We start from the raw sequence: 57,671 nt of genomic DNA, 5'->3' as shown, positions 1-57,671 counted from the left end.
CGCTGACCCGGCATGACGGCACACCGGTCAATGCGGTCATGGGCTTCTGCAACATGCTGTTCAAGCTGTTGAAGGACCTGGACGACAACGAACGGCCGACTCACCTGGCGGTCATATTTGATGCCGGACGCAAAACCTTCCGCAATGACATCTATCCCGACTACAAGGCGCACCGGCCGCCGGCACCCGAAGACCTTGTTCCCCAGTTTCCGCTGATCCGGGAAGCGGTAAAAGCCTTTAATGTCCCCGCCATAGACAGCGACGGCTATGAAGCGGATGACATCATCGCCACCTATGCCACCGAAGCGGAAAAAAAGGGATTTGAGGTCAGCATCGTGTCTTCCGACAAAGACCTGATGCAACTGATCACCGACAAGGTTTTCCTGTTTGACAGCATGAAGAACAAGGAAATCGGGGTCGAGCAGGTGATTGAAAAATTCGGCCACGGTCCCGACAAAGTTGTCGAGATTCAGGCCCTGGCCGGTGACAGCGCCGATAATGTTCCCGGTGTGCCCGGTATTGGGGTCAAAACCGCCGCCCAGCTTCTGGATGAATATGGCACCCTGGATGAACTGCTTGAGCGGGCAGGTGAAATCAAGCAACCCAAGCGGCGGGAAAAACTTCTGGAAAATGCAGAACTGGCCCGCATCAGCCGGGATCTGGTGACCCTGAAGCGGGACGTACCGGATTTGCCGGATCTGGACAGCTTCCGGGTGAAGGACATTGACGCCGACTCGGTAATGCCGTTCCTGGAAGACATGGAGTTCCGGTCCCTGCAGACCAAGATCCTGTCCTTCATGGGAAACAGCGATCCTGCCGCAGCCTCACCGACCGCGGAACCGGCACCGGGTGAAGAAAATTACGAGTCCGTAACAGATATAGAATCCCTGAAAAAATGGATTACGCTAGCGGAACGATCCCGCCAGGTGGCCGTTGATACGGAAACCACCTCGCTGGATGCCATGCGGGCAAAACTGGTGGGGGTCTCCCTCAGTGTGGAGAGCGGCAGGGCCTGTTATATCCCGCTTGGACATGTGTCCGGCAATGACGGAGAACTGGATCTGGGTGATGATACGGGTCCGGAACAAATTGATTTCAAGGAAGCGCTGGACCTTCTCAAGCCATTGCTGGAAAATCCGGCTGTTCTGAAAATCGGCCAGAATATCAAATATGATTATCTGATCCTGGCCAAGCACGGTATTCACATTCATCCGCTGGACGACACCATGCTGATGTCCTATGCCCTGGATGCCGGCCGCAACGGCCACGGCATGGATGAACTGTCGGAACTGCATCTGGGCCATAAAACCATTCCCTTCAAGGAAGTCTGCGGTACCGGCAAAAAGCAGATCACCTTTGACAAGGTGCCCCTTGACAAAGCGACCGATTATGCGGCCGAAGATGCGGACATTACCGGCCGCCTGCACCGGATCCTTAAACCGAGACTGGTGCATGAGCATATGGTCAAGGTTTACGAGACCCTTGAGCGGCCCATGGTGCCCGTCCTCGCCAATATGGAAAAGGAAGGCATTCTTGTGGACCGGCAGACCCTGAACCGCCTGTCCAATGATTTTGCCGAACGGCTGGCCGTGCTGGAAAAGGAAATTCACAAGCTTGCCGGGCGGGAATTTAATATTGCGTCACCGAAACAATTGGGTGAGATCCTGTTTGATGAAATGGGCTTCGAGGGCGGCAAGAAAAGCAAGACCGGCGCCTGGGGTACCGGTGCGGATGTTCTGGAAAAACTCGCCGTAGAGGGTCATGAACTGCCGGAACGTGTTCTTGACTGGCGGCAACTGGCCAAACTGAAAAGCACCTATACCGACGCCCTGCAAACCCAGATCGACCCGGTCACGGGACGTATTCATACCAGCTATTCACTGGCGTCCACGACCACGGGACGCCTGAGTTCCAACGATCCGAACCTGCAGAATATCCCGATCAGGACGGAAGAGGGCCGCAAGATTCGCCAGGCCTTCATTCCTAAGGAAGGACACAAGTTCCTGGCCGCCGACTATAGCCAGATCGAACTCCGGCTATTGGCTCATGTTGCCGGGATGCAAAGCCTCAAGGATGCCTTCAACGATGGGATCGATATTCACGCACTCACCGCCAGCGAGGTGTTCGGTGTGCCGATCAAAGGCATGGACCCGATCGTCCGGCGCCGGGCCAAGGCCATCAACTTCGGCATCATCTATGGTATCAGCGCCTTCGGGCTTGCCCGTCAGCTTGGCATTTCCAAGGGCGAAGCCAAGGATTACATCGACGCCTATTTCGAGAAGTTCCCCGGTATCCGCTCCTATATGGAGGATACCAAGGACTTTTGCCGCAAGCACGGATATGTGGAGACTGTTTTCGGCCGCAAGTGCCATATCAGCAGCATCAATGACAAGAACGGCATGCGCCGGGCCTTTGGCGAGCGGGCCGCCATTAATGCGCCCCTTCAGGGATCGGCCGCCGACATCATCCGCCGGGCCATGATCCGCATGCCGGAAGCATTGAAAAAGGCAAAGCTGAACGCCAGAATGCTGTTGCAGGTCCATGACGAACTGGTCTTTGAGGTCCCCGAAGGGGAAATCGATGAAACCATCCCGGTGGTAAAGGAAATTATGGAACAGGCCGCCCTGCCGGCGATGGAGATCTCCGTGCCGCTGATCGTCGATTGCGGCGTGGGCGACAACTGGGATGAAGCCCACTAGAAACATCTTAATTAAAGACAATAAAAAAGGCGGGAAATATCCCGCCTTTTCTTGTTCAGTTCCGGGAACCCTAGAAGTTATAGGTGCCCTGGACCATAATGGTACGGCCCTGACTCAGGAAGATATAGGTGGACTGAGCCCTAAATGTGCTCCCGGCCAGAGGAGATTCGCCACCGAACAGCTGGGTTTTCTTATCGGTCAGGTTCTGGCCAAGCACCGCCAGTTCCCAGGTACCGTCCGGATCAGTCAGGGCGATACGGGCATTAAGCTTGGCAAAGCCATCCTGAACCAAATTTGGATTCAAGTTGGCCGAGGCATGATATTCACTCGTAAAGAACATGTTCACATTAGTGTTTAGCACCAAAGCGTCAGTCAAATCCATGGTGTGATCGATTCCGACTGATCCCTGCCATTCGGACGCCAACTGGTTGGTTTCTCCTGTATAGTCACATAATCCGTCAGCTGCTGCAGGACCAAATGGTGTCTGTCCGAAATAACACTGTCCGTTAGGATAATCCGTAAACTCGAAATCCAGATAGGCCAGAGAGCCGGAGAGTGTCAAACCTTCCGCAACCTGCCAGCGGCCATCCAGCTCGAAGCCCAGGGCCTCTGCCTGACCGGCGTTGCCGACGTTAAAGCCGAGCTTGCCGTCAAAAATAGAGACCTGGAGATCTTCATACTCGGTATAGAAACCGGCAAAGTTCAATTCAGCCGCCCCGTCCGCAAGGGTCAGCTTGCCGCCAACTTCATAGTTGGTGGCTTTCTCATCCTCAAACTCAAAGGCATCTTCCATATCTACATAGAAGGATTTGAAGTTGGAGCGAAAATCATAGCCGCCGGATTTGCTGCCGGTAGCGAAGCTGGCATAGAGCATGACATCGTCATTCGGGCGATATTGCAACTTGATATCAGGCGTAAACTTGGTTTCGCTACGCTCGCCGGTCACCGGGTAATCTCCCAAGTAAGCAGCCTGTCCGAGGAACACCGGGTCAAAGCCGGCCGCCAGGCCTGCAGCGAAAGCCGGACCTACAAGGGGAGTCAAGACCTCTTCCAAATTTCCGGCAACCCTGTTGGAAGCCGCAAGGTCAAATACCAGGCCACTGAAATCCGGTGCAATTTGCTTGGCGCCGGTAAGTTCAGAACCGTCGATATTTGTCACCCAAATATCTTTATCACCACTTTTCTTCTCATGAGTAATTCGTCCCCCCAGTTGCAGGGAGAATTGTTCATTAATATTCCAGGTCAGCTGGGCAAAGGCGGAATAGACATCCGCATCCACGTGGGCCTCGCGCTGGGTGATGGTGTCGGACAGGAGATCACCTGCGCCGGTCACACCCAGAGCGCCGAACAATGGTGCAAAACCAGCCAGGGCCGGATTACCATTCAGAGCAGGCACGAGGACAGAATTCTGATCCAAAGTGAAATCATCGCTGAAATCATGGTCGCTGGTTTGGAAATAAGCACCAACAATATAATCGATGGTTTCCCCGCCCGGGGAAGTCAGGCGAATTTCCTGGGAAAATTGCTTATATTCTTCCTGGATCGGCAGGGAAAAGACGTTAGCCCCGGTAAAATCACAGTCACAGACTTCGTCATATTTGAATTTTGAATAACCGGTGACACTTTCCAGCATATGATCGCCGATGGCATAATTGAGGGTCATGACCGCTTCGGTGGCGTCATTATTACTCCAGTCACCATTGGCGCTGCGCTGACCATCCAGCGTGTTATTCAGCACTGAAGGATCCTGACCAAAGGCACCGACCAGAATCTGCGAATAATATAGACCGGCAAAAGCATTTGGCACCCCTGGAGCAAGCTCTGCTTCCGCGGGCAGTTCATTGGCAATTTCAATATTGCGTCCCACCACATCAAAGGCGCTGCGCTCCACCTTGAAGGTGGCGGTCAGGTCCTCGGACATATCCCATTCCAGAATACCGCGCACCGCCCAGTCTTCCTGCTGTGGTTCCTTGCGGTCAAGAGTCAGGTTGTCAATATAGCCGTCCTTGTCATGGTACCGGCCGGCAATCCTGGCCCGCATGGTATCGGACAGGGGACCGGACAATACGGCGGTGACCTCCTTGGCCACATCCACGAACTCATAAGCGCCGCTGACATAGCCTTCGAATTCCTCGGTCGGCTTTGCCGTCGTCATGTTGAGGGCGCCGGCCACGCTGTTCTTGCCGAACAAGATGGACTGCGGACCGCGCAGAACCTCGACCCGCGCCAGATCCAGGAACGGCTGTCTGGTCTGCTGGGCGCGTCCATGATGGATTCCGTCCACATAGACACCCACGGACTGTTCAAAGCCCTGGTTGTTACCGGAGCCGATACCGCGCATGAACACATTGGTGCCAATGCCGCTTTCCGCCATGGTGAAGTTGGGGACAGCAAACTGCAGATCGGCCATCCGTTCAATGGATTGCTCTTCCAGCTTTGCGCCGCTGACCACATTGACGGAAATCGGCACGTCACTCAGGCTCTGTTCACGATATTGAGATGTTACGACAATTTCTTCCAGAACAATGGCATCTTCTTCCTGGGCCTGCGCCATTTGCAAGCCTGTCATCAGAACGGAAGTGGAAATAAGAGCTGAGGTATTCTTAAGTAATTTCAGATAGGACATGTATCCTCCCATTTATTGTTAGATTGACCCGCTACTTGGTTGAAGGGGCAACTAATAACAGGATTTCCGCGACATGACTGATTACAGACACTCCCAGTGCGCGGCGCCGGTCCTTGTTTCTCTTAATATCCCAATTTGAGAATAAAAGGATGTCGACACTAATCCCTCTGCTGCCCGGTTCATCACAGATATTATACAAAAAACAGGCCGGCATCAACTATGAAACGGTCGTTTGTTTTCGATCGGTGCAAAAGATCTTATATACGGTCCGGGACACCGGTCCGCGCCAAACCTGAATCCGGGGAGGATCAGGCGTTATCTGACTTTGTCAGGCTCTTCTTTTCTTCAAGATAGACACTCAGCGCCTGTCGGGAAGTACTCATCAGGTCAAACACACCTGCAGCAATTTCCCTGATTTCAGTATCATCGCTTATTCGGCAGGCTTCTTCAAGCTTTCTGGCCAATTGATACAATGCCTCGAAACCAAATGTCTGACTGAGCGCCTTGAGACTATGCGCCTGAAGTCGGCAGGCAGTATAGTCTCCCGTCTCGATGGCCCCGGCAAGGGCCTCGCGCCGCTCCGAAAAATCGCGGAACAATTCCTCGACAATCGGATTGACCTGTGCCTGGCTGACACCACTGAGCATCACCTCAAGCTGATCCGTATCCAGCTTACTCGCATTCTGGTTCATAGTGCGACCCCCATGGTCCATGATTCCCGCCAGCGGTGTGCTCACCGTTTCTGAACAACCACATTGGAAATCAATACTTGTGCCTCTTTGTGCTTCAGCACCCGATTGGTCGCGCGCTGATACACCCTGCTTAATAATGCAACATTTATTGGCTCGTTGATATCAAAATATTTTAACGCCAGGCGATTGGTTTCCTGGGTATAGGCGCTGACAAGCCGGCGCATCTGCTTGCTGGCGTCCATCCGCTTTTCCGGATCGGTAATTTTGAGCTGAGAACTCACAGTCAGTACCCCGCCCGGCCGGCCCCGGCTGAACATGGTTATAATGACCGGGGAAACCGGAACATAGACTTCCTCGCCAAGCTGCTGGCCCTCGCCCTTTTTCTCCTCTGCAATTCCTGAAAAAGGGACCGCAACAGCGAAAAAAAGCAGGAGAATGAATCTAGACATGATCCTAAGCGACATTCAAGTATCCATGAAATCAAAGTGTATCAGAATTACAACTTACGCCGTAAAAGTATGCAAGCCGTTAATATATGCTTATAAGACTTTTGCAATATAAGAGTGTGTAAATTTATTTTTGCAATTTGCAATGATATTTGCAAAAGAAACAGGCTTTACGAGGTCAACGATCCTCCCAAACGGCAGAATCCCGGGATTATTACATTTGGCACGGTATTTGCTAATATATTATATGCCTCTGGAGCAGTGGCGGAGACAGCACATTTTCCGACCCCCCAACGGACCTAGCACCTGTTTCCGCCTCTCTCTGCCTTAAATATTTGATCTTTAATGGCCCCGAACGGGGCCATCTTTTTATGCAGTTTCCAGCAAGACGAAAAAAATCAGAACAGGACTCCGGCGCCCGAAGATCCGGAGCCGGCAAGAAGGCGGTTGAGACCGGCCTGGTAATTGGCAATCTTGGCTGTGAGGTGGGCCGGCACCTGGCCATTGCCTGCTGCCTGGGAGTCCTTTAGGATCGCCGCCTTTACGGGATCATAAAACATGGAACGGTAGGCGCGGCTGACTGTTGTCAGTGCATTTGTCAGCTGGTTCGCAATATATTCCGCTTCCTGCTTTGAACGAATCTGCGTCAGGTCCTTGATTTCGAGACCAAAAGCCCCGCCCAGGTCATTCGGGTCGGTTCCGGCCGTATCTTCACCAATGTCGAAAAGTTCTTCGGAAGACAGAACCTTCGTCGGCTCCAGCCCCAATTTGCGCAGGGCATCCTGCGATCCTTCTCCAGAGATTAACTCAACTGTTCCACCGTTTTTTGTGGCAATCTTCAGCCGCTGTCCGCCGTCACCGGTTGTCACGGATGCATTGAGATAACGAAACGACCGTTTATTGATGCGTTCGGCAAGATCATAGAAATCATCCCCTTCCATAATCTTTATCTTAAGGGGCGTTCTGTCGTTCACGGAAATATAGAAATAATCACCCTTAGCGGCCGTGGTCTGGGTTTCAATATCCCGGGTTTCCTTAAAGCCAACCTCTCCAGTTGGCAATCCCAGCCAGTTCAACACGGAGGAGCCTGTTGAAGAGAACCCAATGCCGACTCCGGCCGACAAACTTTCGGCGGCTCCGACCTGCTGGACCCAGTCCGTTGCGCCTGTGCTTCCATTGATCTTTGCCGCAAAGGCATCTGTATAGCCCGACTTGGTATCACCCGGCAGGGCGCCGCCGGTGGTACCGGCCACAAAAATAGAACCATTTGCCACGGTAAGGTCTTCGATGGAATCAGTCGCCCCCGTACCGAGGAAAGTTGTCCAGTTTGCGGACAGATTGCCGGCACTGTTGGCCAGGGAAATCACAAAACCGTCCCGACCGCCGCTGTTGGCTGCGACCACTGCACCGCCGCCGCTAAAAGAGGCGGATGAAGAGGTGCCCGCCAGATAAACACTGCCGCCGTCAATCACAATATCGGATATCTCGCCACCGGCAAGATCACCTACCACATGGCTGGACAGCTGGCTGGAAAGATCGTTCGCATCGAAGGTCCGGATGACGGCCTGTCCGTCTTCCTCGGAAGCTACCAGAACATTCCCGTCCGCATCAATGGCGATGGCCTGGCCGGTTTCGGTTCCCGCGCCGCCAAACTGGGCGACCTGAGCAACCGCTCCCGTGGTGCTGTCAAGCTGCATAACATAAGCGTCCTGGCCGCCACCGGCCGTCACGCTACCATTGTAGGCGCCACTGATTTCACCGGTGACATAAACATTGCCACTGGCATCGATGGCGAGCGAAGCAGGAGAATCCGTCCCTGCTGAATCGAGTTGCTGCGTCCAGAGTTCGGTCCCCCTATCGTCATACTTGATGACAAAACTATCCTTGCCGGAAAAAATATCCAGGTCTTCCAGTTCGCTGTCAATCTGTCCGGCGATAACCACGTTATCCTCACCATCAATGGCGATATCAAAGGCCTCTGCCGTATCTGTTGCTCCCACCAAGCGCGACCAGACCAGATTGCCGACTGAATCAAACTTGCTCAGATAGACGTCCGAAGTCTCTGCAACATTGATATTTGAGCCAAGGTCCCCCACCGTCGTACCAAGCACGTAGAGGTTCCCCTGACTATCCATCGCAGAAGCCGAAGCTGTGGTCTGTTCGGCAATCGGGTCCTGTTCAACCAGTTCTCCGTCGGCATCCTTGATTTCATGCAGCGGATTTTCCGAGTCGGTCGCGGCATGATTTGTCATCGACAGGATATTGCCGGAAGTTCCATTGTCTTTAAGCTTTGTAATGGAGGCGGTATCGGTCCCGCTACTTCCCTTGCTGGTGTTCCCCACAAGATAAACCGTCGGATCGGATACCGCTGCGGAAAAAGCGACAGATTCCCCTATGCCCCCGTCAATCATCAGGGAAAACCTGCCGTCTTCAACTTCCTCAATTTTAAACTCGGTGTCATATTTCGGGACTTCTTCGCCCTCGCCGTTCAATTTAGTGAGGGACCCAATCTGACCGTTAATATAATTCGTCAAACTTGTCATACTGACGGTCCCGCTGATCTGGGACAAGTCTATCACAATGTCGTCACTTTCGGTCCCATCGCCAACCGTTATGGTAAAAACCTCGTCTCCATTCAGACCCGGGATCGCCGAATATTTGGTTCCGATAAAGGAGACGGGAGAGGTATATTCATAGGTATTCTTGCCGAGGGTAACCTCTGTAGTGGCATTGGCTTTCTTTTCACCGGCGAACAGGGTCAGCTTCTCCAGTTCGAGGCCCTGAAGATATTCCTGAACCTCAATCATACCTTCACTGTATTTTGCACCGATCTTTTCCAGAAGCGAGGAAGAAGTCGTATCAGCAGCCGCATATTCAGCAATGGTCTTCAGGTCTTCCAGCGCCGTATACAGGGCGAAAAGGGCTTTTGCATCCTGGTCACTACCTGCAAGCTGCACTTCATCATCAGACAGGTTGATGAAACTGCGTTTGTCCCTTACTTCATTGTAACGGGCGCTGAGGGAACGTTCATCCGCGGTATCCCACGGGGTTGTAATGTCGGTCGCCCGCGGTCCTGAGGAGGTGCTGAAGTTGGCGGAAGACAGGGCGGAAGTGACGCGAAGATTGGTCTTCGCACCATAGTAATTCGCCAATAATGACGTATCAAAAGAGACAATCGAAAAATTCGACATATCCGGCCATTCTTTCCCTTCACCCGCCATCCGGGCGCAATTCAACACCTGCAGTTTAGGATCGAATCGTTAATAATCCGTTAGGATTTGACGGTATCACAGCCCTGAATCACTGCCAATAGGGCGATTTTGCCTAGTAACAACCCCTTGAAAAACGTATGTTTTCCCAACAAATGGTTGCATGGGCAAAGGAACGCTCCTATTTATTAACGAACTGTTGTTTTTGATCGGCTGACGGGACTTGATATGAGCGCATTGTATTTTCTGGTTGATACTGTTTTCACCCTTTATATCTGGGCCATCATTATCAGCGCTGTCATTAGCTGGCTGGTGGCTTTCGGCGTTATCAATACCCATAACCAGTTTGTCTATAATGTTTCCTACATGCTGCACCAGATTACCGAACCGGCGCTCCGTCCCATACGCAGGTTGATGCCAGACCTGGGTGGCGTGGATATTTCACCGATTATCCTGATCATCCTGCTTCAGGTCCTGAAGGTTTTCATCTTGCGGGACATCCTTATGCCCCTGATGATGTGATCTCCATGCTCCGGAAAGGCCCGGCCTCGGTCCATTTTGCCGTCAGGCTCAGCCCCGGCGCCTCCAGAAACGAGATCGGACAGATGGAAACAGGTGCGGACGGACGACCTGTGCTGCGGGCAAAAGTCACTACCGTGCCGGAAAAGGGCAAGGCCAACAAAGCGCTGATAAAAATGCTGGCCAGGGAATTGAGGATTCCAGCCGGGCAGTTTTCGGTTGCATCCGGGGCCACAAACCGCAATAAACAGATTGAAATTTCGGGCGACCCCGACGAACTCTGTAATCTGATAACCAGATGGATAAAGGACCGATCCCAGTGACTGCAGACATTATCGACGGCAAGGCCTTCGCGGCGAGATTAAGAGAAAATATCACCGGGCAGGTGGCCATCCTCAAGGACAAACACAATATCACACCGGGCCTGGCCGTGGTTATTGTTGGCGAAGACCCCGCCAGCCAGATTTATGTGCGTAACAAAAACAAGTCCACGCTGGAAGCCGGCATGAACAGCTTTGAGCATGTTTTGCCCGAGAATACCTCGGAAAAGGATCTCCTGGCCCTGGTGGACAAGCTGAACAATGATCCCGCCGTCAACGGCATTCTGGTCCAGCTGCCGCTGCCGAAACATATCAACGAAAGCGCCGTGATTGACGCCATCAGTCCGGCCAAGGATGTGGACGGCTTCCACGTCATCAATTCCGGCCTGTTGGCCACCGGTGGCGATGCCATCGTGCCCTGTACGCCGCTTGGCTGCCTTTTGATGCTGCAAGACCGGCTTGGTGACATGAGCGGACTTGATGCGGTGGTGGTGGGCCGGTCCAATATTGTCGGCAAGCCCATGGCCCAGCTTCTCCTCAATGAAAGCTGTACCGTGACCATCGCCCATAGCCGCACAAAAAACCTGCCGGAAGTCGTCGGCCGCGCCGATATTGTGGTGGCCGCAGTGGGGCGTCCGGAAATCATCAAGGGCGACTGGATCAAACCGGGCGCCACTGTCATCGACGTGGGCATCAACAGGGTCCCGAAAGAGGATGGCAAAAGCCGCATTGTCGGCGATGTGGAATTTGCGGCCGCCGCCGAACGTGCGGGCGCCATCACGCCGGTGCCGGGGGGTGTTGGCCCCATGACGATTGCCTGCCTTCTGAAAAATACCGTGACTGCCGCCTGTCGCCAGGCAGGGATCGAAGAGCCGGAAGTTTAATCCGGTTCTCCCCTCCTCAGGCGCCATCAAGCGCGGGCAAAATTGCCATGGAACCCCAGGCTGATGGGGAAGTCGAGCCAGGCCCGGGCCACCGGGCCAGCAGACAAGTTCTCCGCTTCAAAAATACTGACGCAGCTTCTTTTTGTGGGCCAATGTAGCGCGGTACCGACAAGCCAGCCACCAGCCTGTGTGTTCCTGTCACGTCCTTCCACCACAATATGTTCTTCCACAAGGAATCCGTCTCCGTAAGAATAGCTCTCTGTTTTGCCACTTTCGGGTTCCAGGCGGCGAATTGTATTCATCCAGTGCGGGGTATTGGCGGATCCGGCATGATAAATTGACTTGTTCTTCAGACCCGTCAGTCGTGGATAGAGGCGCGGGAATTCAGCCTGGCCCGGGGTGCGGGTTTCCGTCACCTTGCCGGTCGGAGATATCTGGTAAAATACAGCCTCCGACTGCAACTGCGGGTCCCTGATCTCGCCCCGCATCAGTTCGGCGAGTTCGGTCATCACATCCAGATTTTCGTAACGGCAGCAATCAAAATGGATGGTACCGTCCTTTTCTTCCCAGGCATTACCAAAATGAAACATGAAGCCCGGCGGCAGGTCATGCTGGCGCTTTACCGTCAAATCGTTCTTGTCCAGCACCATCAGGCGTACCGGCTGGTCAGCCCGGAAATTCATCCTGCCAAAAAATCCGAAACCCTTGCCCCCCATATCCAGAGAGGGCAAAATCAACAGAACGTGCTTCTCCGTGACCAGGAAATCATGCAGCATCGAATGATATCCCGTCGGCACTACGGCGACTTTTTTTAGTTGACCCGCGGACGACAAATGATAGATCACCGCCCGGCCGCGATTGTTATCCAGCCCCACATTCCAGATATCGCCATTGGGATCAACTTTCGGATGGGCGGAAAAGGGCATACCTTGTAATCCCTCACCCAACGCGACAAATCCCTTTGTATCCAGGCTATCCGCGGCCAACCGGGTCGCGGACCCGCCTTCCCACAAGGCCCAGATATCATTGCCCACCGGCAGAATGCTGGTATTGGCCACATTGGTCGCATCGGGACTTCCAACCCCCAGACTGTCCGGAATATCCGTGCCCGACCCGTCATAGAGAAACCGCCCGGCTTTTTCTTCCTGGATAAATTTAGGGGTTTTCACAAACCGGTCCCGGTAGGAAACTTTTCCGCCCCCAAACCGAAATGCCCGGATCATACCATCCCCTTCAAAGAGGTGAGCATAGCGGATTCCCCCGCGCTCCTGCAGCGCAGGTCCGTTGCGATAAAAAGTTCCCTCGAAACCCTCCGGGATTTTTCCTTCCAGCTTCAACTCATGGACATCTCGTTCCTGTTCCACATTTGCGTGGCCAAGCAGCCAGGGGTTTTTCTGCAGTGATTTGTGAAAAGCCTGCTGCACCGAAAGATTGTCCTCCACAAGAGCCCAGAGCGGCTGGGGAAGGGCGGCGGTCAGTCCAAGAATGCCGGCTTGCTGGAGAAAAAGTCGTCTATCCATCATCATTACTCCTATTGCAGAATTACTATAGTTTTCACCAGAATGTCGTCTGGCCCCACTGTCACTTTCATATCCTCAAAAGACGGCGGGCCGTAATTGGCCATGGCTTTATTGGAAAAGCCGAATTTTTCCGTCGGAATACCGAACAGATTGTTGTCCATTTTGCCGTTACCGTTTTCATCCAGATAAAGACGAACCGCATAGGCGCCGGGCTTGAGACCGGAAAAAGAAAAACCCAAATCATTCCCGGTGACTTCCGTCATGGTCCCCGCATAGGGATTGCCCACGGCATAATTATCAGCACCCTGAAAGAGCTGGGCATAAAGCCGGCCTTTGCTTTCCTTAAGCCCCTCGACCTCGACCCGAAGTTCAGCTGAACTTGCCACTGAGGTCACAGCGCCCACCAAAAACGCGGTCGCGCACATTAATGTCATGATATTTTTCATTTTGTTTCCGTTCACAATTCAGTATCTTGGCTCTGAGACATGCATATCTCGAGCCTCTAGGGACAACAAAGGGGGATACGTGAAACAGGCAGGTTGTTTCGTGAATCGACCCGGAAACAAAGGGTATCCAACTGGCGATGCGCAAACGGGACAGCATTGATGCATAAAGGACACTGGCAGGGTAGCCTTCGGGAACATCGTCCAGACCTGAAAGATATCGGGATTATCGCCAGCGCTGGCATACTGCTTGGCATTCTGGGACCCTTCGGCACCTATGAGAAGGATCTGACGACAAGCCTCACCTTCTGGCTTTGCACTTGCCTGGCAGGATATGCGGTTTACCTTCCCTTTATGATTATCGCCGGCGTCATCGCCGGGGCAAAAAACATCCCGATCCTGCTGGGATATGTTTTTATGTCGCCCTTCGCCGCCATTCCCATGACCTTTGTGGTCCAACTGGCCAATATTATTATTTTTCATGATGATGCTCCGAATAATCCGGACGATTTTTTAAACCTTTATCCCTTGGTCCTTGTTATCGGCCTGACAGTTACCGCCGCCAGCCAGGTCCGTAACGAATTTACCCGGCGGACAAAAAAAGTACTGGAAAGAGCCAAAACCCCTCATTCGGCCGAATTACCGGAACCTGGCCGCCTGTTTCTGGATCGATTGCCGCCGGCGCTGGGGCGTGATTTGATTTGTATTGGTATGGAAGACCATTACCTGCGCGTCTATACAGAAAAGGGGGAGCATATGTTGCTGCATCGTATGAAAGATGCCATAAGCGAGCTGGAAGATTATGACGGACTTCAGGTCCATCGCTCATGGTGGGTGGCCAACCGGTCGGTCAAAAATCTGGAACGGGACGGTCGCAAACTCTCCCTGGTCATGAGCAACGGTCTGGTCATTCCCGTCAGCCGCAGCTTTCAAGCCATGGTCAGAGAGCAATTTCCGCCCGGCAAATATGAGAAAATATCATTAGATAAAAAAGCTGAATCAACAGAGATCTGAGGGGATCCATAAATGTATGAATTGTTTATCACGAGTTTTGTGACCCTGTTTGTGGTCATTGATCCGCCGGGAATCGCCCCTATTTTTGCCGTGATGACATCCGGGCAGGACGCCGCCTATAAACGGAAAATGGTCTTCCGGGCCACACTGGTGGCAACGATCATCCTGGTGTTTTTCGCTTTTGTCGGCAAAGGCTTCCTCGGCCTGCTCGGAATCAGCATGGCCGCCTTCCGCACCGCCGGCGGTTTTCTCCTGTTTCTGATCGCCATGGAAATGGTATTTGAAAAACGCACCGAACGGCGTGAGAAAAAAGCGGAACATGATGACTTTTACGATACCCTGCAGGACGAACCAGAAGATATCTCGGTCTTTCCGATCGCCATTCCTTTCATGTCGGGACCGGGCGCCATCGCCACCATTATGCTGTTAATGGGACAGGCGGGCGAAGACTGGACCTCAAAGGGACTTATCCTCACCGCCCTGCTGACCGTGATCGCCTCCACAACCATCATCCTGTTGCTGTCGACAAAAATCATGGAAGTGGTGGGACATACCGCCGCCAACGCCTTCACACGGATTCTCGGTGTGATCCTGGCCGCCCTGGCCACGCAATATATGTTTGACGGAATCCGCGTCAGTTTCTTCGGCGGCTGATGCAGGACAACATTCCACAGGACAATTTTAGCTAACAGTTAGTGAATTTCACAATGTTATATTTTGAAATTCACTAACTTTTCTGGTTTCCGGCAGCACCACAATTCCAGGATCTTCCATTTTTCCTTTATTTTTCAGCACATTATAAACTTCAAGAAAAACTGGCACGCTTCCTGCAAATACGAATATAAAATTTAACATCGTATCGCAAAACGGAGAGTGAAAATGGAAATCTGGACCCTGATCAAGAACAGCAAAAGCGGCAACCCCCTTCTGAAAAACCTGCCCCTGAACAAGAGACATGGCCGTCGCCTGCGGCGCCAGCGCCGGTCAACAACGGTTTTTGCCTGAGACTATTCGCCGGGACTCTATCCGCCCTGCCTGAAAGAATTTACCACCCGTGACTCCCTCCGGATGTCACAATTGCCTGAGAACCTGACTGCCCGGCCCACACAGCCGGGCTTTTTTTGTTTACAATCAGGCCAGCAAATCGGCAGCTGTTCCCTGCTCAACAACAACAGGGTTTTTCGCGTCAATGGTCTGGGAGGACAGCAGGTTACCGTCCACGGATTGTTGTCCGATGGTAATATCGATCTGAAACCCCACGGAAATGGAGAGCGATACCAGGGAAGGAGTATTCTTTGTCCCTTCCCCTGCTTCCGTCTCTTGCTTCGTCACCACAGACTCTTCATTTTCCGTCGCTTCAGCGATGTCGGCCTTGCTTTCGTCAAGCGCCAGTTGATCCAAACTCGCCCCGCCCTTCAGGGCGGTCAGGAAATCCCCCAGAATCTTGATGGCAAAAACCTTGAGCATTTTTTGCATAAAGTTTTCAAAGAAAGCCAGGCCAGACCGGCGTCGACGGTTGCGGAAGGGATGAAAATCACGCTCCCTGATCTTCTCACCGTCGTTTTCCGCCTTGTCAGCGCTGACGTCAGACCGGAGATGATGGCGCCCCACCTTGCTGAGATTGATTTCGAAAGACCGTCTTTCCACCGGCAGCTTGTCAACTTCCCGGTCAGGGCGACTTACTGTCTGCGAATGGCGGCGATGACTGTAAAAATTTCTGTAACCGGAAGCCACATCGGCACCGGAAAAAGGGGAGAACAATCCGGTTAAGGAGAAATCTGACATAACAATATCCTTCTGATACTATTGGCCGGATGCTTTTTGCATCCCTGCATGTCCATATTTTGTCTGACAATTATCGACCTAAAAGGTTAACGAAAAACTGACGGCACTTTTTCGCCTTGAAAATTGTCAGATGAAAATACTGTAACAGCATATTTTTTTAATGACAGATACCGGAAAGCGGCGTAAGAGTGGTCCCCTTTTTTGGGGAAACCGGCAATGCAGGATATAACAAAAACAGAAGAAAAAAACTGGTTGCGACAGCGGCTGGGCCGTCAGCTCAGCGAACTCACGCGCCTGTCTTTTCCCATCGTCCTGCAACGCATCGGCATCATGACCATGGGAGTGGTGGATACCATGATGGTCGGTCATGTCAATGCGACGGAACTTGCCTATCAGAGCGCCGGCGACATCCCCGTAACCACCATGATTGTTCTTGCCCTCGGCCTGCTGTCCGGGGTCATGATCCTGAGCTCCAACGCCTGCGGGGCGGACAGGCCCCGGGAAAGCGGCCTGATCTGGAAAAGAGGCATGATCCATGCGGCAGGCATGGGCATCCTGAGTCTTCTGGTCTGCCTGTATGGCGAGGAAATACTGCTTCTGCTGGGACAGACGCCGGATATTTCCCGGGGTGGCGGGGAAGTTATTTTCGTGCTGGGTCTCGGCATGCCTTTCCTGACCATGATGCTGGCCAGCACCTTTTTTCTCGAAAGCATCAGCCGCCCCCTACCGAGCCTGATCATCATGATTGCCGCCAACCTGGTGAATGTCTTCCTGAACTGGGTACTGGTTTTCGGCCATCTCGGCTTCGACCCCATGGGCGCCGTCGGCTCGGCCTGGGCGACAACCATGGTTCGGCTGTTTCTCTGCGTTGCCCTTGTCGGCTACATCATCTACATGAAGGAATCGGCATATTTCGGCATCCGGGACAAGGCGGATCTCAGCTGGAAAAGCTGGGCGCGGCAACGCCAGGTCGGTTACGCCGTCGGCATTACCAACGGCGCCGAACATATGGGCTTTGCCGCCCTGATGGTCTTTGCCGGCTGGCTTGGTGCGGCCACCCTGGCCGCAACCTCCATCACCATCAAGCTGTTCGGCCTGCCCTTTATGATCGGGATCGGGATCGGCGGCGCCACCGCGGTACGGGTAGGCATTGCACTCGGCCGGAAAGACTTTCGGGATCTCGTGCTTGCCGGAAGCTGCGGCCTGCTTCTCAATGTTACCATCATGCTGCCGCTCTCCATACTGATGTGGTTTCATGCCGAAACCCTGGCCCGCTGGTTTTCCTCGGATGCGCTGCTGATCAGCCTGGCAACGCCGCTTATTGCCCTGGCCGGGCTGATGCTCCTGCTGGATACGGCACAGGCCGTCATGGGCAATGCCCTGAGAGGAAGACAGGACATCTGGATCCCCACACTCATATATATTTTCTGCTACAATGTGGTCATGATCCCGCTTTGCTGGTATCTGGCCTTTCCCTTCGGGCAGGGTGCAGAGGGACTCTTCATAGCGATTATTCTGGTCAGTATTCTGGCTGCCATGCTGGCCGGCGGCAGGTTTTATTACCTGTCCTGGCAGGACCAAAAAAATGCAGTCACTGCAAATAATGCAAGCCGGCAATAACAGGAGCCGGAAACGGCGTTTTTTGCATTCGGCAGAAAAAAAGACTACACTGCGGCAACAATATTAAAGTGGCGTGTCCGGGAAATGCTGTATTTACGTTCGATCCTCTTCAACACCTTCTTCTGGGTGGGAACCCCCCTGCTAATTCTTTTCATTCTCGTGCCCTTGATGCTGTGCCGGACCGACCGTCCCATACGTCGGGTGATCCTGTGGTGGGGCGGTGTCGTGTTCTGGATGCTGGAGCATCTGGTGAATATCAAAATCGAAATCCGGGGCCAGGAAAATATCCCCAAAGACAAGGGATTCATCCTGTGCGCCAAACATATGAGCAATATTGATGCCTTCATTGCCTTCAGCCAGGCGCCAACCCTGACAGCCCTTGGCAAAAAAGAACTGTTCATGGTGCCGGGCCTGGGTCATGTTCTGAAAAAACTGGGGGTCATTTCCATTGATCGCCAGTCCGGCACGGCCCACAAGGTCACGCCACAAGTGGCGAAAATTATCCATGACGGGAAACTGCCGCTGCTGGTCTATCCGGAGGGCACCCGCACCCTGATCGGCGAACGCCGGAGGCTGAAGAGCGGCGCCTTTCATATTCAGGAAGGACGGGACATTCCGGTGATTACCCTGGCCAGCAATTCGGGTCAGCACTGGATGAAGCGGAATTTCAGAAAAATCCCCGGCACAATAGTCGCCGAGTTCCACCCGCCGTTGCCTCGCGGACTGGACAAGATCAGCTTCATGCAGCAGATGACCCGGGAAATTGTCCAGCGTAGCGAAGAGCTCATGCACCACAAATAATCCAGCCATCGACAAAGGGACAGATTCCTCTTCCCAGCCATTCCATTGTTCAATATAGTGGAAACAATTCAGGAGCACCCCATGTCCAGACATTCGCCACCAGATGTCGGCCGCAAGATCAAGGAATTGCGCGCCGCCCGCAAAATGACGCTGGAACAGCTTGCCAAAGCGTCCGGCGTTTCAAAATCCATGCTGTCCCAGATCGAACGGGGCCGGACCAATCCGACCGTCGCCACCTTGTGGAGCCTGACTGCGCCGCTGGACATCGCCCTTGCCGACCTTCTCGATAGTGCGGGTCAGGACCAGGGCACCCGGCACGAAATTGCCGTGCTGAAAAGCCACCAGTGCCCGGAAATCCAGAGTGCGGACGGCAAATGCAGCCTCAGAATTCTGGGCCCCATTGATCTTGTTTCGCATACGGAATGGTATGATATGCGGCTGGAACCGGGCGGTATACTCGAGTCGGAGCCCCATTCGGCAGGGACCCGGGAACATATCACGGTCCTTGAAGGCTCCCTCCGGGTCAGCAACGGCCTCCATCACCAGGAGATCGAGGCCGGCGACACAGCCCGCTATGAAGCGGATATTCCCCATGCCATTGAAAATACCGGCACAGGAAAAGCCCGGGCCATGCTGGTGGTACTTGCCGGCTGACATCTCGATTAATCCAATATATTATATTATATTTTTAATATATTGTATTTTCCGCTATTATGGTATAATTACAGCTTTCAAATTCAACCGTCCAGGGTGCTGTTGCCATGTCCCAAAACTATATCGATCATCTTTCCGCCGAAATTGCCGCCCTCAAGGACACCGGTCTTTACAAGGCCGAACGTATCATTACCAGCCCGCAGCAGTCGATTGTGCATGTGGCCCGGAAAGGGGAATTGGATTTAATCAATTTCTGTGCCAATAACTATCTTGGCCTCTCCAATGATCACCGTCTTGTCGAGGCCGCCAAAGCGGCCCTGGACAAATACGGATACGGCATGTCCTCGGTCCGCTTCATCTGCGGCACCCAGGATGTGCATAAGGAACTGGAAGGCAAGCTGTCGAAATTCCTCGGCACCGAAGATGTCATCCTGTACCCGAGTTGTTTCGATGCCAATGCAGGCCTGTTCGAGACTCTTCTTGGCGAAGAGGACGCCATTATTTCCGACGCGCTCAACCATGCCAGCATCATCGACGGTATCCGGCTGTGCAAGGCGAAACGGTTCCGCTATGCCAACAACGATATGCAGGCTCTGGAAGATTGCCTTAAAAAAGCACAGGACCGCCGCTTCCGCCTGATTGCCACGGACGGTGTCTTTTCCATGGACGGTATCCTGGCCAACCTGCCCGCAATCTGCGACCTGGCGGAAAAATATGACGCCATGGTCATGGTCGACGACAGTCATGCCGTGGGCTTCATGGGGAAGAGCGGCGCCGGCACACCGGAATACTGGGGTCTGTCCGACAGGGTCGATATCCTGACCGGCACCCTGGGGAAGGCCATGGGCGGCGCCTCCGGCGGATATACCGCCGCCAATGCGGTTATTGTTGACTGGCTGCGTCAAAGATCACGGCCTTATCTGTTCTCCAACACCCTGGCCCCGGTCATCGCCGCAACAAGCTGCACGGTCATAGACCTTCTGGAGGAAAGCGCCGACCTGCGTGAGAAGGTGCACACAAATGCCGCCTATTTCCGGGAAAAGATGGAAAAAGCAGGCTTTACCCTCGCCGGCGCCAATCATCCCATCGTGCCTGTCATGCTGGGCGATGCACGCCTTGCCGGCGAAATGGCCGATCGGCTGCTGGAAGAAGGCATTTTTGTCATCGGTTTTTCCTATCCGGTCGTGCCGGAGGGGAAAGCCCGGATCCGTACACAGATTTCCGCCGCCCACAGCACAGAACAAATAGACCGCGCCGTAGATGCCTTCAGCCGTATCGGCCGGGAACTTGGTGTTTTATAGAGGAGTACGACCATGAAAGCCCTGGTCAAAAGCAACGCGGAAGAAGGTATCTGGATGCAGGACATTCCGGAACCGGAGATCGGTCACAATGATGTTCTGGTCCGGGTCCGGAAAACGGCCATCTGCGGCACAGACATCCATATTTACAACTGGGACGAATGGGCACAGAAAACCATTCCGCTCGGCATGCAGGTGGGCCATGAATTCGCCGGCGAGATTGTGGAACTGGGTTCGGAAGTCCAGGGACTGTCCATCGGCCAGAGGGTATCCGCCGAAGGTCATGTGACCTGTGGTCATTGCCGCAATTGCCGGGCCGGCAAAAGGCACCTGTGCCGCAATACGCTGGGCATCGGGGTCAACCGGCCGGGTGCCTTCGCCGAGTATATCTCCGTCCCGGCGATCAATATATGTCCCTTGCCGGATGAAATCAGCGATGAGATGGGCGCCATTCTCGACCCTCTCGGCAATGCCACCCACACGGCGCTCAGTTTCGACCTGGTTGGCGAAGATGTGCTGATCACCGGCGCCGGGCCGATTGGAATCATGGCCGTGGCCATTGCCCGTCATGTGGGCGCCCGAAATGTGGTGATCACCGATGTTAACGATTTTCGACTTGATCTGGCCAAAAAAATGGGCGCAACCCGGACGGTCAATGTCTCCCGTCAGGACCTGAAACAGGTTATGGCCGCACTTCATATGCATGAAGGCTTTGATGTGGGACTGGAAATGTCTGGTGTTCCCCAGGCTTTCAATAACATGCTTGAAACCCTGAATCATGGCGGTAAAGTTGCCCTTCTTGGCCTGTTACCGGCAGAAACCGGCATCGACTGGAACCATGTTATTTTCAAGGGACTCGAAATTCATGGCATCTATGGCCGCAAAATGTTCGAGACCTGGTACAAGATGATCGCCATGCTGGAAAGCGGTCTTGATCTCGGCCCGATCGTCACGCATCACTTCCCCGTGGAAGACTTCCAGACAGGTTTTGACATGATGAGATCGGGTCAGTCCGGAAAGGTTATTCTGGACTGGCAGAAAATTGATCCTTCCTCTTGACCGGCAGGAGTTTAACGTATAAATCAGATGCCGCAGTCGGAGAGTAGCTCAGCCTGGTAGAGCACTACGTTCGGGACGTAGGGGCCGGAGGTTCGAATCCTCTCTCTCCGACCATTCCAGCACCTTCAGGAAAATCATCGGATTATTTCCACTTAACATTACATTAGCACTTTATAATTATACCTTAGGCATACGACAGGCCGGTTCGATGTCATATTCGAGGTATATTTTTGCTACAGCAGTTCTGGCACCCCTATCTTGTTCTTCTTCTAACCGTCGCATCAGTTCCGGTTGCCATCCTGCTTCGCCGTTCGCCCCTCGGAGATCTGAGCAAGGGATATCTTTTCTTTATTGCCGGCACCATAATGAATGCGCTGACAGCCCTGGTTCTGTATCTGGAAAAGATTCCGCCCGGACAGCAGCTGTTCATCTTTCTCACCGGCACCCCCTGGCACGCCGACCCTGCGCTCCCCTATTTTCTGTATGCGCCGGGTATCATTGCCATTACCTGCGGGCTCTATGTCTGGCTGCCAGCCGTGAATGAAATCGCACTGGAAATCGAGAGACGGAAAAGCGTGGAAGAGGAACTGCTCAATTTGTATCACCATTCAGAGAAGCTTGCTGTCAAAGCAGAAGAGGCGAACCAGGCCAAGTCGGAATTCCTCTCCACCATGTCCCATGAGCTCAGGACACCGCTCAATGCCGTCATCGGCTATGCCGAATTCATGCTCCTGCACGATATCCCGGTTGATGAGGGCCGTCAGCAGAATTATATCCAGGCCATTCGCACAAGCGGGCTGCACCTGCTGGACCTGATCAACGATATTCTTGACCTGGCCAAGGTGGAAGCCGGCAAAATCGAGCTATCCGTTGGCGACTTCCATGTGAGTTGCATGATGGAGGAATGCCATGATTTCGTCAGGAGCATAGCCGAAAAAGAAGATATTGAACTGGATATTGGCAGCGAGAATATCGAGTTTCGCACTGATATGAGAATTCTCAGGCAGATTATCATCAATCTGCTGAACAACGCCATCAAATATAATCTGCCCGGGGGGCGGGTCGGCGCCAGGGCGGAAATACTCGATGATATGCTGGAAATTACCGTCAAGGACAACGGCCTGGGCATGACACCGGATGAACTGAAAAAGGTAATGGAACCCTTCATGCAGGTCGACAACAGCTATAGCCGGACCAAAGAGGGAACTGGTCTGGGACTTACCCTGGTCAGCAGATTCACCTGTCTTCTGGAAGGCACCATTGAACTGAGATCGGAAAAACACATCGGCACCACGGCCATCGTGCGTATTCCCCGACTCGATTAATATTTATTCCGCATCCGACACAACCCTGTCCTGGGGGAATATCATACGTACGCTGGTTCCCTGACCGGGTGTGCTGTCAATCGACATAACCCCGCCCTGAAGCTCGACAAACGCCCGTACCAACGGCAGGCCGAGACCGGTACCCTGATGATGTCGGGTCAGGTAGGATTCCACCTGTCCGAATGGCTCAAGCGCCCGGGCAATGTCATGTTCGGACATACCGATCCCGGTGTCCGCCACTGTCAGCATTACCCCGTCGTCGTCCTGGAACGTTCCAATAATATCAATACGGCCCTTTTCGGGTGTGAACTTGATGGAATTTGTCAGCAGATTGATCAGAATCTGCTTCATCAGGCGATCATCCGCTCTGAGGCCCGGAAACCCTTCCTGGAATTGGCTCGAAATCTGAATTTTCTTGGCTTCCGTATTTTCCGCCAAAAGCCGAATACAACGTTCAGCAACTTCCTCCACCCAGACAACTTCTTCATGAATCGCAAACTTTCCGGCCTCCACCTTCGAAAGGTCGAGAATATCATTGATGATTTCCAGCAAATGGCTTCCGCTTTCATTGATGTCCCGGGCGTATTCCTCAAACTTTTCCCGACTGATCTCGAGCTTGCTGCTCTGTTTGAGAATATCTGAAAATCCGATAATGGCATTGAGCGGCGTCCGGAGTTCATGGGACATATTAGCCAGAAACTCCGACTTGGCGCGGCTGGCCTGCTCTGCCTGCAGCAAAGCCTTTCTCAAATTTTCCTGGATTTCAAACCTGTTTTCAATCTGCCGGATTCTGGTTATGGTGAAAACCACAACAATAATGATCAGAAACAGTCCCCCGACCCAAACAATCCAGTATCCGGGCCGGGTCGAAATCACCGGCTCGGGTACCTTCGCCGCGAGTTCCCATACCCCCCCCGGCACGTTCATCTCATACCTGAGGTCCGTGCGGTTGAAAATTTTTTCATCGCCATATACCGTGAAAAAGCCGCTGCCTGTCCCGTCCGGCGCCCTGACCGCATAGTCGAAATCCGGAAATTTATGACCGGATGACAGGTCCGTTGATCCGGCAAAGAGCTTTCCCACGTCAATCAACAGGGAAACAACGCCTTTGAAATCCGACCCGTCCCCCAATTGACCGTCGCTGCTTTGCGCACTGTATACGGGACCTCTGACAAACAGAACAATATTACCCTGATAGGACATTCTCGGGCCGTCCAGCACAATACTGCCCGTATCCCGGGCCTTTATGACCGAAGCCAGCTGACCCGGCAGATCGTTATAACTCAATCCTATAACCGTCTGGTTGTCCTGCTGCGGATAAACATATTTGATTTCAAGCCCCTTCGAAATACCGATACTTCTGATATGAGACTTCTGTCTGAAAATCTGACGGGTAAACCGGTCAAGCGCCGTGCTTTCAAAATCGGGATAAACGGAAACAAACGAGACCAGACTACCCAGCATATAGAGGTCTCGGTTCAGTTGATGTTCAAGGAAGAATGCCTTGTCGGCCAGTTGTCCGCTGATTTCCTGACGCAGTTCCTTTCGCGCATTCTGTTCCTGCATATAACTGGTTAACAGGAGAAAGGCGAGGATAAACAGGATGACAAAGAGGCCAAACAGCACCTGAAACAGAATCTGTTTACTCCGGTCACGCTGCTCGGCTGACTTTGCTGTACTGCCTGTCTGGAACCCCATATTTCAACACCAACTTTCAAAACCGGCCGATTCCAGCCGGGATCATCAACAAAGAGGTGCGGATAAATTTAGAGGTCTCTAACAAAAACTCAACCGACTAATGCAATTAAATTCTGTTTCGGCCCCCGGCCGCCCCCATTACCCGCAGAAATCACAGCTGCGGCAGATCCACTCAGTGGCAGGATATGTCTATTCCCCGCTTTTGCAGATATTTCTGGTGATATTCCTCCGCCGGCCAGAATGTGGCCGCAGGGACAATTTCAGTAACCACAGGATTCGCCCAGCGACCGGACGAATCGACTTCCTTCAGGGCGCTCTCAGCAAGGATTTTCTGGGTCTCGTCATGATAGAAGATGGCCGAACGGTATTGTGATCCCACATCAGGGCCCTGGCGATGACGGGTGGTAGGGTCATGCATGCCCCAGAACTTTTCCACCAGGTCCTGGAAACTGATCTGCGCCGGATCGAACTCAAGTTCCACCGCCTCTGCATGGCCTGTCGTATCCTCACAGACCTTTTCATAGGTGGGATGATCCAGATGCCCGCCGGTATATCCGACCCGGGTGGTAATCACCCCGGGAAGCTTGCCAAATTCAAGCTCTACGCCCCAGAAACATCCGGCAGCAAATGTCGCGACTTCTCTAGTCATCAGGTTTTCTCCAGATCTTATAGAACAATATTGTCACGTTATCGTTCCATATCAAGGATTTATTCCGTTTTATATATAGATTAAACATTATGAGACGCGCCCGGTTCAATGCCGGCATTACACGAATCAACATGCCATATGAGAATTCTGTACCACAGGAAGAAGAAGGGGCAGCTGCCATGAAACTCTTCCCATAAATTACAATATCATAGTCAAAAAGGGGGCCATATATGGCCCCCTTTCTTTATTGTTTCGGAGTCGCAACAACGCGTCAAGGCGCGGGATCGGGATATTTTTCGTAAATCCGGGTCACGCCCTGCTCCAGTTCTTCTGTCCAGCTGGTCTCGAATGCCGCGATATTCTGTTTGAGTTGCGCCATCGTCGTGGCGCCGATGATACTTGCGGTAACGAAAGAGCGGGTATCGACAAATTTCAGAGCGAGCTGAACAAGGCTGAGCCCCTGCTCTTCGGCAAATGTCTTGTAGGCTGCCACCGCATCATCCACAGCGTCTTTCTGATAGCGATCGGTGAAGCCGGTAAACAGCTGGCGGCGGCTTCCGTCCGGCAGCGCACCCCCCAGATATTTGCCACTCAATGTTCCCCCCGCCATTGGTGAATAGGGCAGGCAGGAAACATTCTCCCGGATACTGACCTCCGCCAGGCCCTGTTCATACAGCCTGTTGAGCAGGTTATAGGCATTCTGCACCGAATTGACTCGGGGCAAATTTTTGGTTTCTGCATAATGCAGGGCCTTCATGGTCCCCCAAGGGGTTTCATTGGACAGTCCCACATGGCGGATTTTGCCTTCTTTGACCAGGTCGTCAAGCACCGCGAGCGTCTCATCCAGCGAAATCTCATCCTCTGAATCAATATGCTTATATCCCCTGGAATCGGCGAAAAGATTGAGAGGCCGGTCCGGCCAGTGCAGCTGATACAGATCTATATAATCTGTGCCCAGGCGCTTCAGACTTTGTTCCACCGCATAGGTGATCTGCTCCCTGTTCAGGCGGGTAGTCTCGGTAAAAGGACGAAACCAGGATCCATCCGAACGGCCCATGACCTTGGTGGCCAGAACCACTTTGTCACGCCCGCCGCGGTCGCGCAGCCAGCTGCCGATAAATTCCTCGGTCCGGCCCTGGGTTTCCTCTTTCCGCGGCACGGGATAAAGCTCCGCCGTATCGATGAAGTTCACCCCCTGGCCAAAGGCATAATCCAGCTGTTCCCAGGCTTCCGATTCCGTATTTTGCTGCCCCCAGGTCATGGTGCCGAGACAAACACGGGACACTTTGATATCTGTTGTACCAAGCTGGCTGTATTGCATTTTCCTGCCTTCCATTTTTGTATGTAATACTAACTTATTTGTGACAGATAATTATGACAAGGTCAAAAAAAGACGGGAAAAAGACTGAGCTTTTTCCCGCATTTTTCATCCAGGCTGGATTTTCAGTGTCAGGCCTGGCCCTTTTTGAAAAGGCCGACGATAAACAGAAGCACAACGGCGCCGATTACAGCGGTAACCAGTTCCCCGATCAGGTTATTGTTCATCGATATGCCCAGCTGTCCGAACAACCAACCACCTATAACAGCACCGATAATTCCGACAACGAGATTGCCGATCAGGCCGAATCCTCCGCCTTTCATAATTTTTCCGGCAAGAAACCCTGCAAGGGCGCCGATGATCAGCATCCATAAAATAGACATTTGAAATCTCCTCTGTTGTTTTATTATTACCTTTTCCGGGGATTTTACCCGGGCAATTTTCATCGAATGGATAGCCTAGCAGACAATTTGTGATAACCATATATTCTCATGAAAAAATATCTCTATGATCTCAAGTGGCTCCTGAAAAGCCCGCCCCTGATTGATAGCCCCATGCCAGACTGGCTGCCCGCCCTTGCAGACAGGCTGCTTGCTGATGGAATCTCTGACCAGCCGAAAGACCTGGCCCGGACATGGGCGCTGGGCCCCTATTTCGAGAATATTTTCGCCACGTTCCTGCAGCAGGACAGAAACATCACAGGCCTGCACAGGAATATCCAGGTCCGGGAGCAGGGACTGACAAAAGGCGAGTTTGATTTCCTGTTCCAGAGGAACGGCCAGTCTTTCCATGTTGAAACCACGGTTAAACTTTATCTGGGTACCGGCAACTGCCAGCAGGCCGGGGAATGGATTGGTCCCGGCGGTCGTGACCGGCTGGACCTGAAACTGGCCAAGATACTGGAGCGACAATTGCTTCTGGCCCACACCGATGCGGGTCGGGAAACTATTGAAAGACTTGGATATGATATGCCCCAGGCATTTGTCTTCAGCAGGGGATATCTTTTTCATCCCCTTCAAAACTGGAAAAGTGGCAACTTTATTGTACCGGACCGGGTCAATCCCCATCACCGGAAGGGCTGGTGGGTGCACAGGAAAAACATGAAAGAGCAACTGGACCGGGCGTCTTTCTGGACAATCCTGACAAAACCTTTCTGGCTGGATTTCCGGACCGGCCTTGAGGAAGAAAATATCCATGAACCGCAGGAGATGTATGCCCGGCTTTCAGGTAAGGACAGGCGCAAAGACAAACCGGTCCTTCTGGCAGCCCTGGAACAAGATCAGGGCCAGTGGCGGGAACTTCACCGGGGGTTTATCGTGCCCGACAACTGGCCCCGGACTGACAACAACCTCTAGAAGACCATGTTGGCACGTTCAAGAATAACGTAACCCAGAACAATCAGGCTTATGACCCAGAATGCGATATAAAAGATCATGGCCCTTCTGGCCTTTTGCTTTTCGTACCATTCCCGGGGCCCGACTCCCTTGAAAAAGAAGACAAGCTTTGCAGCCAGATTGACGCAGACAATGTTGACCGCCAGCAAAAGCGCCGCCCCCTGGGCCGCATCCATCTTGCCGGCCCCGATCATGATTCCCATTGTCGCCCCCGGCGGCAGCAGGGCAACCGCCACCATGACCCCGACCAGAACACTGGAAATACCGCTGGCCAGGGACAACACAGCTGCCGCCCCGGAAACCAGCGCCAGGGCAATACTGTCAAAGCCCACATGTGTGCGGCTGACAAGTTCCTGGCTGTTCAGATCGCCGATCCAGAAATATCCAAGACAGATGCTGAGCCCGAGGGCAATGGCAAAGCCGGTCACCAGCGTCCGGATTGATCGGCCCATCAGATCAAGGTCACCCAGCGCCGTGGAAAGGGCCAGCGCAAGGTTGGGCCCGAGCAGGGGGGCGATAACCATGGCGCCGATTACCACAGCCACGTTATTTTCTATCAGGCCGATACCGGCAACGATGGTCGAGAAAATCACAAGCAGGAGGAAGCTGTTGCTGATTTCCGCGCCACGGGATATTTCCGCATAAAGTTCGTCACGGCTCACACCGGCAAATGGTCTTGGCGTTTTCTGGCCTTTGCCACTTTCCTTTTCCCTTTGGGTCTTTTCTTCGGAAGGCAGTTCGACAGGTCCCGTATCCCGGGGCTGCGGCAATATGGCCTCGACCGGCATAATGACAATCCTGGCGATATGGCTCTTTGTAAAAATATCCTGCAGGCGGTCGGTGACATATTGCACATTCTGGGTTTTGACCAGAAAGGCCCAGGTCAGGCCCTCTTTGCCCACGGGCCAGTTGTCCACCACTTTTTTGATTTTACGGGTTTTGGCGGACATATCACCAGCGCCATGGGTGACATGTATTTGCACGACCCGATAGGACATCTTGTTCTCCCTTGCACCTTATGTCTGGAACACATCAATATTTGTTTTTTGACAGCAATCATGTGAGACTAGACGGGAAGCGACAAGGGAGCAAGCCGGAACATGAGCAGGCACGGAAATATCAAAAGGATACTGCCGGCCCTGGCTGAAAAGCTGGGCGACAGGCTCTCTGTCTCGGAGGCGGTACGGCAACATCATGGTACCAGCCTGACCTATCTGGCGCCTGCACTGCCTGAAGCCGTCGCCTTTGCCCATTCCACGGAAGAAGTCAGCCATATTATCCGGTTATGCAACGAAGCAGACGTTCCGGTCATGGCCTTTGGCACAGGCACTTCGCTGGAGGGCCATTTCCTGGCCACGGAAGGCGGGCTGTGTATCGACCTTAGCGGCATGGACAAAATTGTCAGCATCCATGCGGAGGATCTCGACGCCACCGTCGAGGCCGGCGTCACCCGGGAAGATCTGAATCATGCGCTCAGGGATATGGGTCTTTTTTTTCCCATTGACCCGGGGGCCAATGCCTCGCTGGGTGGCATGACTGCGACCCGGGCTTCCGGCACCAATGCGGTGCGTTACGGCACCATGCGGGACAATGTCCTGTCCCTGACCGCCGTGATGGCTGATGGCGAGATAATTCGAACCAAAGGACGGGCCAAAAAGTCGGCGGCCGGATATGACCTTAACGCTCTGCTGACCGGTTCCGAAGGAACCCTGGGCATCATCATGGAAATCACCCTGAAACTATACGGCATTCCCGAGGCCATGTCCGCCGCGGTTTGTCATTTTGAAGACCTGGAAAGCGCCGTCAAAACCGTGGTGGAAACGATCCAGACAGGCATCCCGGTCGCCCGCATCGAACTGGCCGATGCCCTGCAGATGAGCCTGATCAACAAATATTCAGAACTGGATTATGCGGCAAAACCAACCCTGTTTCTGGAATTCCACGGCAGCGAACAATCCGTGCGCGAACAGGCGGAAATAGTCGGCGAAATTGCCGCCGGTCAGGGCAGCGGTGATTTCCGGTGGGCAAGCCGTACTGAAGATCGAAACAAACTTTGGAAGGCCCGGCATGATGCCTTTTATGCCGTGCAGGCCAACCATCCGGGAAAGGACTTCTGGGCCACAGATGTCTGCGTCCCCATCTCTCGCCTGACCGACTGTATTATGCAAACCTATGACGATATCGAAAAGACAGGTCTGGTCGCCCCGCTGGTCGGCCATGTGGGAGACGGCAATTTTCATCTGACCCTGGTCTTTGACAAGAAAGACCCGGCACAAGTCAACCGGATTGAGGCTTTTAACGGCCGACTGGTGGAGCGGGCGCTAAAACTTGAAGGCACCAGTACCGGCGAACATGGTATCGGTATCGGCAAAAAGAAATTCATGACCCTGGAACATGGTCCGGCGCTCCACTATATGCAGGCCATCAAGAAAGCCCTGGACCCGAAGAATATTCTCAACCCCGGCAAGATTTTTGACCTTGAGGACTAAAATGAACGACAAGATAGAGAAAGACGAAGCCGCCTGGCGGGACAAGCTGGACGATCTTCAGTTTGAAGTGACCCGCAAGGGCGCCACGGAACGGGCCTTCATGAATAAATACTGGGACCACAAGGAGACCGGCGACTATCACTGCATTTGTTGCGGCACGCCCCTGTTCAGTTCAGAGACCAAGTTTGATTCCGGCAGCGGCTGGCCCAGCTATTATGAGCCGATTGAGGACGGTAATATTTCGATCCGCCGGGACCTGAGTCACGGTATGGTCCGTGACGAGGTCCTGTGCGCCCGCTGTGACGCACATCTGGGACATGTCTTCCCGGACGGGCCGGCGCCAACCGGCCTGCGCTATTGCATTAACTCGGCCTCCCTGGATTTCAAAAAGACAAAATAAAACGGCTCCCGGAAAGGGAGCCGTTCAATGCAATCACAAACTTTGCCTAGACTTAGGCGCGTGCCTTACGGCGACGGTAAGCTACACCACCCAGACCGGCCAGCAGCAGGCTGAGGGCAGCAGGTTCGGAAACCTGCGGAGGCGTATCAAAATCAACAACCCCTTCAATCACATCCTTTGCCAGGCTTGACGTCCAGTGGAACGCAATCTGGTTGGCTGTCGCCAGTGCTGTGTTACCAACGTCGAAAATAAATTCGAGATAGTTTGAACCCTCACCGGCAAATCCAGTTCTATTCATATTTACAATGTTGGTCGAACCGGAAACATCTGTGCTTTCGCCGTCATCAACTTTGTAAATATGGTTACGGTAGGACGCCATGTCGAAACTACCGGAATCTGAAGGATCATCAATCTCACGCAGACGGGCAGAGGTGCTGCTGGAACCGTATGAGTAGCGTGCGCCGTTCAGATCATAGGCAAATTCCCATGTGGTGTCGTTGCCCGGATCGTTGAAATCATCACTTGAATATGCAGGCCCGCTACCATAAGGCTGCCATGCTGCTGTATCGCTGCCGCTCTTGACGCTCATGAACAGGTCGCCAAAATAGACATTGCCACCCGGATGTGAGCTGCCGACACTGTTGACCGTATTGGTATAAATGCGCACGGTCATGATGTCGTTCGCATCACGGTCAACGGTCATGCCGTAAATGCCAAGTGAATTCTGCTGACCATAAAGAACGTCAACACCGTACTGGCCACCAGTAGTATTACTACCGACATATGTATCAGCGATATCATAGTCGACAGCCTGGGCTGTGGAATAGGCCGCAAGGGTAAGTCCCGCCGCAATTCCCATAGTTTTTAAAATATTCATTACCCACCTCATGTGTGTAAAAACTAATAATTTCTCTAATAGTCTGCCGTGGTCCTAGTATCGGACTTCAGCATGTAATACAATCAACTGAGTATTAAAGCAATTCTCATGCCAAAAAAACAAATTGTTTTAAATCAATAACTTACGACAATCATCTATCAGACTGATTCAGGATTCTGTAAAGATTCCCGACAAATGCCCTGCATCTGTCCCATTTCAGGACATATGCTGTATCCATTGTCCGTCGATTACTTTATATCTGCTCCAGGGATTAATTGCCACCACTTAGAGCTTTTGTAACCATTGTCATTATATTGTCTTTTATATTATTTCTAAATATATGATGTTCGTGACTAAATTATTAAAACAACAGACATGAAAAGGGGACGGGGACCGGGAATGGCTTTTGACTTCAACAGATTCAGAATAGCTTTACTTGCGGTGTTTGTTCTGCTGGTTTCAACGGCGGGAAACATTCCTGTCGCCAATGCCGCGGGTTCGAAAGCCAGTTCGGCCTATGAAAAAGCCTTGATCAGTTTTCACGCCGAAAAATACCCGGAAACCTTCATCCATTTGAAAAATGCCCTGAAGGCCGACCCTCAACATGTCCCGTCACGTATCTTGCTGGCGGAAACCCTGATTGCCGGAGGTGACGGCGCCGGCGCAGAAGTGGAACTGGAATTTGCCCGCGGACACGGGGCCGACCTGGACCGGCTGATGGTCCTGTTCGGCCGGGCCTATGTCCTGCAGAGCAAGTTTGACCGCCTTTTGGAAACCGTGAGAAGCGGAAACCGGGACCGGATCGTTGAAACAGAAATTGCCTTCCTGCGCGGCGAGGCCTATTTCGGCCAGCGTAAACTGGCCAACGCAGACCGAAGTTATGCCCGGGCGCTGGAGCTTTCCCCTGATTATCATATTGCCAAACTGGGCCGGGCCAAAGTGGCGTCCGCTCGCAAACAGTTCGGCAAGGCCATGGAATTTATCGACAGTGCGCTTGAAAGCCTCACGCCGGATCCCAACGCCTGGATCATGAAATCCAAGATTTACAAAATCCGCGGTTATAATAATGAAGCCCTCGACGCCATAAACGAGGCCCTTGCCCTGGACGAAACCCATCTGGCCGCCCGCCTGACCCGGGCCGCACTCTATATTGACCTGCGGGATCTGAAAAAGGCGGAAACCGATGTGGATTATATTCTGGAAATTGTCCCCCTGGAGCCCCGTGCCAAATACCTAAAAGCCGTTATCCGCGCCAGCCAGGGTGATGCCAAGGAATCCCGAACAGCCATGAATGAAGTCATTAACACTCTTCGGGCGGTGCCGGAAGAAGTCATGAAGACAAATCCCAGCTATTATTATCTGGCTGGACTGACCAATTTCCAGTTCGGCAATCTGGATGAGGCCAGGGATTTTCTCCAGGACTATCTGAAAATGGAACGGAATGATGTCGGCGCCATGAGAGTGCTTGGCGCCCTGGAACTGCAGGCCGGGGACCCCATGGCCGCCAGCCTGGTCCTGACCGAAGCCAGCCGCTCGCAAGCCAACAATCCGACGATCCTGACCCTGTTGGGCATTTCCTATCTGGAATTGGGGAATGTCAAAAAAGCAAACCGCTATTTTGAAAATGTGGTGCGGCTGGTTCCGGAGTCCGCCCAGAGCCACACCAATCTGGCCCGCGGGAAAATGGCGGCGGGTTCCATGCAGGAAGCCATCCGGAGCCTGATTCAGGCAGAACAGCACAATCTGGACTCTACAACAGTCAAGCTACTGCTCGCCCAGGCCTATCAGCGGTCCGGTGAATATGAAAAGGCGATCAAGATTGTCACAGGCCTTAAGGAAAAAGCACCGGACAGTTCATTCATCAACGAACTCTATGCCACGGCGGTCGGGTTAGGCGGACAACGGGAAGAAGCCCGCAAATACCTGGAGAAAGCCATCGAACTGGACCCGGACAACCTGAACGCCCATGTCCGGCTTGCGCGCATGGATGTGGTGGATGGAAGCCCGGACAAGGCTGTGGCGCGGATCAAGCAAAAGATGGAGGATCTGCCCGAAGCTTATAACCTGATGGTGGAACTGGGCGACATATACAAAACCACAGGCGACAACGACCAGGCCCTGCTTTGGTACCGGAAGGCCTATAGCCTGGATGGCGACAATGCGGCTACCCTGGCCAAGCTGGTGGCAATGTTTGAACAGACCGGCAACCTGGAAGATGCCATCAAGACAGCGGAGGAATTCACCAACCGTTCCCCTGAAGACAAGACCGTCTACACCATGATTGGCAATCTGCACATGAAGGCCAATAATCCAACCAAAGCGATCAAGGCTTTTGAGCTTGCGGTGGAATATTCCATCAATCGGGGGGCAGCCCTCATGACCCTGGCCAGTGCCGAACTGGCGGTCGGCGACCGTCAGGGGGCGGAATCCTCCTTCAAGAAAGCCATCGCCTGGGACCCGGAACTGAAGGAGGCGTATATTGCGCTTATCCAGCTGGCCATAGAAGACAAGAATCGAGCTGCCGGCATGGAATTGCTCAAGCCCCTGAGGCAACTGACAGAAGACCTGCCTACCGCAGACATCCTGGAAGGGGAGATTCACCTCGCATTTGGTGACATCAAATTAGCTGAAAAAGCCTTTAAAACGGCCCTCAGCAAGGGCGACACTCCTCTCGCCATCCTTGGTCTTTTCGCCACTTACAAGGCAGGCGGACAAATCCCCACGGCGATAACCATGCTGGAAGGATGGACCAATAAATATCCCGAAGACCTGGCCGCCGCCATGACTCTGGGCAATGCCTACAAGCTTGACAACCGATACGACAAGGCGCTGGCGCAGTATGAAAGCCTTCTGGAACGCTTCCCCAACATGCCGGCCCTGATGAATAATGCCGCCAACTTGTATTATGAAATGGGCCATCACGACAAGGCGCGCAGTTATGCCGAAAAAGCCCTGGAGCAGGCCCCGGACAGTGTAAATATCATGGATACCCTGGCCTGGATCCGAACCCGGGACGGTGACCCGGAGGCCGCCCTTCCGCTGCTGAGAAAGGCATTGGTGCGGGACTACAGCAGCCCAGAGATCAAATACCACCTGGCCGTTACCCTGGACAAGCTGGGACGCCGTGAAGAAGCCCGGAAGATCCTTGCCGAGGCGTTACAATCAGAGGCCTCGTTCGAGGGACGTACCGAAGCTCGTAAAGCTTTCGACAGCTGGAAATAAAAAAACACCTTCCGAAAGGGAAGGTGTTTTCCGATTTTAATTTTACCGCAGAACGATCAGTCGAAGGCGTCTTCCCATTTTCCTTTGGTCGAAGCCTTGGAATATTCCGTGGCCCGGTTTTCAAAGAAGTTGGTATGCTCGATACCATTCAGGATTTCATCCATCCAGGGCAGTGGATTGTTGCCCACGTAATAGATGGGACTCAGGCCAAGCTGACTGAGACGCCGGTCGGCAATATAACGGATATAGTTTTTAACCTCGGTTGCCGTCAGGCCCTCAATGTCACCAAGTTCAAAGGCAAGATCAATGAAGGCGTCTTCATGGTCAACAATCGTCCGGCAGGCGTCTGTCAGGTCAGCCTGCAGTTCATCTGTCCAGATTTCCGGGTTTTCCTTCACAAAAGTGTGGAACAGTTTGATGATACTGTTGGTGTGAAGGGTTTCATCCCGTACTGACCAGGTCACCACCTGGCCCATTCCTTTCATCTTGTTGAACCGGGGAAAATTCATCAGGATGGCAAAAGAGGCAAACAGCTGCAGTCCCTCGGTGAACCCGCCAAACACCGCCAGGGTCTTGGCGATATCCTCTTTGGTGTCCACTCCCCAGACCTGCATATAGTCGTATTTGTCTTTCATCTGCTCATATTTGAGAAAAGCTTCATATTCCGTTTCCGGAATGCCGAGTGTATCCAGCAGGTGGCTGTAGGCGGCCACATGGATGGTCTCCATGTTGGAAAAGGCCGCCAGCATCATCTGCACCTCGGTCGGCTTGAACACCCGGGTGTAATGACGCATATAACAATTGTTCACTTCCACGTCCGCCTGGGTGAAGAAGCGGAAAATCTGGGTCAGCAGGTGCTTTTCCGTAGGACTGAGCTTCATGTTCCAGTCCTTGACATCGTCAGCCATGGGAATTTCTTCCGGCAGCCAGTGGATGCGCTGTTGCGTCAGCCAGGCATCGTAAGCCCAGGGATACTGGAATGGTTTATAGACAATACGTTCCTTTAGCAGGGACATGGGCGGAACCCTTTAGCTGAAAAATTGAGTTTGTTGTTTAGTTTCCTGCCGGAGAGACCCCGGCAGGTTTTCTCGTTCCTACTGGCAGGAAAGACATTCCTCGTAATCGGCGCTTTCCTGAGCCCTGGCCGCCATTTCCTTTTCCAAAACGGCTTTGCTGGACGCTTCACTGCTTTCCGCCCGCTGAATGGACAGGGAACGACAGTAATACAGGCTCTTTACACCTTTTTTCCAGGCCTGGAAATGCACCTGGTGCAGGTCACGCTTGTGCACATCGGCCGGCAGGAAAACGTTCACGGACTGGGCCTGGTCGATCATCGGCGCCCGATCGGCCGCATGCTCCACGACCCAGCGCTGATCCAGTTCGAAGGCCGTCTTGAAAACATCCTTTTCATCCTGGGTCAGGAAGTCGAGATGCTGCACGGACCCGCCGTTGACAGTGATGCTGGACCAGATCTCGTCGGTATTCTTGCCCTTGGACTCCAGAAGCCGGGTCAGCGCCCGGCTGCGCACATTGAAGGATCCGGAAAGCGTCTTCTGGGTAAAGCTGTTGGCCGCTATGGGCTCGATACCCGGACTGGCCCCGCCGCAGATGATGGAGATGGAGGCCGTCGGCGCAATGGCGGTCTTGTTGGAAAACCGTTCCATAATACCATAGTCGGCCGCATCGGGGCAGGCGCCGCGTTCTTCCGCCAGCTGGCGGGACGCCGCATCCACATGTTCCTGGATGTGCTTGAAGACTTTCTTGTTCCAGACCTGGGCCATCACGGATTCAAACGGAATCATACGGTCCTGCAGGAAGGAATGGAAACCCATCACACCAAGCCCGACACTACGTTCCCGCATGGCAGAATATTTGGCCCGGGCCATGCTGTCCGGCGCCCTGTCAATGAAATCCTGCAACACATTATCCAGGAACCGCATGACATCGGTAATAAACAGATCGTCATCTTTCCACTCGTCATATTTTTCCATATTGAGTGAGGAAAGACAGCAGACGGCCGTGCGCTGGTTGCCCAGATGATCGATGCCCGTGGGCAACGTAATCTCGCAACACAGGTTGGAAGTCTTTACATTCAGACCCGCCAGCTTGTGATGTTCCGGCGTCGCCCGGTTCACATGGTCGCTGAACAGCAGATAGGGTTCGCCGGTCTCGATACGGGCCGTCAGAATACGGATCCATAAGTCACGGGCGCCAACGGTGCGCTGCACAGACTGGTCATGGGGGCTCAGCAGCGCCCATTCCTCATCATTTTCAACGGCCCGCATGAAAGCGTCCGAAATGGCGATACCATGATGCAGGTTCAGCGCCTTGCGGTTCGGATCACCCCCGGTGGGGCGGCGAATTTCAATAAATTCCTCGATTTCCGGGTGGCTGATCGGCAGATAAACCGCTGCACTGCCGCGCCGAAGGGACCCCTGCGAAATGGCCAGGGTCTGGCTGTCCATCACGCGAATGAAGGGAATGATGCCGGATGTTTTACCGTTGGAAGAGACAGACTCACCAATGGAGCGCAGATTGCCCCAGTAACTACCGATGCCGCCGCCCTTGGCCGCCAGCCAGACATTCTCGTTCCACAGGCCGACAATACCGTTCAGGCTGTCGTCCGCCTCGTTCAGGAAGCAGGAGATGGGCAAGCCGCGCTTGGTGCCGCCATTTGAGAGCACCGGCGTTGCCGGCATGAACCAAAGCTGACTGATATAGTCATAAAGACGCTGGGAATGCTCCCGATCATCTCCGTAATAACTGGCCACACGCGCAAAAAGGTCCTGAAAGGACTCACCCGGCATAAGATAACGGTCCGTCAGCGTGGCCTTGCCGAAATCCGTTAAAAGCGCATCACGTGACGGATCTATCTCGACCCGTGAATGGTCCTTGACCTGAACTGCATCTGTAAGAACTGAAACCGACACTATCCCACCTTTAGAATACATAAAACCTGTCATCCGATTCGCCCAACTTTATCCTATAAATCATTCCCCCGAACGATTTCGGAACCAGAATCCAGGCCAAAAAAATTGCCCGATAATGAAAGCGATGCATTTTGAAAATGGTGAGCAAAAAAACTATGATTTAACCGGCCCATTTATGGTTAATTTCTGCTAGGACCTTATATAATAAAAGCTTTCTGCTCCGCTACCCCTTCGCATCACCCTCGACACAAGATATGGTATTTACACCCCTGCCCCTTGTCAATAACTAGTATTTCAATCTTTTTACTTGACTGTCATTTTTATGTAAGAAAATGGCTGAATATAGTTAACTTTGGACAGGATAAAATTTTATCTATCACTGAAAAATCTCCCCCGGCGTCCGGCGGATTTTTCACGGTCGGACATTATAGCACATCAAGACTCGAAAAAGGGAAGAATTTCCCGAACACCATTTCCGGCATCCGGTTACTTCCTCGGCTTTGTCCGGCGGGTGGGAATGGCGCTCAGCGGATCCTCTGGCCAGGGGTGCTTCGGATAGCGGCCCCGCATGTCCTTGCGCACCGCTTCATACCCCGTACGCCAGAAACCGGCCAGGTCCCCTGTGACCTGCAACGGCCTGCCGGCAGGCGACAGCAAATGCACCACCAGCCTGACCTCTCCGTCCAGAACTGCCGGCGTATCCGTGACCCCGAACATTTCCTGCAGCTTGACCGCCAGAGCCGGCGGGTCCTGGTCATAGTCCGGGGCGATCGTCGACCCGCCGGGCACAGACATTTTCTCCGGCGCCAGCCGTTCCACTTCCTGCTGCCCCTGCCAGCCCACATAGGCGGAGATGATTTCCGCCATATTCAGCTTTTTCAGATCGTCCTTTTTTCGGCAGTCCGTGAGCCAGGGGGCCAGCCACTCGCCAAGAGCGGCCAGCAATCCTTCCTCGGAAAGATCCGGAAGACCACAGTCCGGACGATGACGGCAGATGAACGTGACCCGCTGGCACAGATGCCGGCTCTTATTGTCCCAGGGCAGGACCGACGTTCCCGTGCGCCGGACATAATCCAGCAGGCCATCCCGGATCAGTTCGGAATCAACCTCTTTCAAAGGCTTTTCCGACAACACAAGATTGTCCAGTCTGCGTTGCAGGCTCGCCCTGATGGTTCCGGCCGCCTCCTCCCAGATCACATTTTTCTGTTCGCTGATCTCTGCCCCGAACAGCGCTTCGATTTCACCGATATCAATGGGCGCCGCCAGAAAAATGCGGGCATCGCGATCGCCCCGGTCCAGGCTCGCCACGGCCAGATAATCTTCCATGGACAGTGGATCTTCCGCAGGCAGGGTGGCGCCCCTACCGCTGGCCAGCAGGAACTGGCCCTTGCGCTGACGGGGCGGCGCTGACCTCTGGCGACTGGCGGCGATGCGGTCCGGGTAGGCCAGGGCAATACAAAGCGCAGCTTCTTCCCGATGCGGCTCTTCCTCTTTGCCAAGCCTCAGTTCACGGCGCCAGTTTTTTGCCTGGCGCAAAATGCGCTGCACGGTCCCCCTGTCTATTCCCGGACGGCGCAAAACCGATTTGTCGCCCCCGGCAAGCAGGGACAGAATTTCCAGACGCTGCCCCAAATCCGCCTCCCGGCCACGAAGAAAGTCACGTTCTTCCAGAAGCGCGGCAAGCAAGACGGCCGTGGCCCCGGCGCCATGCTCCCTTGCGCCCAGGATCATATGGGACAGGCGGGGATGCATGCCGAGAGAGGCCATCTGCCGCCCATGGGCCGTCACATGCCCCTGACCGTCCAGCGCCCCCAGCCGCATGAGCAGGGCGCGGGCCTCTGCCAGCGGCGCCTTCTCGGGCGCATCCAGCCAGCGCAGGGCAGAAGGGTCGGTGACCCCCCAGCTGGCAAGCTGCAACAACAATGGGGACAGATCGGCCTGTGAAATTTCCGGCGGCGAAAAGGGGATAAGGCTGCGTTGCGACGCCTCGCTCCACAGCCGGTAGCAAATGCCGGGCGCAAGTCTGCCGGCGCGACCCGCCCGCTGATCGGCTGCCGCGCGGGACACCCTCTGGGTCGTGAGCCCGCTCATTCCCGTGCGCACATCATACCGGGGCAAACGCATCAGGCCACTGTCCACCACCATGCGAATCCCTTCAATGGTCAGGCTGGTTTCGGCAATGGATGTGGCCAGCACGATCTTTCGCTTGCCCGGGGGAGCCGGCTGGATGGCGCGGTCCTGCCCGGCGTTGCTCATCATACCGAAAAGGGGACAGATCATGACATCCCTGTCCCTGATTTCCTGCTCCAGAAGTTCAGCCACCCGCCTTATTTCCCCGGCGCCGGGCAGGAAGGCCAGTATACTGCCCGCTTCCCGGCCAAGGATGTCACGGATTTTCGCCGCCATCAGCGGCTCGATCCTGTCCTGCGGGTCCTTGTCCAGATAGCGCGCCTCTACCGGGAAACTGCGACCCTCGCTGGTGACAATCGGCGCATCGTCCATCAGGGCCGCTACACGGTCCCCGTCAAGGGTCGCCGACATGACGATGATCTTCAGGTCTTCCCGCAAGCCCTCCTGACAGTCAAGCGCCAGCGCCAGACCAAGGTCCGCCTCAAGCGAGCGCTCATGGAACTCGTCAAACAGAATCATGGAAATGCCCTCGAGCGAGGGGTCATCCTGCAAATAACGGGTGAGAATGCCTTCGGTCACCACCTCGATACGGCTCTCACGGCTGATACGGCTTTCCAGCCGGACCCGGTAACCCACGGTCCTGCCGATATCCTCGCCCAGAAGATCAGCCATGCGATGGGCCGCCGCCCGGGTCGCAAGCCGGCGGGGCTCCAGCATCAGAATTCTGCCGTCCCCGGCAAGACCGTTGCCCAGAAGCGCCAGCGGCAGGATGGTGGTTTTTCCGGCGCCGGGCGGGGCCTGGACCACAAGCCGGTTCTGCCGCGGCAGACAGGACACAACCTCTGCCAGAATATCCCTGACCGGCAGGTCGGTGCCCATGGCAATATCTTTTATCCGGTCTATCTCTGTCAGTTTCGCCACCTGAATATGCTGCGCGTTATTAGTAAGACATCAGTTTAAGGCATCGGGAATCGGGCCCGATGTCCTTCATTCGTTCCCTAGATATATCAATTGGTTACCTCTGGCCAGCCCCGCGATTGACGACCTTGCGTTCAAAATTACCTGCCGCAGGAGGGCGATTTAAGAGAATTTTATCCTGTATAAACAGAATAAGCGAAATTTTTTCCCGTTGCTCCAAACAAAGTTAATTAATTGATAACGTTTTATTTTTTCGCTTCCAGGGACCGTTCCGGACCAATTCGGGCAACATCATAGGCATGTAAAAACTTGCTTTTTTCAAAGTCTATCGGTACCAATATGCCCGGATACAGGGTTTACTGCAGAAACTTTAAAGACATAATCACATTCTGCGGATACTTAAACGACCAGTGCTGAAAGCATGACTTCACTTGCATCATTTCATTGAAAGAGTGAAGCAGTGCCTTTCTGCCTTTGGCATGCCAAAAATATATTCCCGAATATGTTTGCGGCAGGCCCGGGGCCAAAGAAACACGGTGCCTTCCCGGCAAGAAAGCCAGCCGGCGAGAAGGTTGTTTCAGCGGCCTGCAATTGATTAAGTTGAGGAGACGGAGATAAAATGACCCAGCAGGTGCCATTGAACAAACAGGGTCTGCCCAAAGCTCAGGGACTGTATAACCCCGAAAACGAGCATGATGCATGCGGTATCGGTTTTGTTGCCAACATCAAGGGCAAGAAAAGCCATGACATTGTCAAGCAGGGCTTGCAGATTCTGCTGAATCTGGACCATCGCGGCGCCGTGGGCGCCGATCCGCTTGCCGGTGACGGCGCCGGTCTCCTGATTCAGATGCCCGACGAGTTCATGCAGAAGGAAGCCAAAAAAGCCGGCATCACTCTGCCGAAACTGGGCGAATATGGCGTTCTGATGGTTTTTCTGCCCCACGACGAAAAAGTCGCCGGTCAGATCAAAGCCAAATTCGAGGAACTGACCGCGCAGGAAGGCCAGACGTTCCTCGGCTGGCGCGATGTGCCGACGGATAATTCCAAATTCAGCGACGGGGTGCGCAAGACAGAGCCCAAAATCGTCCAGGGTTTTGTCGCCATGGGCGACAACTGCAAGACCAATGCCGACTTCGAACTCAAGCTCTACATCATCCGCAAACAGCTCAGCAATGCGGTGATCGAGATGGAAGGCGACACCAGCTTCTATTACGCCAACAGCTGTTCCAGCCGCACCGTGCTCTATAAAGGCATGCTTCTGGCCGGCCAGGTAGGTGAATATTACACCGACCTCAGCGATACGGACATGACATCCGCATTGGCCCTGGTGCATCAGCGCTTTTCCACCAACACTTTTCCAACCTGGAGCCTGGCCCAGCCGTTCCGCATGATCTGCCACAACGGCGAGATCAACACTGTACGCGGCAATGTGAACTGGATGGCCGCCCGGCGCTACAGCATGGAGTCAAAAATCCTCGGTGAGGACCTGGCCAAACTCTGGCCGCTGATCCCCGAGGGCCTGTCCGACACTGCCTGCTTTGATAATGCCCTTGAGCTGATGGTGGCCGGCGGGTACGACATCGTGCACGCCATGATGATGATGGTGCCCGAGGCCTGGGCCGGCAATCCGCTGATGGATGAACAACGCCGCGCTTTCTATGAATATAACGCCGCGTTGATGGAACCCTGGGACGGCCCGGCTGCCCTGGCCTTTACCGACGGTGTCCAGATCGGTGCCACACTCGACCGAAACGGCCTGCGTCCGGCCCGCTACCTGGTGACCGACGACGACATGGTGATTCTGGCGTCCGAAATGGGTGTGCTGCCCGTGCCAGAAGAGAAAATCGTCCAGAAATGGCGCCTGCAGCCCGGCAAGATGCTGCTGATCGACACCAAGGAAGGCCGCATCATTTCCGACGAGGAAATCAAGGCAAAATATTCCGGCGCCCATAACTATCAGGAAACCCTGGCCCGGACCCAGATCAAGCTGGAGGACCTGCCCGCTGAAAGCGCGCCGCAGAACACCACTGACGTGCCGCTTCTGGACCGCCAGCAGGCCTTCGGCTATTCCCAGGAAGACATGAAGCTTCTGCTGCCGCCGATGATCACCAGCGGCCAGGAGGCCCTTGGGTCAATGGGAACCGATACCCCGATCTCGGCCCTGTCTGACAAGTCGAAGCCGCTTTATAGCTATTTCAAACAGAACTTCGCCCAGGTGACCAACCCGCCGATCGATCCGATCCGCGAGGAAGCGGTGATGTCGCTGGTGTCCTTCATCGGGCCGCGCCCGAACCTGCTGGACCTGGATGTGGAGGGCTCCTACAAGCGTCTTGAAGTGCGCCAGCCGATCCTGCTGAACGAGGACCTGGAGAAAATCCGCACCATCGGTGACATTCCGGACAATAATTTCCGTACCGTCACCATCGACATCACTTATGACGCCAAGGATGGCGCCGCCGGCATGGAAGCCGCCATCGATCGCATCAACCTGCTGGCCGAAGTCTCCGTGATCGAGGGTGACAACATCATCATCCTGTCCGACCGCAATGTGGGTCCGGAGCATATCGCCATTCCGGCTCTTCTGGCCACGTCCGCCGTGCATCATCATCTGATCCGTAAGGGTCTTAGGACCTCCGTGGGCCTGGTGGTGGAAACCGGCGAGGCCCGTGAAGTGCATCATTTCTGTGTGCTTGCCGGCTACGGCGCCGAAGCCATCAACCCCTATCTGGTATTTGAAACCATTGAATCCATGGCCGACCAGTTGCCTGACGATATCGATGTGGCCACCGCCCAGGCGCGTTACATCAAGGCCGTTGACAAAGGCATCCTGAAAGTCATGTCCAAGATGGGCATCTCCACCTATCAGTCCTATTGCGGCGCGCAGATTTTTGACGCTGTGGGTCTGAACAGTGAATTCATCGAGAAATATTTCACTAACACCAAGGGTGCCGTGGAAGGCGTCGGCCTGACCGAAGTGGCGCGGGAAACCGCCATGCGTCACCAGGACGCCTTTGGCGACAGCCTGATCTACCGTAATGCCCTGGATGTGGGCGGCGACTATGCCGTGCGCCTGCGCGGGGAAGCTCATATGTGGACGTCCGAATCCATCAGTGCCCTGCAGCATGCCGTGCGCGGAAACAAGGCGGACGATTACGAGACCTTCTCCAGGTTGATCAACGACCAGTCCGAACGGCTCCTCACCCCCCGCGGCCTGTTTAAAATCAAATCCGTCGGCAAAGCCATTCCCCTGGATAAAGTGGAACCGGCTGCGGAGATCGTCAAGCGTTTCGCCACCGGGGCCATGTCCTTTGGTTCCATCAGCCGCGAAGCCCATACCAATCTCGCCATCGCCATGAACCGCATCGGCGGCAAGTCTAACACCGGCGAGGGCGGCGAGGAACCGGATCGCTTTACCCCGGACCGCAACGGGGACCTGCGGCGCAGCGCCATCAAGCAGGTAGCCTCAGGTCGTTTCGGTGTAACAACGGAATATCTGGTCAATGCGGACGATATTCAGATCAAAATGGCCCAGGGCGCCAAGCCCGGCGAGGGCGGCCAGCTACCCGGCCACAAGGTGGATCCGGTGATCGCCAAGGTGCGTCACTCCACCCCTGGCGTGGGCCTGATCTCTCCGCCGCCGCACCATGATATCTATTCCATCGAGGATCTGGCGCAGCTCATCTATGATCTGAAGAACGTCAACCCGGAGGCCCGCATCAGTGTGAAACTGGTATCCGAAATCGGTGTCGGCACCGTCGCCGCGGGCGTGTCCAAGGCCAAAGCGGACCATATCACCATTTCCGGCTATGACGGCGGTACGGGCGCCAGCCCGCTGACCTCAATCAAGCATGCAGGTTCCCCCTGGGAAATCGGCCTGGCCGAAACCCAGCAGACCCTCGTGCTGAACCGCCTGCGCGACCGTGTGGCAGTACAGGTGGACGGTGGCCTGAAAACCGGCCGCGACGTGATCATCGGCGCTCTTCTCGGTGCCGACGAGTTCGGCTTTGCCACCGCCCCGCTGGTCGCGTCGGGTTGTATCATGATGCGCAAATGTCATCTAAACACCTGCCCGGTCGGCATCGCCACCCAGGACCCGGTCCTGCGGCGCAAGTTCACCGGCACGCCGGAACATGTGGTCAACTATTTCTTCTTCGTGGCCGAGGAAGTGCGCAAGATGCTGGCCGAGATGGGCGTCAGCAGTCTCAATGACATCATCGGCCGGTCCGACCTCCTGGACAAAAATGAGGCGATCCGCCACTGGAAAGCAGATGGTCTCGACTTCTCCAGCCTGTTCCACAAGGTTCCGGCCGAAGGTAGCGACGACATCTTTAATTCCAAAACCCAGGAGCACAAAGTGCATGACATCCTGGACCGGAAACTGATCAAGGAAGCCAAAAACGCCCTGGAAAAAGGCAAGCCGGTCACGATCGAAAGTCCGATCAGGAATACCGACCGGTCCACCGGCGCCATGCTGTCCGGCGAACTGGCCAAACGGCACGGCTTCAAAGGGCTGGAAGACGACACCATTCATGTGAAGCTGAACGGCACTGCCGGCCAGAGTTTCGGCGCCTTTGTCGCCAGGGGTGTTACACTGGAACTGGAAGGCGAAGGCAACGACTATGTGGGCAAGGGCCTGTGTGGTGGTCGCCTGGTGGTCTATCCGCCCGCCGTCAGCAAGATCGTGCCTGAAGACAGTATCATTGTCGGTAACACAGTGCTCTACGGCGCCATTAGCGGAGAATGCTATTTCCGCGGTGTGGCCGGTGAGCGTTTCGCGGTCCGGAACTCCGGCGCCATCGCCGTTGTCGAAGGCGTCGGCGACCATGGCTGTGAATATATGACCGGCGGATGTGTGGTCGTGATCGGCCCGACCGGCCGGAACTTCGCCGCCGGCATGAGCGGCGGCATCGCTTACGTTCTGGATGAAGCCGGCGATTTCGACCGCCGCTGCAACCTGGCCATGGTCGATCTGGAGCCGGTACCGGCCGAAGACGATATGGCCAAGCGCGCTCATCAGTCCGGAGAGCTGGAAGGCCATGGCCGCGTGGACGTGCTGCGCAACAATTTGAGCGGTAATGACCGGGAGCGCCTGGTCACCCTGCTGGAAAACCATGCCCGCTATACCAACAGCAAGCGGGCACGACAGATACTCGACAATCTGGATGAGTATCTGCCCAAGTTTGTAAAAGTCATGCCGGTGGAATATCGTCGGGCGCTGGAAGAAATGGCTTCCGCCCAGACATCTCTTTCCGCCTATCAGGAACAGGGAGCATAATCATGGGTAAACCTACAGGATTTCTTGAAATTCCGCGTCAGGACCGGACCTATGCCCCCGCTGGCGACCGGGTCAGGCATTATGACGAATTCGTCAATCCGCTGCCGGAAAATGTAATTGTACAGCAGGGCGGCCGTTGCATGGACTGCGGCATTCCCTATTGCCACACCGGCTGCCCGGTCAACAATATGATTCCGGACTGGAACGACATGGTCTGGAATGAAGACTGGGAAGTGGCGCTGGACACCCTGCAGTCCACCAACAACTTCCCGGAATTTACCGGACGCATCTGTCCGGCGCCCTGCGAGGCGGCCTGCACCCTCAATATCGAGGACCAGCCGGTCACCATCAAGACCATTGAGTGCGCCATCATCGACAAGGGCTGGGAAAACGGCTGGGTCAAACCGATTGTCGCCAAGGAAAAAACCGGCAAGAAAGTCGCCGTCGTCGGCGGCGGTCCCGCCGGTCTGGCCGCGGCACAGCAGCTTGCCCGCGCAGGTCACAATGTGGCCGTCTACGAGAAGAACCGCCGGGTTGGCGGGCTTCTGCGCTATGGTATTCCCGACTTCAAGCTGGACAAAACCCTGATTGACCGCCGGGTGCGGCAGATGGAAGAAGAAGGGGTGACCTTCTGGACCAGCATGACCGTTGGTAAGGACATACCCGGCCAGAAACTGGTAGATCATTATGATGCGGTGGTTCTGACAGGCGGTTCCGAACACCCCCGTGATCTGGCCATCCCGGGCCGGGACCTGAACGGCGTTCATTTCGCCATGGAGTTCCTGACCCAGCAGAACCGCCGGGTCTCTGAAGAGCCCCTTGGCAATGAAAAGGATATTCTGGCCGGTGGCAAGAAAGTGGTGGTCATCGGTGGCGGGGACACCGGGTCCGACTGTATCGGCACCTCCATTCGTCAGAAAGCCCTGTCTGTGACCCAGATTGAAATCATGCCCAAACCACCGGTCCGGGAAAACAAAGGCCTGACCTGGCCCAACTGGCCCATGAAATTACGCACCTCTTCTTCCCAGGAGGAAGGCGCCGACCGGGACTGGAGCGTCAATACCGCCGAATTCATTGACGACGGAAACGGCAATGTGGCCGCGCTCAAATGTTACAAGGTGGATGCCAATTTCAAAAAGATCGAAGGCAGCGAATTCGAGATCGAGGCCGATCTTGTATTGCTGGCCATGGGCTTTACCAATCCGGTCAAGGAAGGCATGCTGGAAGAACTTGGCGTGGACCTGGACGGGCGCGGCAATGTGCTGGCCGATACAAATGAGTATCAGACCAGCCTGCCCAAGGTCTTTGCCGCCGGCGACATGCGGCGCGGCCAGTCCCTGGTGGTCTGGGCCATCCGGGAAGGCCGCCAGGCCGCCCGCGCCGTCGACGAATTTCTGATGGGGTCAACCACTCTGCCCCGCTAGTTTTAGAATTCTTGATCGTTAAATACCCAATATCGATCAAACACTGGGCCCCGGAGAGTACTCTCCGGGGCTTTTTTATATAAAACAGCGCACTATATATCATCGCAGAGCACTGTTTTGGCCTTGGAGGGCCTGCCGACACGTGATATAGGCAAAGCATGATACAGGATCCCGCAGACAAGCTGACCGAGCTGGAAATACGCATCGCCCATCAGGACGAGCAAATCCACGACCTGAGCGAGATGGTCACCCGGCAATGGCACGAAATCGATCGTCTGAAGAAATCCCTTCAGAAGACCAAAAGCCGCCTCAGCCTCCTGGAAGAGGAAGGAGACGACGGCAAGGGACCGGAATATGAGAAACCACCCCATTACTGACGGATAGAAGAATGAGTAAAAAGCTGGCATTTATCGGACTTGGCGTCATGGGCTATCCCATGGCCGGACATCTGGTGAAGGCGGGCCACCGGGTCACCGTCTACAACCGGACAGCGGAGAAAGCGGAGGACTGGTGCAGCACCCATGGCGGTGAGAGAGCTGCGACCCCGGCCGAGGCCGCCAGGGATGCCGATATTGTATTCGCCTGTGTCGGCAATGACGACGACGTGCGCGCCATCGCCCTGGGTGAAGACGGCGCCTTTTCCGGTATGAAAGAAAGCGCGGTCTTTGTGGATCACACCACCGCCTCGGCGGCACTTGCCCGGGAACTGCATAAGGCCGCCACAGACACCGGCAAACTGTTTCTGGACGCCCCGGTGTCCGGCGGTCAGGCCGGCGCGGAAAACGGTGCGCTCACCGTCATGATCGGCGGTGACCGCGAAGCTTTTGATACAGCAGGGCCCGTCATGGATTGTTACGCTCTTAAAATGAAATATCTTGGCGCAGCCGGCAGTGGCCAGACGGCGAAAATGGCCAACCAGATCTGCATTGCCGGTGTAGTTCAGGGCCTGGCCGAGGCGCTGCATTTCCTGCAGGCGGCGGACATGAATGGGGCCGAAGTTGTTGAGGCCATTTCCAAGGGCGCGGCGCAAAGCTGGCAGATGGACAACCGTCATGGCGCAATGCTGGAAGGAAAATTCGATTTCGGCTTTGCCGTCGACTGGATGCGCAAGGATCTGGGCATTGTCCTTGATGAAGCCCGGCGGAACGGTGCAAGCCTGCCGCTCACGGCCCTGGTGGACCAGTTTTACGCCGAGGTCCAGGACATGGGCGGCGGACGCTGGGATACCTCAAGCCTGATCGCCCGCCTCAATAGAAACCGCAACCCGGAGTAACAGGAATGAACAATACTGCCGAAAATCCATCGGGAAAAGTTTATGGCGGCAGGTCCGTCTCTATCATGGCGGCCATAAAAAAGGGACTCCGGCGCAAATGTCCCTGCTGCGGCGAGGGTAAGGCCTTTGCCGGATATTTGAAACTGACGGAAAAATGTACAGTCTGCAGCACCGAGCTGGGAGACATCCGGGCGGATGACTTCCCGCCCTATCTGACCATATTTATTGTCGGCCACCTTGTGATTCCGGGACTGGTCTATATGGAAGCCACCTTCAGCCCCGCCACCTGGGTCCAGATCACGGTCTGGCCGACCGTGGCCCTTTTGCTCTCCCTGACGCTGCTGCCCGTCCTTAAAGGCGGCGTGGTCGGTTTCATGTGGGCGCTTGGCCTGAAAGGGGACGAACAGCAGTAAGCCGTTCGTCCCGATTCTCAATCTGATCGCGCTGCTTTTTATTTGGCGGGCTTGCGGAATTTCAGAGTGAAGCGGTCGCTTTCGCCGATTTTCTTCATTTCCTCATGACGCGCCGCATCACCGGCCAGCCGCGGCGGCAGGGTCCAGACACCCTTTTCATGATCGCCGGTATCTTTCGGGTTGGCGTTGATTTCCGAAGAAGCCACAAATTCAAAGCCCACTTCTGCGGCCATTTTTTTCACATCTTCAGGATTGATATAGCCGCTACGCTCTTTGGGGCTGGCCCGGCGATGATCAATCACGCCGAAAATACCGCCCGGTTTCAGTGCCTTGAAGGCGGCCGAGAGAACGGCTTTTTCATTACTGCTCATGGCCCAGTTGTGATAGTTGCGGAAAGTAAGCACCATGTCGGCACTGCCCGCAGGCGCAATATCCACATGATCCGGGGCATCCAGCACCGTCATCACAGCCTTCCCATAAAGGTCCGGACGGGACTTAAGCAGGGTATTAAGACGCTTGTAGCCGCGCTGCACATAGTCGCTGGAGCTGGCCGGGTTATAGGAAGCGCCATAATAAAGGCCCTCATCCTTCAGGTAAGGCGCCAGGATCTGCAGATACCAGCCACCGGCACCCGGCACCAGTTCGACAACGGTCATATTTTTCTTCAGTCCGAAAAACTCCAGTGTTTCCTTCGGATGACGATATTTGTCCCGGGCCTTGTCTTCTGCCGAACGGTGATCACCGGCAATCGCCTCCTCCAATGTCATGGCCCATCCGGCGGAAGTTCCTCCCAGAATGGCCACCACAACCAGGGCCAGAAGGCCCGGAATTCCTGCTGCTGTCTTAATTCCCTTTATCCGAATCATTTTATTTCCTTTTGATTAGTCCGTTTTCCACCGGCAAACATCATAGTCCGCCATACCCCTACTGTCTCTTTATACGTTGGTCCGGATACTGATAGTGATCAATTATTTGTGAGCTCGGGTGCCGGCATCAGTGATCTGAATGTTCAAGCTCTCCCAGGAGGCCCGTGTCATAGGCCAGTCCCTCGGCTGTGAGAGTGACCTGCAGAGGATAGCCGGACCGGATCAGGCCCTTGCGTTCAAGAGCAACCCAGACTTTCTCATTCGTGAAGCCGCTGGCATCCCGTGCAGAGACCACATAGTCACCAATATGGACGTGATCACCGTGGGGCCTGGGCAGAAAAGCCACCGTCGCTTCGCCGGTTTCCGCGTTAAAATTCCCGGTTTCGGGATGTTTTGCGAGCTCCTGAAAGAGGGCCAGGGTTCTTTTCTGTAAGCTATTGATTTTTATCTTCTTTTTATTCATTTTCATCCGTCCAGAATGGCTAAAAATTACCGAATCATTAATTATTTCTTGCCGAAAAGTTGACAATTAGTTAAAATTTTTCTAAATTCCGCTCGACTCAGGCGACGCTGCATCGCGATGTTGAGTAGAGTACTAACTTGGAAATGAAATTGCAGCAAACGAATTCCGGACATGGCTTGAACCGGAATTTTGAGGAAACGGCCTAACAAAAATAATCACGACACATAGTTGCAAGGCGCTTTAAGAAGTGGGTTTCGTTCAGGTGTTAACCTGTACGGCAGTTGTCGTGCGTTTGTTAAAAGGCCTCCCAGTTCCGGTTTTACGGATGGAGAGCTGTTATGAAAAAGTTTGGAGTTATTGCAAGTCTTCTGGTGCCGGTCAGCATTATGCTGTCCGTTACAAGTGTATTTCTTGCGACACAATCTGAAAGTGAGGCCTCGATCACGCCAGCGGTCGTGCAGGACTCATCCTTAAGCATTGCCAAGGCGACATCCCGGCAGGCGCCCCGTGATCTCTATGACCAGGCGACCAAGGTCAATATCTCCCCCAAGGAATTCCGCTGCCTGGCCCAGGGCATCTATTTCGAGGCCCGCAGCGAGCCCTATGAAGGGCAGGTGGCTGTCGCCTATGTGATCATGAACCGGGTCGAGGATCGCCGCTATCCGGACAGCATCTGCGGCGTGGTGTTCCAGAACGAACACATGCGCAACCTGTGCCAGTTTTCCTTCGCCTGCGACGGACGGTCCGACAAACCCTATGAAATGACTTCCTGGAAAGTGGCCCTCCAGATCGCCGAACGTGTTTTGACAAACGCCTACAGCGATATTACCGGCCGCTCCACTCACTATCACGCCACCTATGTCAATCCGCACTGGGCAAGCCAGTTGCGCCCGACGCTCAAGGTGGGCAAGCATATCTTCTATCGCGAAGAATTATGACCATATCCTCCGGCCGCTGTGCCGGAGGTTTCTGTTCGCCAGTGCAGAAGTTTCTTGAAATTTTTCCAACTTCGATTAATTTGACCTATGTCAATGTGAAGAGATTCACAGGGCTGGTATAAGACTCAGTATAGGAAAAGGAAAAATAATGACGAATATCCTTACGTTCGCCGGTAGCGCATTGTTGGCATTGGTTCTGCTGATCTCCATTTTGCTCACAGGTCCCGACCTGACATTGCCGGCAACATTCATGATCATCACCGTATTTGTCGGCTGGTTGTGTATCTATGTGGTGAGCGGCATTCTAAGCAACCGCAGTAAGGTCGTCAAAGACTGGGAAGCCCGGCATCCCGAGTAACTTTTCCTGAAAAGATACCCTGAGTACTTAAGCCCTGATAAGTACTTTTACTGGAGCGTCCTGTCTTTATGACAGGACGCTTTTTTCATTTCGGGAGCGCCCCAAATCCCCCTTCGGGCAGCACAGAATATTAATCCTTTGTTAACTCTTTCAGCCATAGCATATGGACGAGGAGTTGCTCTAGATGTCGCAAGTATTGTACCGTGTTTCTGCCTTCAGTCATGTGCCTCCCGGGTTTTGTACAGGGAAGGGTATTGCATGAGTTCTCCCCTTGATCCGGTCTCACAGGCCCAGGAAGCCATCAACAGCCTGTCAAATACCTATCTGGACTGGACCCGCAGCCAGATCAGGGACATGTTCAACCTGATCGAACTGTATGAAGACGGGCAAAAAAGCTTTAGCGCCGCTGTGCTCGAACAGATCTATGACCTGTCTCACAACGTCAAGGGCATGGGCAGCAGCTTCGGCTATCATCTGATGACCGATGTCGGAGGGAACCTCTGTTCCTATCTGCAAAAACTGGATCAGCCGAAAGAGGCCTGCTTCAAGGTGATCAATGCCCATATCAAGGCCATGGATCTGATCATCAACGACGATATCGGGGGATCCGGGGGCCATGCCGGACAGAAACTGCTCGGCCAGCTCCAGAATATGGTCGAAGAATCGCTGTCCGGCGACTAGGCCTGATCCTCCGGCAGCTCTTCAAAAGCCCCAAAGCTTCGCCATTTTTCAATACCACCGCGATTCTCGAGATAGTTCAGCAGACTGGAGACAGGACGTCGGTCATAAATCTTTTCCGCGTCATTCATCAGCACAAGTGCTGATTCTTCCATATCAAGCCCCGGCCGGTGGGCGCGGGAACTGACCATGGCGACGAAGGCGTTGGCCACCGCCACAATCCGGGCGGTGAGCAGAATGTCTTCACCGGACAGCCCTTCGGGGCTCCCCGATCCGTTCCAGTGGGCCCGGATCTGGCGCAGGGTTTCCACCACCGGCCCTTCAAACTCCACTCCCTCCAGCATATCTGCACTTTTCTGGAGGCTTTCACGTATGGTCAAAAGTTCCTCGGACGACAACCCGCCGGGGCGGGTGAGCACCTCTCGGGGTACCAGAATCTTGCCCAGGTTCATGAGCGCACCGGCGATCTCAACCGTCTCCACCGTTACATCGTCACACCCCATTTCGCGGGCGATTGTGCCGGCCACTTCGGCCACGCGGGCCGAATGATTGGCGCTGTGCGGATCACGGCTGTCGATAATGGTGGTCAGGGTCCGGACCAGGTTTTTGAGCGCAAGTTCCCGCCTCTCGCGTTCCCTGACCAGCTGTGTCAGGTCCTCCATCACCATCAAGACCCCTTTTTCCGTCCCCACCTTCAGCGGCAGATAGTCCGCCTTCATTGTCACCCGGCCCTCATCGCGGGTGACAATGGTGGAAACTGCCCGGTCCTCATCCAGAACTTCCTGACAGTGCCCGGTGGCCTCTCGCGCGGCAGCCGGGTCGAGCACCTTCTTCAGGGGATGACCGATAATGTCGCTACGGTCCATGCCCAGTTCCTTTTCCGCCTGGTGATTGGCAAAGGTATAGTGACCTTCCTCGTCCACCGCCGTAATGGAGGTGGGCTGACTGTCGGTGACCACTTCCATGAAATGACTGAGTTTCTCGTATTTGCCGGTCAGCACCCGCTGCCGTTCCGCCGCCTGGCTGACCCTGACCGAAACGCCGTGACGCCAGATCAGCAACAGCAGGATGGTCACCGCCACAATGATCAGGCCGGACATCCAGAGAATATTGCGCCGCCGGGCTTCCACCTGACCGAGAACCTCGGAGGAGTCCACGGTGCGCACCAGGCTCCAGTCCGTCCCGGCGATCTTTCGCCCGGTGACCAGAACCCGGTCGCCCTCATAGTTGATCCGCCTGGCGAAAAGACCCGGATGTTCCAGAACAAAGGCCGCTGCAAGAGACGGCGTCTTTTCATCCAGCAGAAATGTCATAGGCGCATTGACGTCGCCGGATTTCATTGTAATAGGCGACAGATATTCCACCACACCCGACCGCTGCCGCACCAGATATGTCTTTGCTGTCCGCGACATATCGCCTGGCTGGCTGAGTTTCTTATAAAAGCCCTGATCCAGCAGTTTTATACCCACGGCAAAGCCGATCGCTGTGGTGTTCTCGTCTTCCTGCACACCGTAAACCGGAGCGACCAAGGCGATTACCGGCTCCCCGTTTTCAGCGGGATAGGGACCGTAAATCAGTGGCTTAGTGCCAGCACCGGCTTCCATATAGGCAGCCACGGCCCGGGTGACAGACGGCATGTCGGAGGTCGAAACCAGGACCTGGCCCTGGGCGTTGGTCAATGCCAGACCGGCAACCCGTGCCGTCTCGAGACTGGCGCCGATGGCCCGGCTGTCTTCAATCCGCGGCGGTACAAATCCGTTGCGCAAGGCATGAGCCTTGAGCTGGTTGCCCAGATATTCCATACGGGCCAACTGGTCATCGGTCCGGCTGCTCCGGTCCTCGGGCATGTCCGACACGCCAGCCAGATAGATCCTGAGCGCGGCATTTTCGGCAAGCTTCTCGAGCGATGACGTCTGTTCGGACAGCCACTCCTCTATAGCCGCCTGCCGGCCGGCCAGAATAACCGACATTTGATTCTGCCAGATCAACTGGTCCCGTTCCCTTTCGGCCTCTGCAAACCTGAACGCAAAAACCATGGCCGCCACTGCTGCCGCCATAACCAGCAGGGATACCGCAATGCCGGCGCTTCTGACTTTCCAGAATGAATTTTCTGCCATTTTTCCGCTCTTTAAGATTTGGTAACCATAAACTGGTAAAACCTGACTTGAGGGCCAGATCGCTGTCGATTATCCTCTATCAATATGACAGTATGCAAGCCATTAATATATAAAGTATTTACCATAACAGGAACAGTCCGACCATGTGCCGGCAAAAGTTTTTTATCACATTTTTCTTCTTGTCTGCCCTTTTGCTTGCCTCTCCTTTCTCCGCGCCCCTCCATGCCCGTGAAGACGGACTGTTCGGTTCCCGGGAAATCATGAGCAGGCAACTCAGCGCCTTCAAAAAATGGAACAATATGATTGAACGGCACCAGGCAGAGACAGAGCCAGGTCGCACCCGCAGTGGCCCCTGCCGGGTCACCATCAAATTCATCTGCCCTATCGACGAATGGCAGGATCTGATTGCCGGCCTGAAAAACAAGGATCTTTCCCAGCAGCTGGACCGAGTCAACCGGCACATGAACCGGGCGCCCTATATCACCGATATTATCAATTGGGGGGTGAAGGACTATTGGGCAACCATGCGCCAGTTTTTCACCAAGGACGGTGACTGTGAAGACTATGCCATTGCCAAATATTACAGTCTAAAGGAACTGGGCGTTCCGGCGGAAAACATGCGCATCGTGGTGGTCCAGGATACCAACCTGGAAGTAGCCCATGCAGTTCTTGTCGTGTATGATAAGGAAAAAACCTGGGTGCTGGACAACCAGATCCAGTATGTGGTCCAGGAAAAGACCATTCTTCACTATAAACCGCTTTACTCAATCAACGAGCAGGCCTGGTGGCTTCATCGCATGTAGGTCAAACGAAATTTTAACAAATCCGGACTATTCTTTGTCCGACAATAAACCAGCGCAGGTAGCCCGAATACATGTTGTCCGAAAAGAGTAACGTATATGCGGAGAGTTCCGCCACTCCTTCGCAAGTCGAGGAGCTGTATGATCAGACCAGGTCCCTGAGAAGACATCCCAAGGGCTACCGGGCTATTCATCTTCATTTCTCTCTGCTGGACCGCATGCACAAACAGCCGACACACCGTCGGCAAATTGCCACCGCCTTCAATCCTCTGGTCCAGCAATATGAGGGCCATCTGTACTGGAATGACAACTTCGACTTGTTTTTTCTGTGCCGAAACACCCCCTCTCACGTTCTGGATCGCGCTATTCTTGACGCCCGCCGGGCAGTGAAAAGCAGTCCGGTTCTGAAGGAATATCTGGATGCGGGACGGGACACCGAACTGTGCGACTGGTATGATCTGGGAAAGGATTTAGACACCTTCCTCAGCCTGGTGGACAATCTGCGCAACAAACCGGACGAAGAAAACAAAAACTCTCTCGCCTCGCCGCTGAACACCCTGCAGCAGATGGTGAAAAACCTGACCCGTAAAGAGGAAGAGGACGTGCCGGTCGCACCACCCCCGGCACCCGCCAAACCAGTCACGCGCCCCAAATATGAGCAAATCTTCAAAGAGGCGGAAATTCCTCCCATGGGGCCAGTGGAACTGGACAAGCTGGAACGGAGCCTCCGGAACATTGACATGTCCCACATGATCTCCACCCAGGATGCCTGTGTTGTGGTCAGTGAGTCCGAACCTCAGACTGTCTTTACCGAGCTGTTTGTGTCCGTCGATGAAATCAGCAAGAAAATCCTTCCGGGCTACGATCTGCTTGCCGACAAATGGCTGTTCCAGAGGCTTACCCGCACTTTCGATTCAAAACTTATGGCGCTCCTGACTTCCGGATATGGCGACCCTTCCATTGTCCGCAGCATCAATACCAATGTAGACACCGTATTGTCGGCAGAGTTTGATCGTTTCGTGGAAGACTATAAAGAAATCTCAGTGCAGCCACTGATCCTGGAAATGAAGCTTTTCGACGTTCTCTCGGATGTCACCGCCTATTACGAGGCACAAAAAAAGCTGTCCGGACACGCCTGGAAAATTTCCATTGATGCCATGGACCTGCAGTCCATAGGTATTCTCGACCGGCGCCTACTGAATGTGGACTTTCTGAAAATTTACTGGCACAAGTCCTATCCACGCCTGATGCAGGACCGGGACAAGCGCGCCCTTATCGAAACATTGAAAAGCCACGGTCGCATGAGAATCATTCTTTGTCATTGTGACAGCCGGCAGGCCGTGCGTTTCGGACAGGATATGGGGCTTCACATGTTCCAGGGCCATTATATCGACAAACTGCAACAGAACGGTCAGTAGTCGGCACCGGCCTCTTCCAGCATCCTGACAATATTTCTACGCCGCAGATCCCTGGCGTGTTGCAAGGCTGTTCGTCCGGAATAATCCTCCAGAGTCGTATCTGCATTGCTTTCCAGTATGACTTCGATAACGGTCAGGGCATTTGAGCGGACCGCTTTCATCAAAGCGGTCTCCCCGTTCCTGTCACCGATGTCTGTATCGGCGCCATGTTCGAGCAGCAGGGCGGCCGAAGTCTCATCCCGCTGGCGGGCGGCGATCATCAGGGGAGTTTCCCCGGATTCCTTCATGTCCAGGTCCGGATTGGCGCCGCTGTTCAGCAAATAACTGACAAGAGCTGTGTCTTTGTTTGACACCGCAATAAGAAGGGGCGTTGAACCGTCATCATAGTCACGGGTGTTCACATTGACACCTTTCTCGACCAGCATCTTCACCTCGTGATAGTTTTGCTCCCTGACCGCCTTGAGGAAATTATAAGCGTCCGAGTAAGCCGCTGCGGGCTGGGGCATCACAAACAGTAGTGACATCAGAAGCGACATTCCCGCCACAAGCGCCGATTTGTTCCATTCTGACCTCATTACAAATTCCAGCCTTTCATAATTCCTCTTTCAAAACTATATATTAACGATCTTTGCCCATTATATAGTGGGTTGTGTAGTAAATTTGAAGATAAAAGAAAAATCACCATGTCCAGAAAAGACAAAACCGGTAC

48 protein-coding genes and 1 tRNA gene (2 of these 49 only partly in view) are annotated in these 57,671 nt (G+C 54.2%); 28 read left to right on the top strand and 21 right to left on the bottom strand.

Annotation, left to right across the window (positions count from 1 at the left end):
• Positions 1 to 2,699 carry the 3' portion of a DNA polymerase I gene (gene polA, locus ACN0YD_RS00520; protein ID WP_417316681.1) on the top strand. The gene continues 79 nt to the left of window position 1, outside the view, so 2,699 of the gene's 2,778 nt are visible here — the last part of the coding sequence; its start codon lies off the left edge, out of view; it ends in the stop codon at positions 2,697 to 2,699.
• 70 nt (positions 2,700 to 2,769) lie between these two features.
• Here polA and ACN0YD_RS00515 read toward each other — a convergent pair whose 3' ends face one another.
• The 4 genes from ACN0YD_RS00515 to ACN0YD_RS00500 form a co-directional block, all read right to left on the bottom strand.
• Positions 2,770 to 5,325, bottom strand: a complete 2,556-nt coding sequence (locus tag ACN0YD_RS00515) for a TonB-dependent receptor (protein WP_417316680.1) — start codon at positions 5,323 to 5,325, stop codon at positions 2,770 to 2,772.
• 308 nt (positions 5,326 to 5,633) lie between these two features.
• A complete protein-coding gene (locus tag ACN0YD_RS00510; RefSeq protein ID WP_417316679.1) occupies positions 5,634 to 6,017 on the bottom strand; it encodes an Hpt domain-containing protein in 384 nt (127 codons plus the stop codon).
• 41 nt (positions 6,018 to 6,058) lie between these two features.
• A complete protein-coding gene (locus ACN0YD_RS00505) occupies positions 6,059 to 6,466 on the bottom strand; it encodes a hypothetical protein (RefSeq protein WP_417316678.1) in 408 nt (135 codons plus the stop codon).
• 395 nt (positions 6,467 to 6,861) lie between these two features.
• Positions 6,862 to 9,654, bottom strand: coding sequence for an SBBP repeat-containing protein (locus ACN0YD_RS00500; RefSeq protein ID WP_417316677.1), 2,793 nt, complete (start codon positions 9,652 to 9,654; stop codon positions 6,862 to 6,864).
• 246 nt (positions 9,655 to 9,900) lie between these two features.
• Here ACN0YD_RS00500 and ACN0YD_RS00495 point away from each other — a divergent pair, with 246 nt between their 5' ends.
• From ACN0YD_RS00495 to folD, 3 genes are read left to right on the top strand one after another with little or no spacing between them, the layout of a single operon-like run.
• Entirely contained in the window at positions 9,901 to 10,194 is a 294-nt protein-coding gene (locus ACN0YD_RS00495) for a YggT family protein (RefSeq protein WP_417316676.1), read from the top strand.
• Between the two features lie 5 nt (positions 10,195 to 10,199).
• The gene (locus ACN0YD_RS00490) at positions 10,200 to 10,514 is read left to right on the top strand and encodes a DUF167 family protein (protein ID WP_417316675.1); all 315 of its coding nucleotides are present in this window, start codon (positions 10,200 to 10,202) and stop codon (positions 10,512 to 10,514) included.
• Positions 10,511 to 11,395 carry a bifunctional methylenetetrahydrofolate dehydrogenase/methenyltetrahydrofolate cyclohydrolase FolD gene (gene folD / locus ACN0YD_RS00485; protein WP_417316674.1) on the top strand — a complete coding sequence of 295 codons (885 nt, stop codon included), beginning with the start codon at positions 10,511 to 10,513 and terminating at the stop codon, positions 11,393 to 11,395. Before ACN0YD_RS00490 ends, folD begins: the two co-directional genes overlap by 4 nt.
• Before the next feature lie 26 nt (positions 11,396 to 11,421).
• Here folD and ACN0YD_RS00480 read toward each other — a convergent pair whose 3' ends face one another.
• Both ACN0YD_RS00480 and ACN0YD_RS00475 read right to left on the bottom strand, forming a co-directional pair.
• Positions 11,422 to 12,915 (bottom strand): carotenoid oxygenase family protein, encoded by a 1,494-nt coding sequence (locus ACN0YD_RS00480; RefSeq protein ID WP_417316673.1) that lies wholly within the window; start codon positions 12,913 to 12,915, stop codon positions 11,422 to 11,424.
• 11 nt (positions 12,916 to 12,926) lie between these two features.
• Complete coding sequence (locus ACN0YD_RS00475) at positions 12,927 to 13,361, bottom strand: DUF2141 domain-containing protein (protein WP_417316672.1); 435 nt, start codon at positions 13,359 to 13,361, stop codon at positions 12,927 to 12,929.
• A gap of 159 nt (positions 13,362 to 13,520) precedes the next feature.
• Here ACN0YD_RS00475 and ACN0YD_RS00470 point away from each other — a divergent pair, with 159 nt between their 5' ends.
• Together ACN0YD_RS00470 and ACN0YD_RS00465 are read left to right on the top strand one after the other, a co-directional pair.
• Complete coding sequence (locus ACN0YD_RS00470) at positions 13,521 to 14,372, top strand: LytTR family DNA-binding domain-containing protein (RefSeq protein WP_417316671.1); 852 nt, start codon at positions 13,521 to 13,523, stop codon at positions 14,370 to 14,372.
• Between the two features lie 12 nt (positions 14,373 to 14,384).
• Positions 14,385 to 15,026 (top strand): MarC family protein, encoded by a 642-nt coding sequence (locus ACN0YD_RS00465; protein WP_417316670.1) that lies wholly within the window; start codon positions 14,385 to 14,387, stop codon positions 15,024 to 15,026.
• Positions 15,027 to 15,074: 48 nt separating this feature from the next.
• Here ACN0YD_RS00465 and ACN0YD_RS00460 read toward each other — a convergent pair whose 3' ends face one another.
• Positions 15,075 to 15,329, bottom strand: coding sequence for a hypothetical protein (locus ACN0YD_RS00460; RefSeq protein WP_417316669.1), 255 nt, complete (start codon positions 15,327 to 15,329; stop codon positions 15,075 to 15,077).
• Positions 15,330 to 15,503: 174 nt separating this feature from the next.
• A complete protein-coding gene (locus tag ACN0YD_RS00455) occupies positions 15,504 to 16,157 on the bottom strand; it encodes a hypothetical protein (RefSeq protein ID WP_417316668.1) in 654 nt (217 codons plus the stop codon).
• A 216-nt stretch (positions 16,158 to 16,373) separates the two neighbouring features.
• Here ACN0YD_RS00455 and ACN0YD_RS00450 point away from each other — a divergent pair, with 216 nt between their 5' ends.
• From ACN0YD_RS00450 to ACN0YD_RS00420, 7 genes are all read left to right on the top strand, one after another.
• Positions 16,374 to 17,777 carry an MATE family efflux transporter gene (locus ACN0YD_RS00450; RefSeq protein ID WP_417316667.1) on the top strand — a complete coding sequence of 468 codons (1,404 nt, stop codon included), beginning with the start codon at positions 16,374 to 16,376 and terminating at the stop codon, positions 17,775 to 17,777.
• Positions 17,778 to 17,861: 84 nt separating this feature from the next.
• On the top strand, positions 17,862 to 18,578 hold the full coding sequence (locus tag ACN0YD_RS00445; protein ID WP_417316666.1) for a lysophospholipid acyltransferase family protein: 717 nt from the start codon (positions 17,862 to 17,864) through the stop codon (positions 18,576 to 18,578).
• 81 nt (positions 18,579 to 18,659) lie between these two features.
• Positions 18,660 to 19,232, top strand: coding sequence for a helix-turn-helix domain-containing protein (locus ACN0YD_RS00440; protein ID WP_417316665.1), 573 nt, complete (start codon positions 18,660 to 18,662; stop codon positions 19,230 to 19,232).
• A gap of 107 nt (positions 19,233 to 19,339) precedes the next feature.
• Positions 19,340 to 20,533 (top strand): glycine C-acetyltransferase, encoded by a 1,194-nt coding sequence (locus ACN0YD_RS00435; RefSeq protein ID WP_417316664.1) that lies wholly within the window; start codon positions 19,340 to 19,342, stop codon positions 20,531 to 20,533.
• 12 nt (positions 20,534 to 20,545) lie between these two features.
• Positions 20,546 to 21,589 (top strand): L-threonine 3-dehydrogenase, encoded by a 1,044-nt coding sequence (gene tdh, locus ACN0YD_RS00430; RefSeq protein ID WP_417316663.1) that lies wholly within the window; start codon positions 20,546 to 20,548, stop codon positions 21,587 to 21,589.
• Positions 21,590 to 21,626: 37 nt separating this feature from the next.
• Positions 21,627 to 21,703 (top strand) — tRNA-Pro (locus tag ACN0YD_RS00425).
• A gap of 116 nt (positions 21,704 to 21,819) precedes the next feature.
• Positions 21,820 to 22,914 carry a sensor histidine kinase gene (locus ACN0YD_RS00420; RefSeq protein WP_417316662.1) on the top strand — a complete coding sequence of 365 codons (1,095 nt, stop codon included), beginning with the start codon at positions 21,820 to 21,822 and terminating at the stop codon, positions 22,912 to 22,914.
• Between the two features lie 3 nt (positions 22,915 to 22,917).
• Here ACN0YD_RS00420 and ACN0YD_RS00415 read toward each other — a convergent pair whose 3' ends face one another.
• The 4 genes from ACN0YD_RS00415 to ACN0YD_RS00400 all read right to left on the bottom strand — a co-directional run bounded on the left by ACN0YD_RS00415 (position 22,918) and on the right by ACN0YD_RS00400 (position 26,962).
• Entirely contained in the window at positions 22,918 to 24,612 is a 1,695-nt protein-coding gene (locus ACN0YD_RS00415; RefSeq protein WP_417316661.1) for an ATP-binding protein, read from the bottom strand.
• Positions 24,613 to 24,784: 172 nt separating this feature from the next.
• Positions 24,785 to 25,261: a peptide-methionine (S)-S-oxide reductase MsrA gene (gene msrA / locus ACN0YD_RS00410; protein ID WP_417316660.1), complete on the bottom strand. Its 477-nt coding sequence runs from the start codon at positions 25,259 to 25,261 to the stop codon at positions 24,785 to 24,787.
• A 271-nt stretch (positions 25,262 to 25,532) separates the two neighbouring features.
• Entirely contained in the window at positions 25,533 to 26,582 is a 1,050-nt protein-coding gene (locus tag ACN0YD_RS00405; protein WP_417316659.1) for an aldo/keto reductase, read from the bottom strand.
• A gap of 128 nt (positions 26,583 to 26,710) precedes the next feature.
• The gene (locus ACN0YD_RS00400) at positions 26,711 to 26,962 is read right to left on the bottom strand and encodes a GlsB/YeaQ/YmgE family stress response membrane protein (RefSeq protein WP_417316658.1); all 252 of its coding nucleotides are present in this window, start codon (positions 26,960 to 26,962) and stop codon (positions 26,711 to 26,713) included.
• A 108-nt stretch (positions 26,963 to 27,070) separates the two neighbouring features.
• Here ACN0YD_RS00400 and ACN0YD_RS00395 point away from each other — a divergent pair, with 108 nt between their 5' ends.
• Positions 27,071 to 27,934, top strand: coding sequence for a DUF1853 family protein (locus ACN0YD_RS00395; protein ID WP_417316657.1), 864 nt, complete (start codon positions 27,071 to 27,073; stop codon positions 27,932 to 27,934).
• Here ACN0YD_RS00395 and ACN0YD_RS00390 read toward each other — a convergent pair.
• Entirely contained in the window at positions 27,931 to 28,971 is a 1,041-nt protein-coding gene (locus ACN0YD_RS00390; RefSeq protein ID WP_417316656.1) for a TIGR00341 family protein, read from the bottom strand. The two genes, ACN0YD_RS00395 and ACN0YD_RS00390, sit on opposite strands and share 4 nt — an antisense overlap.
• A 102-nt stretch (positions 28,972 to 29,073) precedes the next feature.
• Here ACN0YD_RS00390 and ACN0YD_RS00385 point away from each other — a divergent pair, with 102 nt between their 5' ends.
• On the top strand, positions 29,074 to 30,462 hold the full coding sequence (locus ACN0YD_RS00385; RefSeq protein ID WP_417316655.1) for an FAD-binding oxidoreductase: 1,389 nt from the start codon (positions 29,074 to 29,076) through the stop codon (positions 30,460 to 30,462).
• 1 nt (position 30,463) lies between these two features.
• Positions 30,464 to 30,862, top strand: a complete 399-nt coding sequence (msrB, locus tag ACN0YD_RS00380; RefSeq protein WP_417316654.1) for a peptide-methionine (R)-S-oxide reductase MsrB — start codon at positions 30,464 to 30,466, stop codon at positions 30,860 to 30,862.
• 52 nt (positions 30,863 to 30,914) lie between these two features.
• Here the strand turns inward: msrB and ACN0YD_RS00375 are convergent, their stop codons facing one another.
• Entirely contained in the window at positions 30,915 to 31,739 is an 825-nt protein-coding gene (locus ACN0YD_RS00375; protein WP_417316653.1) for a PEP-CTERM sorting domain-containing protein, read from the bottom strand.
• Positions 31,740 to 32,138: 399 nt separating this feature from the next.
• Here ACN0YD_RS00375 and prsT point away from each other — a divergent pair, with 399 nt between their 5' ends.
• Positions 32,139 to 34,961 (top strand): XrtA/PEP-CTERM system TPR-repeat protein PrsT, encoded by a 2,823-nt coding sequence (gene prsT, locus ACN0YD_RS00370; protein WP_417316652.1) that lies wholly within the window; start codon positions 32,139 to 32,141, stop codon positions 34,959 to 34,961.
• 56 nt (positions 34,962 to 35,017) lie between these two features.
• On the opposite strand, the gene ACN0YD_RS00365 is transcribed toward prsT, so the two are convergent.
• The 3 genes from ACN0YD_RS00365 to hrpB form a co-directional block, all read right to left on the bottom strand.
• Positions 35,018 to 35,977, bottom strand: coding sequence for a ribonucleotide-diphosphate reductase subunit beta (locus ACN0YD_RS00365; RefSeq protein WP_417316651.1), 960 nt, complete (start codon positions 35,975 to 35,977; stop codon positions 35,018 to 35,020).
• 78 nt (positions 35,978 to 36,055) lie between these two features.
• On the bottom strand, positions 36,056 to 37,891 hold the full coding sequence (locus ACN0YD_RS00360) for a ribonucleoside-diphosphate reductase subunit alpha (protein ID WP_417316650.1): 1,836 nt from the start codon (positions 37,889 to 37,891) through the stop codon (positions 36,056 to 36,058).
• A gap of 486 nt (positions 37,892 to 38,377) precedes the next feature.
• On the bottom strand, positions 38,378 to 40,942 hold the full coding sequence (gene hrpB, locus ACN0YD_RS00355; RefSeq protein ID WP_417316649.1) for an ATP-dependent helicase HrpB: 2,565 nt from the start codon (positions 40,940 to 40,942) through the stop codon (positions 38,378 to 38,380).
• A gap of 616 nt (positions 40,943 to 41,558) precedes the next feature.
• Here hrpB and gltB point away from each other — a divergent pair.
• The 5 genes from gltB (at position 41,559) to ACN0YD_RS00330 (ending at position 49,324) form a co-directional block, all read left to right on the top strand.
• Positions 41,559 to 46,214 carry a glutamate synthase large subunit gene (gltB, locus tag ACN0YD_RS00350; RefSeq protein ID WP_417316648.1) on the top strand — a complete coding sequence of 1,552 codons (4,656 nt, stop codon included), beginning with the start codon at positions 41,559 to 41,561 and terminating at the stop codon, positions 46,212 to 46,214.
• A 2-nt stretch (positions 46,215 to 46,216) separates the two neighbouring features.
• Positions 46,217 to 47,638 carry a glutamate synthase subunit beta gene (locus tag ACN0YD_RS00345; RefSeq protein ID WP_417316647.1) on the top strand — a complete coding sequence of 474 codons (1,422 nt, stop codon included), beginning with the start codon at positions 46,217 to 46,219 and terminating at the stop codon, positions 47,636 to 47,638.
• A 158-nt stretch (positions 47,639 to 47,796) separates the two neighbouring features.
• Positions 47,797 to 48,015 carry a SlyX family protein gene (locus tag ACN0YD_RS00340; protein WP_417316646.1) on the top strand — a complete coding sequence of 73 codons (219 nt, stop codon included), beginning with the start codon at positions 47,797 to 47,799 and terminating at the stop codon, positions 48,013 to 48,015.
• 11 nt (positions 48,016 to 48,026) lie between these two features.
• Positions 48,027 to 48,911, top strand: a complete 885-nt coding sequence (locus ACN0YD_RS00335; protein ID WP_417316645.1) for an NAD(P)-dependent oxidoreductase — start codon at positions 48,027 to 48,029, stop codon at positions 48,909 to 48,911.
• A 5-nt stretch (positions 48,912 to 48,916) separates the two neighbouring features.
• Positions 48,917 to 49,324 (top strand): DUF983 domain-containing protein, encoded by a 408-nt coding sequence (locus tag ACN0YD_RS00330; RefSeq protein WP_417316644.1) that lies wholly within the window; start codon positions 48,917 to 48,919, stop codon positions 49,322 to 49,324.
• 38 nt (positions 49,325 to 49,362) lie between these two features.
• On the opposite strand, the gene ACN0YD_RS00325 is transcribed toward ACN0YD_RS00330, so the two are convergent.
• Together ACN0YD_RS00325 and ACN0YD_RS00320 are read right to left on the bottom strand one after the other, a co-directional pair.
• Positions 49,363 to 50,190, bottom strand: a complete 828-nt coding sequence (locus tag ACN0YD_RS00325; RefSeq protein WP_417316643.1) for a class I SAM-dependent methyltransferase — start codon at positions 50,188 to 50,190, stop codon at positions 49,363 to 49,365.
• Positions 50,191 to 50,317: 127 nt separating this feature from the next.
• Complete coding sequence (locus ACN0YD_RS00320) at positions 50,318 to 50,653, bottom strand: hypothetical protein (protein ID WP_417316642.1); 336 nt, start codon at positions 50,651 to 50,653, stop codon at positions 50,318 to 50,320.
• A gap of 338 nt (positions 50,654 to 50,991) precedes the next feature.
• On the opposite strand from ACN0YD_RS00320, the gene ACN0YD_RS00315 reads away from it, so the two are divergent.
• The 3 genes from ACN0YD_RS00315 (at position 50,992) to ACN0YD_RS00305 (ending at position 52,630) form a co-directional block, all read left to right on the top strand.
• Positions 50,992 to 51,591, top strand: coding sequence for a cell wall hydrolase (locus tag ACN0YD_RS00315; protein WP_417316641.1), 600 nt, complete (start codon positions 50,992 to 50,994; stop codon positions 51,589 to 51,591).
• A 148-nt stretch (positions 51,592 to 51,739) separates the two neighbouring features.
• A complete protein-coding gene (locus ACN0YD_RS00310; RefSeq protein WP_417316640.1) occupies positions 51,740 to 51,949 on the top strand; it encodes a hypothetical protein in 210 nt (69 codons plus the stop codon).
• 258 nt (positions 51,950 to 52,207) lie between these two features.
• Positions 52,208 to 52,630, top strand: coding sequence for a hypothetical protein (locus ACN0YD_RS00305; protein WP_417316639.1), 423 nt, complete (start codon positions 52,208 to 52,210; stop codon positions 52,628 to 52,630).
• On the opposite strand, the gene ACN0YD_RS00300 is transcribed toward ACN0YD_RS00305, so the two are convergent.
• On the bottom strand, positions 52,627 to 54,744 hold the full coding sequence (locus ACN0YD_RS00300) for an HD domain-containing phosphohydrolase (protein WP_417316638.1): 2,118 nt from the start codon (positions 54,742 to 54,744) through the stop codon (positions 52,627 to 52,629). The genes ACN0YD_RS00305 and ACN0YD_RS00300 overlap by 4 nt on opposite strands.
• A gap of 260 nt (positions 54,745 to 55,004) precedes the next feature.
• Between ACN0YD_RS00300 and ACN0YD_RS00295 the strand changes: the two genes are divergently transcribed.
• Together ACN0YD_RS00295 and ACN0YD_RS00290 are read left to right on the top strand one after the other, a co-directional pair.
• The gene (locus tag ACN0YD_RS00295) at positions 55,005 to 55,547 is read left to right on the top strand and encodes a transglutaminase-like cysteine peptidase (protein WP_417316637.1); all 543 of its coding nucleotides are present in this window, start codon (positions 55,005 to 55,007) and stop codon (positions 55,545 to 55,547) included.
• A gap of 71 nt (positions 55,548 to 55,618) precedes the next feature.
• Positions 55,619 to 56,962, top strand: coding sequence for a hypothetical protein (locus tag ACN0YD_RS00290; protein ID WP_417316636.1), 1,344 nt, complete (start codon positions 55,619 to 55,621; stop codon positions 56,960 to 56,962).
• Here ACN0YD_RS00290 and ACN0YD_RS00285 read toward each other — a convergent pair.
• Positions 56,956 to 57,537 carry an ankyrin repeat domain-containing protein gene (locus ACN0YD_RS00285; RefSeq protein WP_417316635.1) on the bottom strand — a complete coding sequence of 194 codons (582 nt, stop codon included), beginning with the start codon at positions 57,535 to 57,537 and terminating at the stop codon, positions 56,956 to 56,958. The two genes, ACN0YD_RS00290 and ACN0YD_RS00285, sit on opposite strands and share 7 nt — an antisense overlap.
• A gap of 108 nt (positions 57,538 to 57,645) precedes the next feature.
• Between ACN0YD_RS00285 and ACN0YD_RS00280 the strand changes: the two genes are divergently transcribed.
• Positions 57,646 to 57,671: the start of an SCO family protein gene (locus ACN0YD_RS00280; protein ID WP_417316634.1), read on the top strand. Its footprint extends 625 nt past the window's final position; only the first 26 of its 651 coding nucleotides appear in the window; its start codon is at positions 57,646 to 57,648; its stop codon lies beyond the right edge, outside the window.

Origin of the sequence: Emcibacter sp. (assembly GCF_048269205.1) — a bacterium.
Lineage (GTDB): Bacteria > Pseudomonadota > Alphaproteobacteria > Sphingomonadales > Emcibacteraceae > Emcibacter.
This window is presented reverse-complemented; position numbering and strand designations above follow the sequence as displayed.

Excerpts from the sequence above, each read along its gene's own strand:
- ACN0YD_RS00515 (WP_417316680.1), bottom strand. The coding sequence starts at position 5,325 with ATGTCCTATCTGAAATTACTTAAGAATACCTCAGCTCTTATTTCCACT.
- ACN0YD_RS00510 (WP_417316679.1), bottom strand. The coding sequence starts at position 6,017 with ATGAACCAGAATGCGAGTAAGCTGGATACGGATCAGCTTGAGGTGATG.
- ACN0YD_RS00505 (WP_417316678.1), bottom strand. The coding sequence starts at position 6,466 with ATGTCTAGATTCATTCTCCTGCTTTTTTTCGCTGTTGCGGTCCCTTTT.
- ACN0YD_RS00500 (WP_417316677.1), bottom strand. The coding sequence starts at position 9,654 with ATGTCGAATTTTTCGATTGTCTCTTTTGATACGTCATTATTGGCGAAT.
- ACN0YD_RS00495 (WP_417316676.1), top strand. The coding sequence starts at position 9,901 with ATGAGCGCATTGTATTTTCTGGTTGATACTGTTTTCACCCTTTATATC.
- ACN0YD_RS00490 (WP_417316675.1), top strand. The coding sequence starts at position 10,200 with ATGCTCCGGAAAGGCCCGGCCTCGGTCCATTTTGCCGTCAGGCTCAGC.
- ACN0YD_RS00480 (WP_417316673.1), bottom strand. The coding sequence starts at position 12,915 with ATGGATAGACGACTTTTTCTCCAGCAAGCCGGCATTCTTGGACTGACC.
- ACN0YD_RS00475 (WP_417316672.1), bottom strand. The coding sequence starts at position 13,361 with ATGAAAAATATCATGACATTAATGTGCGCGACCGCGTTTTTGGTGGGC.
- ACN0YD_RS00470 (WP_417316671.1), top strand. The coding sequence starts at position 13,521 with ATGCATAAAGGACACTGGCAGGGTAGCCTTCGGGAACATCGTCCAGAC.
- ACN0YD_RS00465 (WP_417316670.1), top strand. The coding sequence starts at position 14,385 with ATGTATGAATTGTTTATCACGAGTTTTGTGACCCTGTTTGTGGTCATT.
- ACN0YD_RS00460 (WP_417316669.1), bottom strand. The coding sequence starts at position 15,329 with ATGTCTCTTGTTCAGGGGCAGGTTTTTCAGAAGGGGGTTGCCGCTTTT.
- ACN0YD_RS00455 (WP_417316668.1), bottom strand. The coding sequence starts at position 16,157 with ATGTCAGATTTCTCCTTAACCGGATTGTTCTCCCCTTTTTCCGGTGCC.
- ACN0YD_RS00450 (WP_417316667.1), top strand. The coding sequence starts at position 16,374 with ATGCAGGATATAACAAAAACAGAAGAAAAAAACTGGTTGCGACAGCGG.
- ACN0YD_RS00445 (WP_417316666.1), top strand. The coding sequence starts at position 17,862 with ATGCTGTATTTACGTTCGATCCTCTTCAACACCTTCTTCTGGGTGGGA.
- ACN0YD_RS00440 (WP_417316665.1), top strand. The coding sequence starts at position 18,660 with ATGTCCAGACATTCGCCACCAGATGTCGGCCGCAAGATCAAGGAATTG.
- ACN0YD_RS00435 (WP_417316664.1), top strand. The coding sequence starts at position 19,340 with ATGTCCCAAAACTATATCGATCATCTTTCCGCCGAAATTGCCGCCCTC.
- tdh (WP_417316663.1), top strand. The coding sequence starts at position 20,546 with ATGAAAGCCCTGGTCAAAAGCAACGCGGAAGAAGGTATCTGGATGCAG.
- ACN0YD_RS00415 (WP_417316661.1), bottom strand. The coding sequence starts at position 24,612 with ATGGGGTTCCAGACAGGCAGTACAGCAAAGTCAGCCGAGCAGCGTGAC.
- msrA (WP_417316660.1), bottom strand. The coding sequence starts at position 25,261 with ATGACTAGAGAAGTCGCGACATTTGCTGCCGGATGTTTCTGGGGCGTA.
- ACN0YD_RS00405 (WP_417316659.1), bottom strand. The coding sequence starts at position 26,582 with ATGCAATACAGCCAGCTTGGTACAACAGATATCAAAGTGTCCCGTGTT.
- ACN0YD_RS00400 (WP_417316658.1), bottom strand. The coding sequence starts at position 26,962 with ATGTCTATTTTATGGATGCTGATCATCGGCGCCCTTGCAGGGTTTCTT.
- ACN0YD_RS00395 (WP_417316657.1), top strand. The coding sequence starts at position 27,071 with ATGAAAAAATATCTCTATGATCTCAAGTGGCTCCTGAAAAGCCCGCCC.
- ACN0YD_RS00390 (WP_417316656.1), bottom strand. The coding sequence starts at position 28,971 with ATGTCCTATCGGGTCGTGCAAATACATGTCACCCATGGCGCTGGTGAT.
- ACN0YD_RS00385 (WP_417316655.1), top strand. The coding sequence starts at position 29,074 with ATGAGCAGGCACGGAAATATCAAAAGGATACTGCCGGCCCTGGCTGAA.
- msrB (WP_417316654.1), top strand. The coding sequence starts at position 30,464 with ATGAACGACAAGATAGAGAAAGACGAAGCCGCCTGGCGGGACAAGCTG.
- ACN0YD_RS00375 (WP_417316653.1), bottom strand. The coding sequence starts at position 31,739 with ATGAATATTTTAAAAACTATGGGAATTGCGGCGGGACTTACCCTTGCG.
- prsT (WP_417316652.1), top strand. The coding sequence starts at position 32,139 with ATGGCTTTTGACTTCAACAGATTCAGAATAGCTTTACTTGCGGTGTTT.
- ACN0YD_RS00365 (WP_417316651.1), bottom strand. The coding sequence starts at position 35,977 with ATGTCCCTGCTAAAGGAACGTATTGTCTATAAACCATTCCAGTATCCC.
- gltB (WP_417316648.1), top strand. The coding sequence starts at position 41,559 with ATGACCCAGCAGGTGCCATTGAACAAACAGGGTCTGCCCAAAGCTCAG.
- ACN0YD_RS00345 (WP_417316647.1), top strand. The coding sequence starts at position 46,217 with ATGGGTAAACCTACAGGATTTCTTGAAATTCCGCGTCAGGACCGGACC.
- ACN0YD_RS00340 (WP_417316646.1), top strand. The coding sequence starts at position 47,797 with ATGATACAGGATCCCGCAGACAAGCTGACCGAGCTGGAAATACGCATC.
- ACN0YD_RS00335 (WP_417316645.1), top strand. The coding sequence starts at position 48,027 with ATGAGTAAAAAGCTGGCATTTATCGGACTTGGCGTCATGGGCTATCCC.
- ACN0YD_RS00330 (WP_417316644.1), top strand. The coding sequence starts at position 48,917 with ATGAACAATACTGCCGAAAATCCATCGGGAAAAGTTTATGGCGGCAGG.
- ACN0YD_RS00325 (WP_417316643.1), bottom strand. The coding sequence starts at position 50,190 with ATGATTCGGATAAAGGGAATTAAGACAGCAGCAGGAATTCCGGGCCTT.
- ACN0YD_RS00320 (WP_417316642.1), bottom strand. The coding sequence starts at position 50,653 with ATGAATAAAAAGAAGATAAAAATCAATAGCTTACAGAAAAGAACCCTG.
- ACN0YD_RS00315 (WP_417316641.1), top strand. The coding sequence starts at position 50,992 with ATGAAAAAGTTTGGAGTTATTGCAAGTCTTCTGGTGCCGGTCAGCATT.
- ACN0YD_RS00310 (WP_417316640.1), top strand. The coding sequence starts at position 51,740 with ATGACGAATATCCTTACGTTCGCCGGTAGCGCATTGTTGGCATTGGTT.
- ACN0YD_RS00305 (WP_417316639.1), top strand. The coding sequence starts at position 52,208 with ATGAGTTCTCCCCTTGATCCGGTCTCACAGGCCCAGGAAGCCATCAAC.
- ACN0YD_RS00300 (WP_417316638.1), bottom strand. The coding sequence starts at position 54,744 with ATGGCAGAAAATTCATTCTGGAAAGTCAGAAGCGCCGGCATTGCGGTA.
- ACN0YD_RS00295 (WP_417316637.1), top strand. The coding sequence starts at position 55,005 with ATGAGCAGGCAACTCAGCGCCTTCAAAAAATGGAACAATATGATTGAA.
- ACN0YD_RS00290 (WP_417316636.1), top strand. The coding sequence starts at position 55,619 with ATGTTGTCCGAAAAGAGTAACGTATATGCGGAGAGTTCCGCCACTCCT.
- ACN0YD_RS00285 (WP_417316635.1), bottom strand. The coding sequence starts at position 57,537 with ATGAGGTCAGAATGGAACAAATCGGCGCTTGTGGCGGGAATGTCGCTT.